Genomic DNA, 57,671 nt, shown 5'->3' with positions numbered 1-57,671 from the left:
CACCTGTACTCAAACTAATCATTCCTTTGTTTCATAATTTGTGTAATAAAGATTTTTAATTTCACCTGGTTAATTAACGTGGTGAATTATCATTTATCATTATATTACAAATGCATTATTTTTCCAAGAATATGAATATGATATTATTTTGACAACCACTATTGAATCCGCTTACAACCCTTTATTTATCCTAAAATAATATTTTTAAATCTCCTCGAAAAAAGCTGAAAAAACTTCCATCGCATCATAGTATTTTTAAAATAACAGTACCTTGCAAAGAACACTACTAAATGATATATTTGTAAATAATGGAATACCCATTATTTGTAATTCACAACCCCCTTTTCAAAAGATACGATTCTCAGCTTTCATTCATCATTCTATAAAGGAAAGTGATTATTATGAACAAAAGTGAATTTTTAGAACAACTTAGTTCTTCCCTGCGAAATATGCCTAATGAAGAAAAGAAAGATATTATTTTAGAGTACGAAACTCATTTTATTAGTGGTAAACAAGACGGAAAATGTGAAGAAGAAATTGCTAGAAAACTAGGAAACCCTAAAACGATCGCGAAAGAACTGAATGTTTCCTATGCAATAAGCAATGCTGACAAGAAACGCAACTTCAAAAATATGATAACTGCACTATTTTCTGTTATGAGCTTAAGTGTTTTAAATTTTGCCTTTATCTTTATCGCCTTTTTCGTACTACTCTTTTTATTACCGATTATTCTAGCACTTATCATTGCTACTCCAGTATTAATCATTTCACCTATTTTATTAATAGGGTTAGGATTTTTTAAAGGGTTTCATCAAATTAGTTACTCCGATGTTTATAATGTGTTTATCGCTTTTTGCGTCGGTTTACTCATATCCGTCATAAGTTATCAAATGATCAAACATCTATATGCACTTTTAGTAAAGTATTTGAAATGGAATATAGCTATTTTACAAAGACACTAATGCAAAAGGAGATTAAGATGAAAAAGTATATTTTATACCCACTCATGTCACTTACAATTTTATTGCTACCAGCTTGTTCACATGATACACAATCTAATGAAGCAAATGATACACAATATAATAAATTAGACGATGTACAATCTATTAAAGATGTTACAGTTAAAATTCCAGAAACGATATTCACTTCCTCAAAGAAAAATGAAATGATTAATGAAGACGAGATGAAACAAAATATAAAAACTTATTTAGATTACAGCGGGGAGTTATACGAAAACATCGTTCCACTTTCGTCAGCCATGTCTGACGAGAAGGTTACTGAATCCGACCGAGAGAAATTACAAAAACTAATAGATTTAGCTCAACAAAACGATGCGAACTTCCATCATTTTATTAGTAACAATACGATTCCTGCTGATTACAAACAGCCTTCGAAGGAAATTCATGATTACATTTCATCGTCTACGGCACTTTCAGTAGAACTAGAGCAAGAATTAGACAAACTCGCTGAAGATGGCAACTTGTTCAAGACTGATTTTTCTTTTACAAAACGCTTTGAGAAAGTGAATGGTAGGAAGCAAAAAGAAATTGAAAAGTTTTTGAAGGAGAAGGAGATTGAGACGGAGTATTTCCACAAATAACAAACAAAAAAGACGCCCATCCAAGGGGCGTCTTCTCTCATTACGCTTGTTGTTGCGCGCTATATAACTCTTCAAGTGGCTTCATGATAATTTTGTTAACGTCGCCGATTACAACGTTTAGGCGTTGCTCAGTTTCCATTAACTTTGTGATTTTAGCATCTTGTTGAATGCGAGCTACAACTTCTTGTGCTTGTTGGTTGTCTTCTTCAGTGATTTCTTGGCCTTGCATCATTTTTTGTTGTAGGCTAAGTTGCATTGTACGGAACTCATCGAATAAGTTCTTTGAAGCAGCATCAGCTTGAACTGCTGCGTAGCTCTCTTTTAACGTTTTGAAGTCATCGTTTTCAGCGATTGCTTTTTGTAATTCATATGCTACATCATGAATGTTTTTTGTCATTTTATTTTTCCTCCTTTAGAAGGCTAGCGCTTATCATACGCACTGCCTTTTACGTGCATTTACATACGCACCTCTTCTTACCATATCAAACTATGCAAGAGATGTGAAGAAATTTCACTTTTATTTGTATGTACATATCTTATTATTTAAGAAACAACAGTAATAATCCTTGCACAATTCCAATCATACCGCCTAATAAGGCACCTAAATACGTAATCATTTTTAGTTCATTTTTTGTAATGGACAGCACTAAATCTTCTAGTCTCTCCGTTGAAAATGTAGATACCTCTTGCTGGACAATTTCCGCCAAGTGGAGCTTATTTAGTATACTTTCTACGTTTTTTGCTCCCCACTTCAAGACTTTCGTTACTGCACTCGGGACTACCTTTTCTATCATTGTTTCTCGAACCGGTTCACATACTTGCTGCACAGATTGATTTAAAAACTTACTCACTGTTTCCTCCACTTTAACTGCAGACAATATGGAGCTTACAATCATTTCTTTTTCTACAAACGTTTCTACTTCTTTTACATCTCTTCCTTTTAACTTTTCCCACTCTTTTTGCAGTACATCAGTTAAAAGCTGCTTTGTGCCATCTTGCCCTAAAAACTTAATGACTTCTGGCTGCACACGATCCACTACACTTACATTCCCTAAAAACATTCCGACTAAATTAAGCAATGTCCCGCGAGAAGCAAAGAAATCATCAATCATTTTTGAAAGACGTGTTTTCCCTTCTTCACTCTCAAAAAACTGAGTTGCTCGCCCTAAAATAAATGCCGAAACATTTGGAATCGCACTCTCTATTTTCTCGTGAACAGAATGAGGTAAAGCTTGTTCCCATGTATATGTATAGTACTCTTCTAAAAATGCCTGAATCTTTTCTGTAATTACCTGTTCGATTTTCTCAGTTACTTCTTTTTCTACATGCGCTACGTTCCATTTTTCTAACATATTTCGCAGTGATTGTTCATTCGTCATTACTTTATCCACTTCTACTTGTGCCCAGTGGATTAAACCTTTTTGAAACTCTTCATTCGTTAACTTCTTTCCGATTCCTTCCGGCGTTAACAAATGCTCTACAACCATTTTCCCTAATTGAACAGCAAGCTCATCACGGCGCTTCGGAATTAATCCTGGTGTAAATGGCACTTGAAACTTCCCAATATACATAGGGCGATGAGGACGAAATAACATTTTTATTGCTAAATGATTTGTGAACCCTCCAATAATTGCTCCGAGCCCTGTCGTCGTTAACATACTTAACCATATATTCATTACAATCAACCTTTCGCTTCTCCAAAACTATAGCATATCATCATACGGACAAAAGTATAATGGTATAAAAACGTATTTGCAATATATAGCTTCGCCTATTATGTCAACATTTTGTTAGTAAAGGAGTGATTTCGTTGGTTCTCGGTATTTTAACTTCTCAGCCTCATTATGAGCAAGCGTATTACACCGAAATCGCTAAACGCGCTCGGCTTTATCATAATGTCGTTGCACAGTTTACGCCATTTTGTATTGATCCTAAAACAGATCTTATTTCTGGTCTGATTTATGATACAGATACAGGAAAATGGAAAGAGCAAACATTCCCTATTCCTTCTTATATATATGATCGTTCTTCTTTTAACGAGGAAACGGACTTCGACAAGGCAAAATCAATTATTCACTCACTACACAACCGTCCTTCCACTACCTTTTTAAATAACACACTCATTGACTTAAGCGAACTACATGATGTATTTCTCACGAATAAAAAATTATCACCTTATATACCAAAATTTGAAATAGCAACGATACACAACGTTTTCAAACTGTTATTAAAAACAAAAGATATTATTATACGTCCTACTAACGCACATTCCAATGAAAGTCTGTACCGGATCGTTTATAAAAATAAAACATTTCATATTGATACGATAAATGATGCCTATCATATTTCTACTCCCATTAAACGGACCGATGAATTTATTTCTTGGTACAAATCTAATATACGATCAGCACGTTACATCACCCATATAATGCTGCAACCACCAAATCAATTAACATACCCGCTCCATATTCGGACCATTTTACAAAAAAATAAAGAACAGAAGTGGAACGTTATCGGTCAGTTTATACAAAAAAGTTCATTTCCGAATCAACTTTTACTTTCGGTAACCGATGATTCCTCTCTGCATGCATTTTCAAAAATTAAATACGTACTATCTAGTACCGGTGTACAATTATTACAGGACGCTTTACAAGACATTATAAATGAAGTATTTCAAACACTAGATCAATCTTATTCTTCGTTATTCGAGCTAGAGCTTTCCACTATTATGGATCAAAAAGGGGCAATTTGGCTTATGTATGTCAACACGATTCCCCCGTACGAACATTACATTCGCCATAGTGATCCATTAGCCGAAAAAATATATCACGGACCATTACAATTTAGTCGCTTTACACCATAAAGAAAGGGGGTAAGTCTATTTTGAAAGAGCACATATATACATTAAATATTTCAGATGAGCATCCAAATAGTATTACTTTACCTTATATTTTTTCCATCACACCACCAATTACATCCCTTTCCTTCGGCCTACGCCATGTTGCAAGTGAAGAGGTAAAAATTCATTATTCCTTTACTCGCGAAATCATTATTGGAAAACAAATTGCAGAGAAACTTTTACTTCCTCATTCCACTACTATCCATGCATTCACACAAAACCAAACGATTATTTTCGGACCATTAATCGGGATTTTCACAACTGGTTTTAACGATGGCGCTTCTAATCCTTTAGGGAACCGTTCAATTTCTCTTGGCGAGTTACTAACGCCACCATTCACCTTACGACCATTTGTATTCGTTTTTGGTGTGCAACATATAGACTGGGAAGACGAAACAATTGAAGGGTATTTCTTTCAAGAGGAAAAGTGGATAAAGAAAAAAGTCCCTTTACCGAATGTCATTTACGATCGATTACCAAATCGGAAAGCCGAAAGTTATAAACCGATTGTAAGAGCAAAAAGAAAGTTAGAGCATGACTATGCGATTCCATGGTTTAATCCAGGTTTTTTTAATAAATGGGAAGTGCATCAACTTCTTATGAAAGATGAATCCATTATGCCGTTATTACCAAACACAGAAACATTTCAGCACTTCGAACAAGTGGAACGATTTCTCGGAACGTATAAATCCATTTACATGAAACCGGTTCATGGTAGCTTCGGTAGAAACATTCATCAAATATTTTATTCCCAAACAGAGAATTGCTACTACTGTCGTTATCGCGAAAATGAAGAAAATAAACTAAGAAAGTACCAATCATTAGAAACACTTCTGAACCATGTGTTAAAAGGACATGATTTAAAAAAGTTTATCGTACAACAAGGTATCTCCTTGCTACGCTTCGATGGGCAACCTGTTGATTTCCGCATTCATACAAATAAAAATCATTTCGGCCAATGGATGGTCAGTGCAATCGTCGCAAAAATTGCTGGCAAAGGTAGCTTAACAACGCATGTAAATAGCGGTGGCGATACGAAATTGCTACAAGAACTTTTTCCAGATTCAACGAAACAAATTCAAATTGAAAATAAGTTAAAACATACCGCCTTACAAATTAGTTACGCGCTCGATGAACAAGTAACTGGAAATATTGGAGAAATCGGTTTTGATATCGGTTTAGACACGCAGGAAAACCCGTGGCTCTTTGAAGCAAACTCTAAACCAGGGCGAACTGTATTCCAAGATGCCAAGTTAAAAGAACAGAGTGAACTAACGCGCCAATTATTTTACGAATATGCCATCTACTTAACTGAACATTCTTTGCGCGATACAAAAGAAAAAATGTCTCAAATAAAATCAGAGACTTCCTCAAACAACGAGCATATCCCGTCCCCTATGATTCACTCACAAATACAAAAACAAAAACTTCCACCCCATTCATAAGGTGGAAGTTTTCTATTTACACAAGTTTTACGACAACCTCTGTTTCCACATTACATACTCCGCAATAAAAAATATGATTGCAATATTCATTTGAATTATTATGTGTTAATCCATCTACTGCACTCAATAATTCTTGGTCCATATACGCACTATAATCGTCTATGTAATCTACAGCCTTCCCATAATCTTGGAGTATACTTTGGCAATTTTGACAAGAATATGTTTGTGATTCTAATGCGTTACAAAGCGGACAAATTCCCATCACGATTCCTCCATATAATTGTATCTAGCTACGTATAGGAGCAGCTTGCCCCATTCTTACTTACATTCTCCTCAAAATAGCAGGATACAAAAAGAAAAATATATTTTATATCGCTCTTAGTTTTACCTTCTTTCTAAAAAATAAAACGATTACTCTTATTTCATAATTTACGAAATCACTAAGATTTTTTTACAAAATTTACAAATTATTATTTCGTATATCTTTCTAGGTAACATCCATACTATGAGTACAAACTTAATTACCGATGGATTAGCGCCAAATGGGGCGACAATCTGGTTCAACTCCAGCTAGTCCAACCAAAAAATTTTTATAACTCTAAGGAGGATATATTCCTATGGCAAACCAAAATTCTTCAAATCAATTAGTAGTACCAGGAGCAACAGCTGCAATCGACCAAATGAAGTACGAAATCGCTCAAGAATTTGGTGTACAATTAGGAGCAGATTCTACAGCTCGTGCTAACGGTTCTGTTGGTGGCGAAATCACAAAACGTCTAGTTGCAATGGCTGAGCAAAGCCTTGGCGGATTCCACAAATAAATATATATGGCAAAAAGGTCTCAAGGCATATGCCTTGAGACCTTCCCTCATTTATTGCAACATTTGTAAAAACTTCTTCGTACGTTCTTCTTTTGGATTTGTAAATACATCTTCTGGTGTACCTTGTTCGACAACGACACCGCCATCCATGAAAATAACGCGGTTTGCAATTTGATGCGCAAAGCGCATTTCGTGCGTTACAATGACCATCGTCATGCCTTCTTTAGCAAGTTCTTTCATTACTTTCAGAACTTCTTGAACGAGTTCAGGATCAAGTGCTGACGTCGGCTCATCAAATAGTAACACTTCCGGCTCCATCGCAAGCGCGCGAGCAATTCCAACGCGCTGTTGTTGTCCGCCTGATAGTTGGAACGGATATAAGTCTACTTTATCCGCAAGACCAACTTTTTCAAGGAAATAGTTTGCTTTTTTCTTTGCTTCTTCTTTCCCCATCTTTTTCACTGTAACGAGCCCTTCCATTACATTTTGAAGTGCTGTTAAATGCGGGAATAGATTATGGTGCTGGAATACCATACCTGTTTGCGTACGAAGATTGACAATATCTTTCTTCGTTACTTTTTGAGAGAAGTCGAGTTCTTTATTACCGATACGAATATGACCAGCGTTTGGCGTTTCTAACACGTTAAGACAACGTAAGAATGTCGTTTTACCAGATCCAGACGGTCCGATAATAACAACAACTTCGCCCTTCTCAACTGTTAAATCTATATGCTTTAGTACGGTATTATCTCCGAAACTTTTTTGTAAGTGCTGAATTGAAATCATAAAAACAAAAACTCCTTTTGTAAAAGGATTATTTTAATGTGTAGCGTTCTGAACGCTTTTCTAACATCTGTTGTACGATTGATAATAAGAAACAAATAACCCAATAAATAAGACCTGCTTCGAAATAAACAATTAAAAACTCATAGTTCATTGCCGCAATTTCCTGCGCTTTTCGGAACATTTCTGTTACTAAAATTAACGATGCTAATGAAGTATCCTTCACTAAGCTAATAAATGTATTCGAAAGCGGCGGGATTGATACGCGCGTCGCTTGCGGTAAAATAACACGTTTTAACGCTTGTGGGTACGTCATCCCAATTGTGTAAGCTGCTTCCCACTGCCCTTTCGGAATGGAAAGGATCGAAGCACGAATAATTTCAGATGCATACGCACCAACATTTAATGAAAATCCAACAACTGCTGCTGTATATGGCTCAACTTCAATATTAAGAGTTGGAAGACCATAGAAAATAATAAATAACTGTACAAGAAGTGGCGTTCCGCGAATGATAGATACATAGATACGAGCAATCCATTGTAAAATACGACTACCTGAAATACGTGCAAGCGCCGTTAACGTCGCAAGTATAAGGCCGATAATAAATGTAATTAGCGTTAATGGAATTGTCGTAAAAACAGCTTCCTTCAGCATAGGCATGAAGGAAGACTGCATAATATCCATCCAAGTAGACAATCGATCTGAAACTAATGCACTACTTAGATACATTTTCACCGAACCATTTTTTCGCTATTTTGTCATACGTACCATCTTTTTTCATATCTTCTAACGCTTTATCTACTTCTTGTACAAGCTTAGTGCTACCTTTACGGAATAAAAATCCACTTTCTGAAGCTTCTTTTTCTGTATCTACAATTTTAATTTTTGCATCTTTTTTCGTTTCTAAATAGTTTAACACTGATAATTTATCATTAATTGTAAAATCCACGCGTCCTGAAGCTAATAATTCTGCCGCTTGGCTAAATCCTTCTACACCAACGATTTCCGCACCATTTTTCTTAGCAATATCTGCATAGTTACTTGTTAAAGATTGTGCTCCTTTTAATCCTTTTACATCAGCAAATGTAGCAGGTTTATCTTTATCTTTTGCAATAACTAATGCCGCTGAAGATGAAACATACGGTTTAGAGAAGTCATATTTCTTTTGACGATCTTCACGAATACCAACTTCATTCGCAACCATATCGAAACGTTTTGCATCTAAACCAGCAAGTAAGCTATCCCATTGCGTTTCTTTAAATACAGGTTTTACGCCTAAACGTTTTGCAACTTCTTCTGCTAATTCAACGTCAAATCCAGTTAATTTATTACTTGAATCGTGGAACGTAAATGGTGGATATGTACCTTCTGTACCAATTACAAGTTCACCGCTTTGTTTAATCTTTTGTAACGCGTCTTGACTAGCTGTATCTTTTTTCTCTTCTTTACCGCAGCCCGCTACAATCCCGATTGCTAATGTAGTTACTGCAAGTACTGAAAATAATTTTTTCATGATGATAATCCTCCAAGTATTCTGATAGGAATTTAAAAACTATATTGATTGTATGCAATCTTGAACAATTTTTCAATGAAAATGTTCTTATTTAGTTTATCCTTTTTCTTCATAATCAAACAAAAGGGAAAAATAACGCTACATACAAAAAATAAGTAACATTTTTTAATATAGCATTTATTGTACGAAAGGTAAAATAATACTTCTTATTTAACTGCCCTGATTCACTAAAAAAAGAACTTGTGAAAATCACAAGTTCTCCGCCATACATATTAAGCGCTCTGGTTCCCTTCCATTTGCGTTTTGTACATATCGTAATAACGCCCGCGCTTTTTCATTAGTTCATCATGAGAGCCTTTTTCTAAAATCGTCCCTCTATCAAGCACGATAATTTGATCTGCGCTTTTAATCGTTGAAAGTCGGTGAGCGATAATAAATGTCGTTCTTCCTTTTTTCACAACTTCTAACGCTTGTTGAATCATCGCTTCCGTCTCTGTATCAATACTAGACGTCGCTTCATCTAAAATTAAAATGGCTGGATCAAATGCAAGTGCTCTAGCAAACGATATAAGCTGACGTTCTCCGGTTGAAAGTGTACTTCCTTTCTCCGTAATTTCTTCATTTATATTGTTCGCAAATCTTTCAGCACCAACATCACGCAACGCTTTTACAATGCGCTCTTTTGAAATGTTTTCATTTTCTAAACTTACATTAGATGCTACTGTTCCGCTAAATAAAAACGGATCTTGCAGTACAATTCCCATATGTTCACGAGTTGCTTGTTTCGGCATCTCTTTTACATCATGACCATCAATCGTAAGCTTTCCTTTTTCAAACTCGTAAAACTGAAAAAGTACATTCATAATGGAACTTTTTCCTGATCCAGTATGACCGACAAGTGCTACCGTCTCGCCTTGTTTCGCTTCAAAAGAAATATTTTTTAACACTTCATCTTTTCCATTATAAGAAAACGATACATTATCAAACTTTACATTTCCTTGTAAACGAGGCATACGTTCTTCTTCTACTGTTTCTCCTTTTTCCTCTAACAATTCAAAAACACGCTCTGATGCAACACGCGATTGTTCCAAGTTAGCAAGCTGATTCACCATATTTGTAATCGGTGAGAACAATCGTGTTAAATAATCAACGAACGCATACAGTATCCCTAGAGAAATGAAGCCTGTAGCACTTAATGAAGCTCCACCGAAATACCAAATCACACCTGTGAAAGCGATATTTCTTAATACGGATACTAAATTATGAGAAGTTGCTGCATTTAAATTCAAAATTTTATTTTGATACTTAAAATAATCGCCATTTAATTCTTCAAACTCTTTTTTCGTTTCACGCTCTTGACGAAACGCTTGAATAATTGGCATTCCTTGAATGGATTCATTCACTGTTCCGTTAATATCAGATAGACGCGAACGCATTTTATGATTGTATACAGACGCATACTTTCTATAAAGAATTGCCCAAACGATTAATATCGGGATAATAAGTAAACATATCGTTGCTAATTTTACATCGAGTAAAAATAAAGCCGCAAATATCCCGATAATATAAATGATACTAGAGACGAATGTCGCAAGTACCGTTACATATAAATCACGAATGGCTTCCGTATCATTCGTTACACGCGATACAATTTTCCCTGCTGGTAAATGATCAAAATAACGAATCGGCAACGTTTGAATATGAGAAAAGACATCTTCCCTCATAATTTGAATAATTTTGTTCGCCGCCTTCTGTAAGAAAAACTGCTTTCCGTATGCAAACAAGGATACGACTACTAATAAAGCGAAGTATCCACCACCAAGTAATAATAGACGGTTTATTTCTGGTTTATAAAACGCAAACACTTCTTCTTTCGTCAATGCTTTCGCTTTATACACTTGCACCGCCTTACCGTTTTGAACGGTAATCATATCACCTTTTACAGTCCGTGACCCTTCCAGATTTACTTTATTCGGTACAAAGTAATATTGAAAACCGACTTGCATCACGCGTACTTCTTTTCCTTTTTTCTCACCTTCCTGGAAGCGATCGCTTCGCTTATAAAAGGCGCCATTATACGAAACAGCCTCTTCACTCTTTTCTGTTTCATACCAAGGCTTCTCTATTCCAACGATATGATCATCAATCATCGTTTTCGCAACGAAAGGACCCGCAAGCTCTGCGATGACGAAAATAAATAACATTAGCATCGCTGCAAAAATCGTCCCTTTCACCTTCATCGCATATTGAAACAATCGTTTTGAAACGCTCATATTTTCACCCCACTATCCGCACTTTCATTTTCCCCTTGTTGTCTTTCAAACTGCTCCGCATACCAGCCTCCACTCTTAACAAGCTGATCATGCGTACCTTCTTCTATTACTTGCCCGTCATCCATAACGAGAATCCAATCCGCATGTTGTACGGCAGATAAACGATGCGTCGTAATAATCGTCGTCTTTCCGCTTCTTTCTGTTCTTATATTGTCAATGATCGCTGCTTCCGTACGAGCATCAACAGCTGATAAAGAATCGTCCAAAATTAAAATTTCTGGATTTTGAATAACAGCTCGCGCAATCGAGATCCTTTGTTTTTGTCCTCCTGATAAAGAAACACCTTTCTCTCCAACGAGCGTTTCTAACCCTTCTGGTAAAAACTCTAAATCCTTTTTAAACGCCGCGATTTCAATCGCTTTCTCGAGTTCTTCTTCCGTCGCTTCCCTATTTCCGAATAAAATATTTTCTCTCGCTGTTTTTGAGAACAAAATATGTTCCTGCGGTACATATCCAATCCAGCCGAGTACATTTTCATTCGTCATTTTATCTAACCTCACATCAGAGACTGCAATATCCCCATCTCCAAGCGGATATTGACGAAGAAGCTGACGGACAAGCGTCGTCTTTCCGCTTCCTGTTTTCCCGACAACACCAAGCGTTTCTCCTTGTTTTAATGTAAACGAAACCTTCTTTAAATTTGTTTCAGTTGATGAAGGATATGAAAAGGTAACATCATCAAACTGAATATAATCCGGCTCTTGTACAACCTTTGGATGTTTCGGATCCTTTACATCTGGTTCATACGCTAACGTTTCATTTACACGGTCTAATGAAGCATTTCCCCTTTGCATAACATTGATTAATTCGCCAATTGCGAACATCGGCCAAATCATCATCCCTAAATACACGTTAAATGAAACGAGTTCCCCAAGCGTCACCTTTGATTGAAATACAAGATATGCACCGTACACTAAACCAATTAAATAACTAAGACCAACAAGCATTTTCACAGTTGGTTGGAATAGTGCATCGATTCTTGCTACCTTCATATTCTTTTCGTAGACGTCATCTCCTAAATGATGAAATCTTTCTTGATCTGCATTTTCTTGTACGTATGCACGAATCACGCGCACACCAGCTATTGACTCAAGTACTTTATCGTTCATATCACCGAACGCATCTTGCGCAACTGTAAATCTTTCATGCAATTTCTTTCCATATATATTCATCGCATACGCCATAATCGGAAGCGGTATAAGTGCCGCAAATGTAAGCTCCCAACTAATTGTAAATCCCATCATAAAGACAATTGTAAGCATATATAAACTCGAATCTACGAGCGTTAATATACCGAAACCAGCTGTCATAGCGATTGCTTTTAAATCATTTGTCGCTCTCGCCATTAAATCGCCAGTACGATTTTTTTGGTAAAAAGTCGGCGTCATTTTAAGTAAATGCCCCATGAATTTAGAGCGCATCGTTTTCTCAAGTACGAATGCACCGCCAAACAATTGATGTTGCCAAACGAAAGTGAGACCATATCCAACGATCGTGACCCCTATTAAAATAAGAATAGACTGCATAATAGCTTCGTTTGATAACGTTCCTGTTTTTATATTATCAATCGTAACCCCGAGTACTTTCGGAGGAATAACTTCAACTATATTTACAATTAAAAGTGCACCAATGGCGATACTATATCTCTTCCAATGTTCTTTAAAAAACCATCTTAACTTTAGTAATACTGAAAACAATATAACCTCTCCCTTCTCATTCTCGTTTACCTCTCGTTTCTTTATCCACTATCCAGACCCATCACATTTACATTTCGTAACCCATACAATCTCATCACATTTTTCCACCTTCCAAAATTTTATTTAGTAACATGGAAAATAAACAAAAAAAAGCATACCGCCGCTTGACGATATGCACAACAATGCATAAAAAGCGTACGTTACGATATACGCAACGTACGCTTTTTATAAGACAAAGATGCCCTATATATCCGTACGGGTTGCGTAATGATATGAATGTTTTCTGCCATTTAATAGAGCTAAGCCCATTACATTTACGATTACAATCATTACGCACACCCCCTTCATTTATTTTCCATTTATAATCTTACAACTTTATTGAGTATTCTGTCAATTATTTTTTTACAGACTGAACGAAAATATACGCTACATCATTTTGAAATAAGGGAATATTCTGCAAGAAAGGGCATACAAAATAAAAAAGAAATAAGAAATCGTTTTCACAAACATTTCATTTGAAAAATGTTATCAAACCCCCTACAATCACCTTATACTCACTCTTACAAGTTGCTATTTTAGGAGGACTAATCATGACAACTAGCAATACGTACAAATTTTATTTAAACGGAGAATGGAGAGAAAGCTCTTCAGGAGAAACAATCGAAATTCCATCTCCATACTTACACGAAGTAATTGGACAAGTACAAGCAATTACTCGCGGAGAAGTAGATGAAGCAATTGCATCTGCAAAAGAAGCTCAAAAATCATGGGCAGAAGCTTCTCTACAAGATCGCGCAAAATATTTATATAAATGGGCTGATGAGCTCGTAAATATGCAAGATGAAATTGCCGATATCATTATGAAAGAAGTCGGTAAAGGATATAAAGATGCGAAGAAAGAAGTTGTTCGTACAGCTGACTTCATTCGTTACACAATCGAAGAAGCTTTACATATGCACGGAGAAAGCATGATGGGCGATAGCTTCCCGGGCGGTACAAAATCTAAACTTGCGATTATCCAACGCGCACCACTTGGTGTTGTATTAGCAATCGCGCCGTTTAACTACCCAGTAAATTTATCTGCTGCAAAACTCGCGCCAGCATTAATTATGGGTAACGCTGTTATTTTCAAACCAGCAACTCAAGGTGCAATTAGCGGTATTAAAATGGTGGAAGCACTTCATAAAGCTGGTCTTCCAAAAGGTCTTGTGAACGTAGCGACAGGACGCGGTTCTGTAATTGGTGACTACTTAGTAGAACACGAAGGCATCAATATGGTATCGTTCACAGGTGGTACAAACACAGGTAAACATTTAGCGAAAAAAGCTGCAATGATTCCACTTGTATTAGAACTTGGTGGTAAAGACCCTGGTATCGTTCGTGAAGATGCTGACTTACAAGATGCTGCAAACCATATCGTAAGCGGTGCATTTTCTTACTCTGGTCAACGTTGTACAGCTATTAAGCGTGTACTTGTACACGAAAACGTAGCGGACGAGCTTGTTGGCTTATTACAAGAGCAAGTAGCTAAACTATCAGTTGGATCTCCAGAACAAGACAGCACAATCGTTCCATTAATCGACGACAAATCTGCTGATTTCGTTCAAGGTTTAGTTGACGACGCTGTAGAAAAGGGTGCAACGATCGTTATCGGTAACAAACGTGAGCGTAACTTAATTTACCCAACATTAATCGACCATGTAACAGAAGACATGAAAGTTGCTTGGGAAGAGCCATTCGGCCCAATCCTTCCAATCATCCGTGTTTCTTCAGATGAGCAAGCAATTGAAATTGCTAACAAATCAGAGTTCGGTCTGCAAGCAAGTGTCTTCACTAAAGACATTAACAAAGCATTTGCAATTGCTAACAAAATCGAAACTGGTTCTGTTCAAATTAACGGACGCACAGAGCGCGGCCCTGACCACTTCCCATTCATCGGTGTAAAAGGTTCAGGTATGGGCGCACAAGGTATTCGTAAGAGCCTTGAGTCTATGACACGTGAAAAAGTAACTGTATTAAACTTAGTTTAATCTTATATGTAGAAGCTGATCTTAAATTAGATCAGCTTCTTTTTATATAGTTTAGTTCACGAGTTGTTTTTCCATAGGTAAATTCACACATTTTACAGAAATTTGATATCCTAGCCATCTCTCCGCAATATGTTCAAATGATGAAACAGAGCCTGTTGTAAAAAATCGATGCACCGGATTCAAATTGTCAGACAGAATTCCTTTGTGCTGCAAAATTGTGCTTAACTCTATTGCTGTTTCTTCTGCAGAACTAATAATCGTTACATTCTCTCCTAGTTCCTTTTTAATATAGGACTCTAAAAGTGGATAATGCGTACATCCGAGAATTAGCGTATCTATATCTTCTTTCGTTAATGGCAGTAAAGCTTGTTTCACTTGCTCGGTTACATATGCTGTATCTTCTAATTGATTTTCTACAACTGTAGCTAAAGTCGGGCACGCATGACTATGCACTTTCAAATATGTATCAAGCTCATGCAATGCTTTTTCGTACATATTAGATTTTATCGTACCTACAGTTCCAATTACCCCGATTTTCCCTTTCTTCGTCACTTTAATTGCCGCTCTTGCTCCTGGATGTATAACGCCAATAACTGGAATAGAAAGTGCTTTTTGTAGCGCAGTCAATGCAGCAGCTGCAGCAGTATTACATGCTACAACTAGAGCTTTTAACGGAAACTGTTTGAGGAACTCAACCATTTCAAATACGAAAGATTGTACCTCTTCTACACTTCTTGGCCCATACGGACAACGCTCATTATCACCAATATAATAAATGCTCTCTTTAGGCAATTGTCTTATAATTTCGCTCGCAACTGTTAATCCCCCAACTCCCGAATCTAACACACCTATTACTGAATGTTTATGACATACAGACATATACTTCATCCCCTTTTCAATCATCTAGCGCCAATAACATTTATTATATTATGAAAATTCAATATTGCATAATAATCCCTCTTACTTTTAATAACAAACTCTTCTCTATAATCTGATTATTACTATATCCATTGACGTATAAAAATTCATTTGTTACTCTTAAATACGTTAAATTAATATTTAAATCCTCATTCGTATCTCGGTGAGGTAGAGGTTGCAGTCATTAAGAGTATCATTTCAGGAGATGTAGTGGCATTGATGAACGAATGAGAAAGGAATGATTGCCGAAGTAAGCCCGTGTCCACCATGCACGCTTGCTGGGTCTGCTATTTAATAAGTGCAGAACTGTCACAAACGTTTCGTTTGTGGAGAGCTATCGAGAGGTATGTCGTGGGTTTCTTATAAGATAGAAAGCATGTAACGGCAAATTACGTGCTTTTTTTGTTTTGTTTGGGACTTCTCTTCCTGACTCAGGAAGACATACATATCTCCTCGCTTGACTTGGTTATACTAACTTTGGAGGTATTTTCTATGCAACAAAAAAAATGGGGCTTTTGGGTACTAACAGCTTTCGTTGTCGGTAACATGGTTGGCGCTGGTATTTTCATGGTGCCAAGTACGTTGGCACAAACAGCAAGCCCTCTCGGTGTCACTTTAGCTTGGTTAACAACAGGGTTTGGTGTTTTAATGCTAGCTCTTGTTTTCGGTAATTTAGCAATTCGTCGTCCTGATTTAACGACAGGACCACAAAGTCATGCATATGCTTTATTCTCAACACCAAAAAAGAAAAAAATGGCTGGTTTCAGTATGGTATGGGGATATTGGGTTGCAAACTGGGCAAGTAACGTTGCCATCATTACATCATTTGCGGGATATTTATCTCTCTTCTTCCCGATTATGAAAGATACACGACTACTATTTTCAATCGGTTCTTTTAATGTAGAAGTCGGAAAACTAATTACATTTACGATTTGTTCCATCTTACTTTGGGGAACTCATATTATATTAACAAACGGTGTAAGCGGAGCTGGAAAGCTAAACTTCTTAGCAACAACAACGAAAGTAACTGGATTCCTATTATTCATCGTCGTTACGTTATTTGCATTCGAAGCTTCTAAGTTTGGACAATGGTACACACCGATGATCGATAAATCAGGTGTATCACATGGCCTTCTTTCACAAGTAAACTTAGCTGCTCTTACGACGCTTTGGGCATTTATCGGAATTGAATCAGCGGTTCTTTTATCAAACCGTGCCGTTTCTCCAAAAACGGTAAAACGCGCAACAGTTGCGGGATTACTTATTACAGTTGCGATTTACTTAGGAATTACAATTTTAACAATGGGTGTACTTCACATTGATAAATTACAAACTTCTGAACGTCCATTAGCAGACGCACTAAATGCTGCAATGGGTCATGGCGGCGGGAAATTGATGGCATTACTTGCTCTTACTTCCCTATTCGGTTCCATCTTAGGCTGGATTTTATTAAGCTCAGAAGTACCGTATCAAGCAGCAAAAGAAGGTTTCTTCCCTTCCTTCTTCACAAAAACAAACAAAAAAGGAAGTCCAATTTATTCATTACGATTAACAAACATTATGTCGCAAGTGTTCTTATTCTCAACATTATCAGGAACAATTGCGGAAGCTTATACATTCGTTATTACCGTATCAACACTGGCCTACCTCATTCCATATCTCGTTTCACCAATCTTCCAGTTAAAACTAGTCGCAACTGGTGAAACGTATAAAAATGAAATGCGGGCAAGAATTACAGATGGCATAGTCGCAGTGATTGCACTTTGCTACGCACTATGGGTTATTAAAACCGGTGCAGCCGATATAAAAACATTCCTTCTCGGAATTGGTTTATTCGTAATCGGTTTTGCCTTCTATCCATTAATGAATCGTGATCAGAAAAAAAATAACGAAAAGAAAAACGGGCAAGTTGCATAACGCAATTTGCTCGTTTTTTCTTTTGTAAAACATATATAATAGAACAAAGAGGTGAAAAACATGTCAATTGAATCACTATGGAGCAGCCGCTTCCAACAACATATGCAAAATATCATTACATACTTTGCACGTATGATTAACGGTTTACTATATAGCTTTATCTTTATTTCATGCGTTGGTGCATACTACTATGCTCAGTTTCTAAAAGCATCTCCTTCTAAAGGAATATCTTTACTACTCATCACGATTGTACTTACATTCATTATAACGAGATGCCCTATCCGTACATTTATTCAAAAACCTGATGCTGTCTATTTACTAGCACTAGAAGAGAAATTAACATCTTATTTCAAAAAATCTCTTCTATACAATTATATCATTCAGCTTTTCCCATTATTATTTACGTTCCTTATTCTCGTTCCACTTGCGCTACAATCATTGCAAGTAACTGTACCTTTCTTATGTACAATCTTTATCGTTTTAATGATTGCGAAAGCTTGGAACATGTACATACATTGGATGTGGCGTGATAGTCATGAAAAAAGCATCTGGCTTATCATTCGTATTACTTGTAACGCACTCATCATTTACATGCTGTTTTACTCAGCAAACATTCTCATATTAGGGGGATTACTTTTACTGCTTGCTTTCCTGCTTCTATATACGCAAAAACAGCCTACAAAACGAATACCGTGGGATTACATAATTGAACAAGAAGAAAAAATGAACGTTCGTTTTTATCAATTTGCTAGCATATTCACCGATGTTCCGCAACTAAATAAGCAAGTAAATAAAAGAAAATGGCTTACAAATTGGATTGAACCTTTATTACATAAAAAACGAGCAACTTTCTTCTATTTACATACACTAGCTTTTTTACGCGGGAATGATTATTTCGGTATATATATTCGCTTAGGGCTGATTGGTGCCTTCGCCTTATATTTTATACCAAACATATACGCAAAAGGCGCTATCGCATATATCGTTCTATATATGATCTCTATGCAGCTCCGTTCCCTATGGAAATATTTTTCGGGAAATATTATTGCAGCATTATATCCAATTCATACTGAGAAACGAATGAATCAATTTCTTCACTTAATCTTTATATTGCTAAGCATTCAACTCATTGTATTTTCAATTGTTATACTCATTGCTACAGGTCAATTTTTACATAGCCTTATCATTATGATTATCGGGTTACTTTGGATCAAATTTATTATTGTACCAAAAACGAAGCAACGCGTTCCCTCGTTTTAACGAAAAGAATTATCTTAAAAGCTAAGGAGAGAATAAATTCTCTTCTTAGCTTTTTATTTTTCCTTCTCAAACAAGAATTACCGATACAATCGATATTTTTATGATTTTCACATAAAAAAATGATAATACATGTTTATGTCCTAATAAAAAGGGTATGTATTAAATTAACAAGGGAAACGAACTGGGGGGATTAAATAAATAGACAATACGACGAATTGCTCAAAGACGATTCTGGAACCGATAATATAATATAAGGAGCGGATGAGAATGAGTAAAAAAATTGCTACTTTAATAACAGATTATTTCGAGGACACAGAATACACAGAGCCAGCAGAAGCTTTTAAACAAAAGGGATATGAATTAACAACTATTGAAACTGAAAAAGGGAAAACGGTACACGGTAAACAAGGAAAAAGTGAAGTCGTAATTGATAAAAGTATTGATGATGTTTCTCCAGAAAACTTTGATGCCCTCTTCATACCAGGCGGGTTTTCCCCAGATATACTTCGTGCAGATGAACGGTTTGTTCGCTTTAGCAAATCATTTATGGATGCGAAAAAACCTGTTTTCGCTATTTGTCACGGACCTCAATTACTCATCACTGCACAAACACTTGAAGGACGCGATGTGACTGGATATAAATCCATTGAGGTCGACTTGAAAAATGCCGGCGGAAATTTTCATGACAAAGAGGTTGTCGTATGCCAAAATCAGCTAGTAACAAGTAGACAACCTGAAGATATCCCAGCGTTTATTGAAGAATCATTGCGTATACTAGGATAGTTATTATAGGTTAGCCAAAATAGCTGTTTAGCTACTTTGGTTAACCTTTTTATTTGTATGAAAAATAAAAAGGAATGTCATTTTTAATGACCTACGGATTCCCCCCTTCTTCGTCCCCAAATTTCTAATCACTTTTCATAGGCATTTCTCATATAGTGAAAATGACTATACGATTCCTATCCATAAGTTAAATAATAATTTTACACATATATAAATAAAAAAAGATGGGAGCCTTAATCATGAATAACAATCCACCTTCAACGCCCCAAGACAATTCCGAAAACAATAGCCGTGACATTACACTGCAAACATTAAGGGTCATCGGACTCGTCGTCCTTATTAGTGGTTATATCCTCGTTGCGCTCTCTGAAGTAGGTGAGCTGAAAGTCTTATTAACAAATCCAAATAGCAATCCTGATTTAGCTGAAGTTGATCCGTTTTAAAAGCCATATGAAAAGCGATTTCTAGCATCGCTTTTCATATCGTTTTATCCAATTTGAGAAACCTCCTCCTCATACTTCTCTCTCCCAATCGCCTTCATAAATAATAAAATACTGCTCATACCAACGATAAAGTAGAGAGCACTCATGCCCCAAGATGCAAGAAATGAACCTAGCATAACACCTAATGCCCCGTTCATTTTTGCCATTTGAAAGACCATTCCGTTAATCGCCATATATGAACCTCTCGCCTCATTTGGCACCATATCTGCCATAATAGATTGACGCACTGGCACATACATCATCTCGCCTACCGTTTGGAAAAGTCCTGCAATTAATAAAATCCATAAACTATTGCTCGTTCCGAGTATTGTAAATCCAATTGTATAAATGAATAAACCTACATATAAGATTTTCAAATCGTTGAAGCTTTTCAGCATTTTAATAAGAAGTGCTGAACATAACACAACTAAAATGGTGTTCTCTGCAGAAATCCAGCTCAGCATGCGAATACCTGTTAAATCAAACGTAACACCATTCCCGAATAAAAAGTGCACCGTTTCAAATTCCTTCTGCAAACGTACTCCTAAATAATTATTAATCTGAAACTCTAAAGATAACGTACATATACTTGCTGCACAAAAAATTAAAAACGCTCTATCTTTCATTACGACTTTATAACTATCTGCCATATCTTTTAATACATTTTTCTTTTCTACTGTTTTTCTAGCTACATACACCTCTTCCATATATACAGCCATCACATATAAAGTAATAATTGCAACTACTGTTAATACGATAAACAATTGTAATCTATAGTTTTCAAATAGTAGCCCTCCAAATATCGCTCCAATCGCAATGGATAAATTAATAGCCCAATAATTAATACTGTACATCACTTTTCGATTTTCAGGTGTACTCACATCAATTAACATCGCCTCTGTCGCAGGATTCATAAGTCCAGATCCTAAACTATTCACTAGCATAAATACAAATGTTAACCACGGTGAATCTACATAATCCGAATTCGCAACTCCCATACAAGCAATGGAAATGACTTGTATACTTTGACCGATAATCATCACCTTTTTACGCCCAAGCCGGTCTCCAACATATCCACCGTATAAACCAATTACTAATGAAGCTATGACATTAATGAGTAGTAAAGCACCAGCAATCGCACTACCTAACTTTATTGAAAAATAAATCGCCATAAATGGAAAAATCATCGTGGACACAGTACGTGTTAAAAACGAAGTTATAATTCTAATTTTTATATTTCGATGCATACTCCAAAATCCCATTGTTTCCCCCTCCTTATGCTTACTTATTTTACTTTGAAAAAAAGGAAGAAAAAGGTTAGAATATTCTAAAGAGTTTCCCCTTTTATGATAGAAGGAAGTGTATATATGAAAATTATGGACTATTACATTAGACTAAGACTACATGCACAAGATCAACAACATATGCGAAATAGCTTACAAGAATTAGCGGATGTTTTATATTGCAGTACGAAAAACGTAAAGATTTTATTAAAGAAAATGAGCGAGGAGCAATTAATTCACTGGACTCCAGGGCGAGGCCGCGGGAATAAAACGGAAATTCTATTTATACATAATTTCGTAGAAGCGATTGAGTCCTATACAGATGAACTGTTAGCGCAAGAAAAATTAAAAGATATCTTTCTTCTTTTAAAAGAACCCCTACCCCTTGCACTTCAAAAAAAGATAGAAAATAAACTACATCATCATTTTGGATACGAACCTTCAAATGATATGTACGACATATTAAAGATCCCTATATCGAGAAAGCTATTCCCATTAGATCCGGCTTTTGTAGCTGTAACTACAGAGAGCCATCTTACGGGTCAAATTTTTGACACGTTAGTCGTTTATAACGATGTTACGGAAAAAATGGAACCACACATTGCGCATACGTGGGAATTAAGTGAAGACGGGCTGACGTGGACTTTTTATTTACGAAAGGACATTCATTTTCATAACGAAACAGTTTTAACTTCTAAAGATGTACAATTTTCATTTGAAAGACTAAAAGAAGTTCACTCTCCTTTTGAATGGTTAACAGAAGAAATTGTTCAAATTGAAACGCCATCACCACTGCAAATTCGATTTCATTTAGCAAAACCAAATTTATTTTTCTTACACTATGTAAGTTCCATACAACTAGCAATTTTACCGCGTGATGTGAGTATCCAAAATCATCATTACATAGGTACTGGACCTTTCAAACTTGCTCATTACTCTGAAGATAATATCGTGCTCGAAGCGTTCACTCATTATTTTAAAGAGCGCGCTTTATTAGACCGTATTGAATTTTGGGGTATTCCTGATCATGTACAAATCGATGCTGATTATGAACTACCAAATGAAGAGAAAAATGAAAGGCATAATATACAAATAGAAGAAATAGGTTGTATTTATGCTAGCTTCAACTTTACAAAATCTGGTCCTCATCACGACATTTACTTTCGAAAGGCTTGGAGAGAACTATATGACGTTGAAACGATACTTCGTAGCATAGAAGGAAGACGGACAATTGCTGCATCAAGCTTTTTCCCTGAAAGAAGCCGCAAAAGTCCTACAAGGTCCTACTCTTTAAAAAAAGCGAAAGAGTATTTAAAGAAGAGCACCTATAATGGAGAAGCGATACACATTTATTTCTTCGCATTTAAAGATAGTGCAAATGATGCATATTTCCTAAAAGAACGATGTGAAAGTTTAGGTATACAAGTAGAGCTTCACCCCTTTCTCGTTTCAGATTATATGAACCGTTCTATCGATCAACATGCCGATATTATTTTCATGGGAGAAGTGTTTGCTGCTGATCATGAACTTGCATTCTTAAATGTATTTAAAAATAAAAGTTGCTTCGTAAACCGGTTCATGGACCCGCACTATGAAAAACAAATTAACTGTTTACTTGATACATTTTTATTAGAAGAAAATAAAGAGAAGCGCTATGAGCTCATGTATGAGATCGAAGAATTTTTACAAACAGAACACATCATTTTATTTAACTATCACGTTTTAAAAAGAAAAACATATCCTTCTGCTTTAAAAAATGTAACAATTGATTCATTCGGCTGGGCAAATTTTGCGAAGTTATGGATACAGCCATCTACGTATTAAAGTGTGAGTTTTTATAAAAGGAGAAGGTACTACATCCTTAGTAGTACCTTCTTCACATACAAGTATAAACTATTATTTAATTACTCCATCTAAATGATCTTTCAAGTTCAATAAATACTGCTCAATATCCGGATTCTTCACCACATCATAACAAGCAAAGCTCTTTAACGGGCTCATACCAAGAAACTTCTGCACGCGGTGTAAATGACTAAGCGTTGATTCTAGACTTTCCCCTTCAAAGAACTTCGTCTTATCTCCAAAAGAATTTTCAGGTGCATTCCAAGTTGTAGAGAACATATACTCTTTCTCTGTTAATAAACCACCTGTTCCATATTCATCTGCACCTTTAAAGAACAAACCGTATTCATACACTTCATCCATATACGTTTTAAATAAGCCCGGTACACTAAACCAATAAATCGGCGTTTGATAAATCACAACATCAGCCCATAAAAACTTCTCTTGTTCTTCTTTAATACTATAGCCATCTTGAATCGTTGTTGTTTTCACATGATGCTTCTCACTTAATACCGTTACCATATAATCAACTAACGTTTTATTTAATCGTCCTTCTTTCGTACCGTATTTTTCATGTCCATTTATAATAAATATATTTTTCATCACTTTTCTCTCCCCTATATAATTTACTCCTCAGCTATTAACCCAAGTTGTTGTTTCAGCGTAAGATTATCTTCTAAATGCCAGTCTTCTGTAATCTTTCCGTCTTTTACATGTAAAATATCAATTGCAAAAAAATCGATTTTTTTATCGTTATGCGTTCCTGTAAAAGAAAGACGAGCTGTTACTTTATCACCAACGACTAATAAATCTTCAATCTCGCAATGTATATTAGGAACGATTTTACGAAAATTTTGCGCCGCAAATTTTAATCCTTCCGTGCCTTGTGGTCGCCCTTTCGGCAATGTATGATCGAAAAAATTTTCAGTAACAGTTTGCGGAATAAGCTCCTCTTTACCTGTATCCCAAAATGCATAAAAACGCTGCGCTGCATGAACCATTTCGGTCGCTTCCTTTTGACTTAGTGAGGGATCAATTGTCATCGCTTTTGGCTTTGGCATTTCTTTTAATAACTGGACTTCCGTTTTTTCTTCGACGCCGCATGCTACAAGTACAATACAAACAACAAACAAACTAAGAAATCCAAATAACTTTTTTATCCCCATGGAAATCACCACCTCCTTATATAAATCCTTTTTGTTTCGTATTGCTATTGTATATGCACTAACTTCCTTTATGGAAGTAGTGATATTTTTTTCATATAGTTACCAAAAGTATACTTTTGTGATACTATAAAGCAAATTCATCAAAAAAATTTTATGGAGGCTAGTTCCATGAACAATATAGATCCAGTTGAATTAACGAAAGGTTTACCTGGCATACCTTGTCCTATCGCTAAAACGCTTGATGTAATTAGTACGAAATGGACATTTTTAATCATTCGTGATCTTCTTATCGAAGGAACATTACGCTTTAGTGATTTACAAAAATCAATGGATGGTATTAGTCCAAAAACATTATCGCTTCGACTAAAAGAATTAGAGTCTCAAGGCATTATAACGAGAAAAGTATATCCAGAAGTTCCGCCTCGTGTAGAGTACACATTAACGGATAAAGGAAAGCAATTAGAGGGGATATTTATTGAATTAAAACGGTTTGGATTAAGCTTATAAAACAAAAACCCCTTACCGTCGTAAGGGGTTTTATTACTTCGCAAAACTTTCAGCCAACTGTTTCTCTCTCCACATAAATGTAATAGCAAGACCAACTATTAAAACAACTCCTGAAAAAGCATATGGGTAATGAATATTCATATCAAATAATATTCCGCCCATCGCTGGTCCTGCGATATTTCCTAAACTCGTATAAGTCGAGTTCATACCAGCAACGAATCCTTGCTCTTTTCCAGCTGCTTTTGATAAAAACGTCGTTAAAGCAGGACGAAGTAAATCAAATGCTAGGAAAATGAAGCACGTAACGAGAAGTACAATCCAATAATTAAAGACTACCGTTGAAACGAACGCTAATACTGCACCTACAATTAAACATATTTGAATTAACACTTTTTCACCGAATATATCAACCAATTTACCAAACATAAATACTTGCACAACTACCCCAAAGATTGAACTAATTGTAATAATTGCCGCAATATCTTTCGGTGTAAATCCAAACTTATGATCAGAAAACAGACTAAACACAGTTTCATACGCTGATAAACCAAACGCAAGTACAAATACGATAATAAATGCGATTGCATACATTGGATGTAATGATTTCTTTAAATCACCAATAAAGCTTGATTCTTTCGTATTAGAAGAAATCTCTGCAAGCTCCTCTTTCGTTAACGGTTCTTTTAAAATAAAAATCGAAATTACACATGCTATAAAAGCAATTGCTGCTGCAACGAAAAACGGCACACGTATACCGTATTCTGCAATAAATCCGCCGATTCCAGGTCCTATAATAAAGCCGGTACTAATAGCAGCAGATAAATATCCCATCGCCTTTGGACGTTCCTGTATAGATGTAATATCCGCAACATATGCCGTAACACCAGGCATAATAAACGCAGCACTAATTCCGCCTAACACCCTCGCTGCATAAAGCATCCATACATCTGTTCCTAATCCAAACAGAAGCTCTGAAACACCAAAAATAAATAATCCAATGATGATCATTTTCTTCCTACCATAAAGGTCGACCCACCGGCCTGTAATAGGTGAAGCAATAAGCTGAGCCATTGCAAACACTGCAACGAGATATCCCATTGTCTTACCTGTTAAACCCATATCATTCATAAAGGACGGCATAACCGGAATGATTAATCCAATCCCTAAAAAAGCGATAAATATATTACTCAAAAGAATGACCAATACCATCTTTTGTTCTTTTATCGGTTTCTTCACTTTCAACACCTCTTCCCGTAAGCTCCCCTCAAAAAAATAATGCCCAAGAAGCTTTTTCTTTATCCTGCTATTTGTGGGCTAATCATGAGTAGAGATGCCCCTACTCGTTAGAATTTCACTGTATCCTTCCACACATACATACGCATTAGGTGAATGACTATCATTCAGTTTTCCTCAAAAATGAACCTACCTTCTCAGACAGGTTCATCTCACTATTTCTTTATATGTAATGCATGTGTTAAAAAATCTAGTACTTCTGCCTTTTGTATCTCAACTTGCTCATCATCTTTATGATCATATAAATACACTTGTTCCGCTGCTGATTCAACTAGAGCGATAAATAACTTCGCTGTTCGCTCTGCGTGAACCGAATCACGAATTTCACCAGCTTCTTTCGCCCCACTTAAAAATTCACTTAGCCACATATAAAGAGGCTCATACACAGCTTCCCATTCTTTTATATGTTCCGTAGATGCAAGACCTGCATACATTAAAGCTTGTATTTCACGATATTCCGCTATGAAGTGAAACACCGCATCTATTACTTGCGTAACTTTATTTGAAAAAGGCGCATCATTTTGCACTTTTTCTTTCACTGCAAGGATCATCTTCTCAACCATCACTTCTGCTATTGCAGGCATAACAGATAACTTAGAAGGAAAATATAAATAGAAAGTTCCTTGTGCAATGCCAGCCAATTTCACGATATCAGAAATCTTCGTTTTTTCAACGCCCTTTTCCTGAAACACTTCAATAGCTGCATAGACAATTTTCTCTTTTTTATTCATCATCTAAACCCTTTCACACGCGTATTGAATGACTGTCACTCATTTTATAGAATAACTAGCTATACTGTCAATTATCGTGTACTTTTTACGATAAAAATCTCCTAACGACTTGTTAGGAGATACAGTATATCTTTACGAAAGAGCCTTTAATCCTGTCACGCCGCATACAATAAGAGCCACACTAATGATACGTGCTTTGCTTTTCGACTCACCAAACAGGAACATGTTTAATAAAACGGCACCTGCTGTTCCAATACCAATCCAAACCGCATACGCGACACTTACTTGTAAAAATAAGAAAGATGTATACAAGAATGCAAAAGATGTAGCAAACCCACCTATATAAAGTGCACCATTTGCTAACGTTTTATCTTTACTATACATTTTAAGACCGATCACACCGACTATTTCACTAATTGCAGCACAAAATACGAAAAACCAACCCATCTTTAAGCAGCTCCTTCCACAGTTTCTTCTTTATTATCAGCTAGTTTTAAACCGATAACGCCGGCTACAACCATCACGATAAAGAATAATTTCCCTACACTGAAACTCCCGCCGAAAAGGAATACATCCATTAAGAAAGTACCTACCGTACCAGCTCCGGCGAAAACAGCATATACAGTCCCTGTTGCAAGATGCTCACACGCTTTAGAAAGGAAGTGAAAATCAACAGCGATAACGCCTAAAATAATAATCCAATGCCACCAAGTATCGGCTGTATTAAAACCAAACACCCAAAAAATTTCAAAGATACATGTTAATATGACATATAACCAAGCTCTATTCTTCATACCTCTCACCTCTTATGACTGACTATCAGTCATTTTTGTTTTAAAAAAATATACTCTTTCATCACTACTATATAAACAACTATCATCCTCATTTACCATTTATATTTGTTCCGTTTTCAAACTAACTACACGCTTCCACAAAAAATGACTGAATGTCATTCATGTATATTGTACATGAATATTTTAAAAACTGTCAATGCCGAAAGTTTATTTAAAATTTCTTTCATCAGATTTGTATATTTCCTAATAATCTGTCAATACTGCTAGTAACATAATATTTTCTCCACTCCCCCTTGGAGAGATCCCTTGAATAGAGCAGTTAGCTTTTGCTAGCTGCTCTTTTTTACTTTTTTCACCCAACATACCGAATCATCGCTACTTCATCACAATAATCTACCTTTGGACAATGCCTACAATCAATCCATACTTTCTCTGGCAAAGCATCTCTATTCACAAAATCAAACCCGCACTTTTGAAAAAATTCCGTTTCATATGTTAAAGAAATAACTCTACTCACTTTTATTTTCGCCGCCTCATTTATTACATGGTTTACTAACATACGTCCAATCCCTTTTCCTGCATATGTATGCGAAACGACTAACGATCGTACTTCTGCAAGGTCCTCTCCTAATACATGTAAACCAGCAACTCCGATGATTTCCCCCTCTTCTTTCACAACATACAAACACTGTAAATATTGATAGAGAGATAAAAGAGAACGCGGTAAAACCACTCCCTCTTTTGCGTAAATCTCAATGAGATTATAAATTTCTTTCACATCACTCGTAACCGCATTACAGATTTTCATATTCTATCCCCTTGTCCCCGATATTAATATTTATAACTTAAAGTGAATTTTAATACATATTTTTATATAATAATACATCTCTCTTTTCGTCTCGTCAATCACTTTATACAAACAAAAAACCAAGCGATCTAATCGATGCTCGGTCCCTCATTTCGTATCGGTAATACGGTCGAATATTTAATTTCACGAAGTGCTAAACTCGTCTGTATCTTTGTAATACCAAGCTTATTTAGCTTTCTAATAAACTGCTCTAATTCTTTACGATCACGATTTGCAACCTTTAATAAATAATCATACTCTCCTGTTAAGCAGTGACATTCTAACACTTCAGGCATCGCTTCTAATTCTTTTTCCAGCACTTCAAGTTTATCCGATTGATGAATATTCGTACTCATAAAAATGAAGCATAACAAATCAAAACCAAGCTTTTCTTGGTTTAAAATAGCTACTTGCTTATCAATGAATCCTTCTCCATCTAACCTTTTAATTCTTGCATGCATTGCAGCTGGTGATAAATTAACGCGTCGTGCAAGCTCTGCATTACTTACTTGTGACTCCTTCTGCAATATATCTAAAATTTGTACGTCCAAATCATCCAACACTTTAATAACTGACGACTCCATTACAATTCCCCCTTTTTTCTTACCGATGATTATTCGAAAAAACACCTTACAACTTATATAAAACTGAACATCATTTCTAAAACACTATTTAAAACAAAATATTTTATCGACTTTTGTTCATTATACAAAAGAATATATTACATACAGAAGAAAAATGCTAAAATTATTTAAAATTCACATTGATTACAACAAAGGGGATTTTAATATGCCTTATTTTTATGTCTTTTTACTATTACTAACGAGCTTATTATGGGGAGGAAACTTTGTCGTTGGAAAATCACTCGTTGATCACGCATCTCCAATGACACTTACAAGTTTAAGATGGATGATTGCGATTGTTTGTTTATTACCGATGGTATGGTTTAAAGAAAAGAAAATCATTCCACCACGCGCGGCGATACTTCCGTTAATACTCATGGGGATTTCAGGGGTCGCTCTTTTTAACATCTTTCAATTTTTAGCATTAGAAAAAACATCCGCAACAAATGTAGGGCTTATTTCTACATTAAACGCAATTTCAATCGCATTATTTTCTGTCTTATTTCTAAAAGAAAAAGTAAATACACTTCAAATTTTATCTATGATTCTTTCATTCTTCGGGGTGATCCTCGTCCTATTAAAAGGTAACCTTGCACTTTTATTTTCACTACATTTTAATAGTGGTGACTTATGGATGATTGCGGCTGTTTGCATTTGGGGAATCTATTCTGTTTGTAGTAAATGGGCAACAAAAACAACGACACCACTCATGGCCACATTATACTCTGGTATTTTCGGCGTTATTTTATTACTGCCATTTAACACTGGAAGCTTCACTGTTACAAATATCAACACTTCTTTTATAACATCACTTTTATATACAGGACTCATTTCCACAGTTCTTTGTATGGTATTTTGGAATGTTGGCGTACAAAAATTAGGAGCAACTACATCTGGTATTTTTCTAAACTTTAATCCAATTTTTACCGCTATTTTAGCATTCCTGTTCCTCGGTGAAGAACTAACATGGATACAAATTGTAGGGACAATGATCGTTGTAACAGGATGTTATTTATTTTCTCATTTCAAAACAGTTACTGTTCAGCCAACTGGAGCTTTAATACGAAAACATTCGTAATGAAAAAACATCGTCATCTGAGTTGGCGATGTTTTTATTTATTCTTCATTTCTTTTATATACTGCTTTTCCTCTTCTGGTGATAAACGTTCTGTTGCCTTGCCAGTATCTCCACCTTGAAGGCTCCATAAAAAGTTGTGCTCCTCAACAGTTTGAGAAAAATCTCCTTTTTCCCATCTATTTATAATAGAAAATAACTTCATTTTATATTGAAAACCTTTACTATTTTCAATATCTCTTTTCACATTAGAAATTTCCTTGTTTGTCATTTCTACAAATCCCCATTTTTCAGAGGATTTTACCTTTTGGTGTACCATTTTGTGCATAGTAGAAATAATTTCACCTTCACTAACTTGTGGAGATTCTTCTGCAACTTTCTTCTCTTTTTCGTTTGCCGCTTGCTGGGTTTGAATATTTTTATTTTCTTTTTCCACATATGCAAGCAATTTCTTTCCGCCAACTATAGACGAGAAAATTACTATAATTGTAATGCATATACCTACGCCCCATTTAAAAAGCATTATCTCTTCATCGCTTCTCTAACAAGATGACTATCTACATACTGCTTAAACTTCACAATTTTTCCGTTCTCAAGTTGCCATACATGAACAAATTCTGCTTCAAATGATTTTCCCGTGTCTTTATAAACTCCTGAATACATACCTTCAGCAATAATTACATCTTTTCCGCTTACTTCATGATATGTATTTACACTCGCTTTATAATCATCCCATTCTGATCCCAATCGGCTAAATACATTTTCCATTATTGCTTCTACACCGATATAAGTTCCCCCGTACGGGAACCCTTCCGCCTCTGTCCATTCTACTTTTTCAGAGAGGGCTTCTGCTAAATGTTTTGCATTCGAAGAAGCTGATCCTTCATATGTACTTCGAATAATTTCTAAATTTGATTTAGGCATGTTACTTCCTCCCGTTTTATTTATTTTTTACACACAGTGTAACCGAAACTGTTACACTGCGTGTAAAAATATTTAAATTGTTTTATTCTTACTCTACACATTGTAATCATTATAGTTACATCAATGATTCAAGTCAACAATTTATAAATAAGTTTACTTCGTTTTCATTACTTTCTCTTTTACGAAACGATCTACATATCCTTCTGCTTTTACAACGAATAAATACGCACCCATTGATAATAATGCAAGATCTAATTCATATCCTGGATTCTTTCCATCTCCTAATAAACCGGCTGCTCCATTTACCTTTACGATTGCTCCAGCTAAAATAAGAGCGAATAGCAATCCTACATATCGTACGCCTAAACCGATAATTAATAATATACCACCAACTAATTCAACTGTTGCTACGCCATACGCAAGACCGCCTGGTAAGCCAATGCTTGTAAACCATCCTGCTACGTTATCGATACCTGATTGAAACTTCGCTAAACCATGTGCAAAGAACGTTACTCCTAACACAATACGAATAATTAAATTCCCAATATATTGATTCATTTTTTTCTCTCCTTTTTGTTTTGTTATGGTGAACTTTTATTTACAAGTCAAAACAATACGGTATTTCATTTCATTCGTCAAATACTTTTTTAAAGAAAACAAAAAACATTATCCCTTTTACGGATAATGTTTTCTTACAAAATAGCGCTAATTCAAGCTTTTATTCTATTACACAAAAAAGTTGAAACATTTTTCCAGCACCAACATACGGCAATAAAGATATATCCTCTTCTACAACCATGCCAACAACGTTCACTTTCTCATCTGCAGGCAAATCATGTACAGCAACTTGCATCTCTCCAGCATATCTACCGTACAATTCATTATCAATTGTAATGCTGCCTTTCTTTCTTAAAATTGCATTCATTGGCTGTAAAATCACTTTATTTTCTTCTCGTGATTCTACAGACCGAATGACATCACGAGCTGGATCTAATCGATTCGTATGCACTTGCTCTACCATTTTTAATACTTCTTTATCCGTTATAAACGATTTGTACCGCAGCGGAATAATCCCTCTACTCGCACTCGCTATCTCTTGTACACTTTCTACACTTCCGCTTATATCCCCGATTAACACCTTATCGACACCACAATCTTGTACAAGTTCTAAGTACGCTTCAAGCGGGCGCATATTGCGGTGCTTTTCTAACGTTGGTAAGCCTTCATATAGCGGACCACGTTTTTCACCATCTCCCGGAATAAATGCCATCGTTTTTATTCCGCACTCATGTAAGTATTGATTTTGCTTTTGCAAGAAGGACTTCGCTAGTCCTGTTTCTGGGCGCGGGTAAAAATTATGCCACGCTTCTACATTCTCTATCCGTATCTTTTCAGTGATTAACTCTTTCCAAAATGAATCTGTAATCGTACTCGCATTTAAGGCTACTTTCATTTTATGGGATACGCGCGCGATTTCTTTCGGCGTGATGCCATAGTCCATTCGTAAACCAGTAATGCCCCATTCTACTAACTCTTCCACATTTTCGTATGTCATTCCTAAATGGTGTAGCGATTTTTGGGAAACATCAACCATTAATTCCATTTCATTTTCAAGAGCTTGCTTCCCAAGTATTTGAATTAGCTCTTTATATGTACCAGGGTCATCTTCTGGTATATGAAGTGATGTAAAAATAGATGAAAACCCGTTTTCCTTCGCTACTTTTAGCCATTCTTCTTGTTTCTTTACTCGCTCTTTTGAAAGATAAATTGATACTCCTAGCATATGAATCTCCCTTTCCATGAATAGAAAAAGAGAAAGGAATCCCTTTCTCTATATGTTTTCTGCCATTTCTTCTTTAAATCCGAAGAAGTACGTAAAGATGAATCCGAAAGTATATGCAACGACTAATCCAAGGAAATATAGTAAATATTTATTATCAGCAATTAACGGAATTAATGATAATCCTGATACACCAATTCCGAGTGCAGCTGTTTTCATAACTGCTTGGAATGCACCACCGACAGCTGCCCCTAAACAAGCGGTAAGAAACGGTTTCCCAAGTGGTAATGTAACCCCGTATAATAACGGTTCGCCAATTCCTAAAAAGCCAACTGGTAATGCACCTTTAATTACGTTACGAAGTCGTTTGTTTTTTGTTTTCACATAGATGGCGATCGCAGCTCCTACTTGCCCAGCTCCAGCCATTGCGAGTACTGGTAATAAAGGTGTTACGTGCGTTTGATTAATAAACTCCATATGAATCGGTGTTAAACCATGATGTAATCCGACCATAACGAGCGGTAAAAATGTTCCTGCAAGTACTGCTCCTGCAAACGCGCCACCAATACTTAAAATACCATTAATTCCGCTTGTAATTCCTTCAGATAAGAAACCTGCTACCGGCTGAATGGCTAACATCGTTACGATACTTACGACTAACACAGTAATAAGCGGTGTCACGATAATATCAACTGCATTTGGCACAGCTTTTCGAACTTGTTTTTCCACTACAACCATAAGCCACGCTGCAAAAATAACTGCAAACAATCCACCCCGTCCGGGTACGAGCGCTTCACCGAATAATTTTACAGTCGCCATCGCCGGGTTAAAAATTAAAATACCAGCAATTGCCCCAAGAACCGGTGTCCCGCCAAACTCTTTCGCTGTATTCCAGCCGACTAAAATGCCTAAGAATGTAAAGATACCGCCGCCAATGAGTAGCAACATTTGTAGCCACGTTGCATTCGGATCAGCACCTGCATTTTTCGCAAAGTTAGCGACCCCATTTATAATACCTGATGCAACAAGACCCGGAATTAATGGAATGAAAATACTTCCTATTTTTCTTAAAAAGTTTTTCACCGGTGTATTATTTTTCTTCTTAATCTCTGACTTCATCTCTTGCCCAAGATCTTCAAGGTGATGATCTGCCACTTCACCAATTCGGAGTCCTGTTAAACCTTCCATCTCAGCTGCTACTTTATTTACCGTCCCCGGACCAACGACAACTTGAAGCGTCTCATCTTCAATAACTCCCATAACCCCTTCAACTTTTTTCAAAAGGTCCATGTTCACTTTACTTTCATCATGAAGCGTTAACCGTAGTCTCGTCATACAATGAGCAATGCCACGAATATTCTTTACTCCCCCAAGTTGCTCTGAAATTTCTCTGGCCATTCTCTCTTCTTTCTTCATAATAGAATCCCCCTCCCTATTATTTTATAGTGCCTTTTTCACAAACCCTTTCGCTTCTTTTAATTTCTGCAGTGCTTCCCCATACTCACACTGCAACAACACCATAACAATCGCAGCTTTCACGTTACGTTCTGCTTTTTCATAATACTCCGCTGCTACTTCATAACTAACACCTGTTGCTTCCACAATAATTCGTTTTGATCGTTCTACTAATTTTTCATTTGTAGATTGCACATCTACCATTAAGTTTTTATATACTTTCCCTACACCAATCATAGATGCTGTTGAAATCATATTGAGTACTAATTTTTGCGCTGTACCAGCTTTCAAACGCGTTGAGCCTGTTAAAATTTCTGCGCCTGTTCCTACTTCCACATTTATTTTTGCATATTTACTTATTTCAGCATTTTTATTACAGGAGATACTCGCTGTACTCGCTCCTACACGATTCGCGTACTTCAAGCCACCAATAACATAAGGAGTTCGACCACTTGCTGCAATTCCAATCACTGTATCTTTCTCATTTAATCCTATACTTTTTAAATCTTCGTCCGCTAACTCTTCACGGTCTTCTGCACCTTCTACCGCTTTAGTAAACGCTTTCAATCCACCTGCTATAAATCCTTGCACCATTTTATCGTCTGTGCCAAATGTCGGCGGACATTCCACTGCGTCCAAAATACCTAAACGGCCACTTGTACCAGCCCCAATGTAAATTAATCGACCCTCTTCTTCGAAAGATTTAATAACAGTCTGCACAACTTTTTCAATCTGCTCTATTTCATTTTCAACTGCTAACGCAACAGTACGATCTTCTTCATTCATACTTTGCAGAATTTCTTTTATGCTCATCTCATCTAAATTCATCGTCTTTTCATTACGGTGTTCTGTCGATAAATTTTCTAACATATTCCCACCTACTTTGAAATTTAATTTCATACTTTAATTATAACTTTAAGAAATTTAAAATCAATATTACTTTATTATTTTATGAAATTTAATTTCTTTTCATGACGAATTTATGTCCGTCCGTATGCAAAAAAAGATGGGTTTCCCCATCTTCTCATTTTAGCTTCCGTAATCGCAAAGCTTCTTCTCTTGTTTCCATAAATTGATCCAGCACTTTATTACCAATACGATTAAAGGTAATCACATATAGAGCATCTATCATGTTCAATTGCGTCATTCTTGAAGCAATACTTGCAATACGATGATCTTGTTCTACATCTGGCATACAAAGACGAATGTCTGCCTCTTTATATAACGGTGATGATTGATCAAGCTTCGTAATCGCAATAACTGTTGCACCTTGTCTCTTCGCATATTGCGCCATTTCAAGTACATCTTTCGTACGACCAGATGTTGAAATTGCCACAAATATATCGCCTTCTTTTAAATTCGTCACAAGTGGCAACATCATATGAAAATCAGATAGCATCATCGCTGTAAATCCGAGCCTTGTAAATTTATAAGCTCCGTCCATCGCCGGAGTAGCTGATCCGCCTACTCCGTAAAAGATAATTTTATCGGCATTTACAATACGATCTGCAGCTTTTTCAAGTTCTTTTTTATCTATCGCCGTCACGCTCGCCTCAATTGCAGCTTTATTCACATACGTAACTTTATTAAACAAGTCGTACGGTCCATCTTCCGTATTCATCACTGAAAAATCATTAATATTATAATCAGCAATCGTTAATTCGCGAACGAGCGCGATTTTAAATGCTTTAAAACTTCCGATTCCAATCGACTTACAAAAGCGAACAACACTCGCCTCACTTGCGCCTGCATTCGTTGACACTTCTTTCGTCGTTAAGTTCGGAACAATCTCTGCATTCTCCGTTATGTACATGGCAACCTTCTTTTCAGCTGGTGAAAATTGATCCATATTACTTTCAATTTTAAATAGTAACGTTGAAGCTTTCACTATTTAACCTCCACTTCTTACGGTTGCGTTTACTTATTTTCTCTTGCTTCAAGAAGGTAAAAACCATTATCGCCAGGAGGATGAAACACATTTACAATGCGATTCCCTTTTTGATAAACAGTTCTTTCCCCTTCTGTCCACTTCTTTTCCCAACCTTTCATCCAAATCGCAACATCAGGTAAAAAAGCAGTATATTTCAGCTTCTGGTCGTACTCACCATCTGCTTCTTCCGAGAAAATAGAAACCGGAAAATCTTTCACTTTTGATTCTTTCCATGCAGTAAATGGTATACATACGGCAATAAGTACGATTACACCGATAACCTTCTCCTTCGTAATCTTCACACATTTTCTCCCCTCGACTTATCATATACGTAGATTTTACCATAATTACAACCCATTCACGCTATATGACTATTGCTTTTTCCAATAAAGTGAAACTTTAATCAGTGGGGGTTTTCTTCATCCCCCACTGATTATCAGCTCTCACCAATCGGACTTTAATGGGATAAAAAAAGAGCTTATCCACGTCAGATAAGCCCTTCCTCACTATACGAAATACTTCTTCAAAAGCGGCGGCGTAATAATCGTCGTCAATATAACGACAATAACAATCGCTGTGAAATTTTCTTTCGCTAATAAATTCGCCGCAAGTCCATTGGCCGCGATAATAAGTGCCACTTCTCCGCGCGACACCATACCCGCCCCGATACTAATAGAAGATTGAAGGTTGAATCCTGTTAACCTTGCTCCTAAACCTGATCCGATTAACTTTGTGAAAATCGCGATAAGTGTCATGATAATAATGAACCAAAGCTGGCTTCCGATACCTTGAAATGTAATTTCCATTCCGATACTTACGAAGAAGACTGGTACAAATATCGCATAAGCAATCGGTTCAATTTTATGTTCCACTTCATGCTTATACTCTGTTTGCGAAATGGCAATTCCAGCTGCAAATGCTCCAATAATACCTGCAATTCCCATCATTTCACTGTAATACGAAAAAGAGAAACAAATAATCAGTGCTGCACTAATTAATGCTTCTGTTACACGAAGTGGTACGAGCATTTTCATAATCCATGGAACAACTTTCCATGCAATAAAAACGATGCTGACAAAGAAAATAATTTTCTTTACGATAACGAGTGTTATATTCACATCTTGCGTTCCTAAAAAGCTCATAACAAATGCTAATAAAATAACGACAATGACATCATCAAATACGGCAGCACCTAAAATCGTTGTACTTTCTCTCGTATTCATTTTTCCTAAATCTCTTAGCGTTTGCACTGTAATACTAACTGACGTTGCGCAAAGTAATAACCCTAAAAAAATTGCATGAGATTGTATTAGTCCAAACAGCAATCCTGTTACATAACCACCGATGAAAGGAAAAATAATTCCACCAGCTGCTACTGCAAATGATGATTTCAAATTCCGATTTAGTTCTTCTAAATCTGTTTCAAGTCCAGCCATAAACATAAGGAGTAAAACACCAATCTCACTCAGCTCATCAATCAGTTCAGAACTATTTATAATACCAAGTACAGCTGGACCGATAATAATACCGATAATTAATTTACCAAGTACAGAAGGCTGGCCAAGCCTTACGCTAATATCACCAGCTAATTTCGTACAAAGTAAAATGACGACAAGTTCAAAATAAAATAACATAGCATCTTCTCCTACTTTAACTTTAATCAGTGGGTCGTTAACCCTCGTCCATCCCTGCAAGTAGTTTCTCCTATTCATCCGCATTTTATTTGTCATATTTTTATTTGACAAAATATTCTGAATTATATTAAGATTAATCCAGCAATTTTAAAAAACTACGCACCATAACTGTACCTCGATTTCCTTACATACTCTTTTCTAGTGGGCTCATACTACATTCGCAGTTATGGAAATGAAAAACGGGGGGGAGAGTCCAAAGTGAAATCATTATTACGAAAAAAGGCGATTACTACTGAATCACCACGACAACTACAAAGAACATTAACTGCACTCGATCTAACATTTTTAGGAATTGGCGCCGTAATTGGGACAGGGATCTTTGTATTAACAGGTATTGTCGCAGCGAAACATTCTGGTCCTGGTATTATGCTATCATTCCTTATTGCTGCATTTACTTGTGCTTGTGTAGCCTTTTGTTATGCCGAATTTGCTTCTTCTATTCCTGTCTCAGGAAGTGTGTATACTTACGCATACATGACAGTCGGGGAAGTCGTCGCCTTCATCGTCGGATGGTGTTTAATGCTCGAATATTTACTGGCAGTCGCAGCAGTAGCTGTCGGTTGGTCTGGTTATTTACAGTCTTTACTACAAGGATTTAACATCCATCTGCCCGCCATAATCGCCTCGGCACCTGGCGTAGGAAAAGGTGGTCTCATTGATTTACCAGCTGTTTGTATTTTACTCATCATTACCGGTCTTTTAAGTTTTGGTATACGTGAAAGCGCACGCATTAATAATATTATGGTTCTGATCAAGTTAGCAGTTATTATCGCCTTTATCGTAGCAGGTGCAAAATATGTAAAACCTGAAAATTGGACACCATTCATCCCATTCGGATACGACGGTATTATTACTGGAGCTGCTACTGTATTCTTCGCCTTCTTAGGCTTTGATGCAATCGCAACCGCTGCGGAAGAAACGAAAAAACCACAGCGTGATTTACCAATTGGCATTATCGGTTCCCTTCTTATTTGTACTGTTTTATACATGATTGTATCTTTCGTTTTAACAGGTATGGTTCCGTATACACAATTAGATGTTTCTGATCCAGTTGCGTTTGCCTTGCATTTCGTTGGGGAAGATACGATTGCAGGACTACTCGCTGTTGGAGCGATGACTGGAATGACAACCGTTCTCTTAGTCGTTATGTATGGACAAGTTCGCGTTTCATATGCGATGAGCCGCGATGGCCTACTTCCAAAAGCGTTAGCACGTGTAAATAAAAGAGTGAAAATCCCTTTATTAAATACGTGGATTACTGGTGTTGTTGCCGCTTTATTAGCAGGACTTTTAGATCTGCACGTATTAGCGAATTTAGTAAATATCGGCACATTAACAGCCTTCACATTCGTTTGCTGCGCAGTACTTATTTTACGAAAAACACACCCTGACTTAAAACGCGGATTCCGCACACCTTTCGTACCTGTACTACCAGTTGTCGCGATTCTTTGCTGTTTATATTTGATGGCTAATTTATCTAAAACGACATGGATTAGCTTTATAGCTTGGCTTATAGTCGGTTTATGCTTCTATTTCTTCTACTCTAGAAAACATAGTCATTTAGCTACTGAAAAAGCAAACGATGAACAGAAAAAAGCATAACAAAATAGCTCGCCAATAAAACGGCGAGCTATCTTTCTGTGCTATTATATTTTTTCGTTAACGATTGTAAAATGAAAAATATGCCGATGCAAGCTGTAAACGATGCCCAATTCCCTATTAGCGTTGCGTATTTAATAATTCCAATACCTACAAGCACTAAGAAAATAATCACCTGATATATGAGCTTCCACTTTTGCATATATTCCCTCCTTTACTTCGTTCCCTTCTTTTTCTTCTTCCATGCATTTAAACTATCAAAGAAGAAATTAATAAATAACGTGCCTAAACCCGCTAATAAAAACGTCATTAAAAATAAAACCCATATACTTTTTTCTTTTAAGAAATAATATCCTACAAGGAGCACAACCGCGATCCATACATATTCAAGAATTCTTTTTAACTTTTTCTCTTCCAAATTATTCGCTCCTTCATTCTATGCTACTTTTAGTATAACAAAAAAGAAGCCTATCATGATAAGCTTCTTTCTCTTCTCTCTTATTTGTTTATGCTTTTTTCAACTAGTGAAATCGCATACTCTAATGTACGATTCATCATTTCTACCTGTGCATCCTTTACTTTCGCATCTTTTAACACAGATTCTGCCACTGTAATTTTTTGACTCAATGATTTCACTGAACCGTCCGTTACATTTGCAGCTTGCGCTTTTTTCACTACTGCTTTTGCAGATTCAATATTCATTTGTAATTTTTCTTTCAATGTTTTCGGTTGTTCTACTACTTTAGATTGTATAAATGTTTGATTTGCAGTTTTTAATTCATTATACGCTTGAACAATTTGTTCTCCCGTACTCGCTACATTTTCAAACACTTGTTTTGCATTATTATAGCTTTTCTCTAATTCTTGAAATGCTTCCTTTGAATATTGACCTGGCTTATCCCCAAACTCATACGTACCAGCTAACACTTCTTTTACTTTTCCAAGTTCTTCAAATAACGCATTTACTTGCTCTAACTTCGTACGGTTAGAAAACTCATTGTAAGCTGCTAATACTTCTGAAGAACTTAACGCTTTACTATATAATTTCGCAAGCGCGATTTGTCCATTTAACGGAATACCACCATTTCCATTGCTATCAGGATCCGCTCCAAGTGCAAATGGTACATTTGGATGATACACTTTTCCTGTAGCCGGTTGGCTATTTACTTTTTTACCATCTACATAAATAGCTACTTCACTTCCGTTATACGTTCCTGTTAAGTGATATGTTTTGTTTGCTTCTAATTGAACACCAACACGTTTATAACTGCCACCAATGTGAGCCCATAATTCAACATAGCCACTTCCTGTAGATTCAAAACCGATTCCGCCACTCTCTGTATTTTGCAAAATACCTTGTCCGCGAATTTCATTCATTGAAAATACTGTTTCTAACGTAAACGTATTTACAACTTTCTCTTTTTGTGCTGCTGAAAATGGAAGGTATCCAAATGTGTTTGCTTTTCCGTTTAGCTTCATAACATTCTTTTTCAATGCTTTATCATATTCAATAGTCACATTGCCCTTCACATCACCTTTTGTACCAAATGATGAATTGTCTTTAAATGTACCATCTGCAAAGTTTACATCGAAAACATCAGCCTTTGGTACTTTCACATTCGGGTCAATATTATCTTTTTTCGTAGTAATTTCCGCCGTTAATGGTTGTACACTTTCATTGCCAAATGAATCAATCGCAACTACTTCAAGTGTATATGTTTTCCCACCATCTAACCCTGCCAGTGTAAATGTGAGCTCTTTCGGCACTGGATCACGATAAAACTCTGAGAATGCCAACAATTTGTTCTTTATTTCTCCCGTTTGCTTATCTCTAGCTTGTACGCGATAAGAATGAACAAGAAGGTTATCCAGCGCTTGTGGGAATGTTACTGTTGCTGCATTTTCTGTTACATTTGATACCGCAAGCTTTGCATCCTTTACAAAGTAAGGCTTTTCTTTATCACGATCTTCTACATGTGTAAATGTTTCTTTCTTTGCTGGTAATTTAATTTTCCAAGGCTCGCCTGTCCAAGAATTTGTATGGAAATCACGGCGATTAATCGTTACCTCTTTATCGTCTACTTCTACTAATAACCCTTGGCTTAATGTACTAGCTCCTGGTGGGATATTCCCTTGTACTTTACCACCTTCAACTTCCATATAACTTACTGAAGATGTACCAACTGATGTAAAGTCTTTTTGATGAATCGATCTTGGATCATCTAACGGATAATGTGAATGACCTGAAAACGTAATAACCTGTGGATATGCTTTCAACACCTCGTTAATTTTTGCACTATCTTTTGTTCCCCACTCTTGGCTACCATATACTGTATCTTTAATATGTTGGTGTAAAAATACGAAAATTGGTTTTTCTGGATCATCTTTTTGTGCCTTTGCCATTTCTTCTTTTAACCAATTAATTTGCTTGTCTGAATAATATCCATGAGTTGTCCCATCTTCCGGAGACATAACAAGGAAATGGTAACCTTTCACCACTTTGTGATAGTAAATCGATTCCATTCCTGTTTTTTCTAAGAAACGCTTCTGTGCGCCCTCTACAGATAAACCGTTCCAATAATCATGGTTACCAAGAGAATTCATTCGCACGGCATCTTTATTTGCATTTTCATTATACACTTGCATGAAACGATCGTATTGTTGTACCGATCCTGAATCAGTAAAATCTCCCACAATTACAAACGCATCTTGTTTAGGTGCAAGTGTATTCAGTTGCTCGATTGCTCGTTTCCAGCGAAACGTATCATCCGTTCCACTATTCTTAATATGTACATCACTTACAATTGGAAAAACTATCTTCTTCTCACTCGGTGCCTTTTCTTGCTTTTTCTCTTCCGCTTTAACTGATGTACTCCACGGAAATGATACGAACGCTAATACAAAAACCATTAATAATCCAATAAGTCCTTTTACTTTTCGTAAAGCTGTTCTTTCCACATGAATCCTCCTCATATAATCAATTAATTACAATGATTATTGTACTGAACACATATTAACTTCATATAAATTACAAATAAAATTTATTTAATTTTTGTAAATATACAGTCAATTTACTGTAACATCCAACATTATTTGTATTATCTTATACAACCATCTTTTGTCTAACAGACTCTTATTCATGATTATGAGTTGGACGCCTATTAAACAAACTTTCCTGAAATTTTTTGCCCCTTTATTAACACAACTATCGTTTTGCAACATTTAATAGTAATAAAAAGAAACTATGAAGGGAGGAGCTATTAATGGCTTGTAAAAAAAATATCGGCTGTTATGCCCCTTTATCTATCATTTGCCCTCCCTATGATCCACCTACTCCCCCTGACCCACCATCTTGTGAATTAGTCAACAATGAATTCGCTGGTAATTTTTTTATAACAAAAGAAATTCCACCGCCTTCTGAAGGTTCTACATTAATCTTATGGGAAGGAGATGGTGTACTTAAAATATCGGGTAATATTTCTGTGTATAATAGCACTAGTAGTACTGAAGCGGTTACGGTTCAAATTATTGGACAGGTGACAAATACTTTCACTGTCTATCCTGGCAACACAATGTCATATACAGGTCAATCATTACAATCTGTGGCAATTATTAATCTCCCAAATAATCCAATTCGGTATATAGAAGGAAAATATTGTTGTCAATTCTCATTTTGCTTTTAAAATGATTTATGACCTCAACTTACAAACTATAAGAAAAAGCATACCATTTTGGTATGCTTTTTCTTATGAAATTGGATAACGTACCGTTAAACATAATTGTCCTTGGCTTACTCCCGTTCCTGTCGTTACGATTTGAATTGTAGTAAAGTACCTTACTGTAAAGGATCCACTACTTTGTGGTTGTACAGTAATTGTATTCACCACTGTCGCTCCTACTAAAAAATTCACCGTAATTGGAGCTGTACCTACATCATATTTCACATAACCTGATGCGTATAAATCTTGCGTAATATTATTCGTATACACCGTTTCCGTTACCGCACCAGTAGCGGACCAATCTATACATACTTGATCTTGTACAAGCGTATTATTGGAGCAACAAGATAAACTAGAATTCCCCATTTTAGCCCTCTCCTATTCTTCTATGAAAGTGGATAACGCGTCGTGATACAAAATTCACCTTGATATGTTCCAGCTGTTGCGGCTGGTAAAGTTACCTCAATTGTTTCAAAACGACGATACGTAAAAGCAATACTAGTTCCTGGATTTAATGTTTGAGTATCAAGTGTATTACCAGCTGAGTCAAGAACTGTTAATGTTATTGCTGCTGGTCCTACATCATATCGAACAAATCCTGTTCCAATTACATTTTGATTAATATTATTGTTATACAGCACATTCGTAATAGCAGTCGCTACTACGGTTCCTGACCACGGACTACACACTTTATCTTGCACATAATTTTTATCTGGACAGCAAGTTAACGCTGCCCCTGAGCACTCACAAGACATAGTTGTTTCCCCTCTCTCTTTTTTATTCCCTATATGTGTATGTCCTTTAGAGTCTTTTGCCTGTACTATTCATCTATTTTCAAAAAATATTCATATGACTAGATAGATTCCGTTTTGTTTCTTTTTTTCATATATTTATAGACAAAGATACTAGCCACGATAAGAATAACGCCTCCTAATATAGGTAGCATATATTGTCCAACAACATCCGCAGCCTTTTCCCAATGCGGACCTAATTTCATTCCAAAATAGACATATAAAGTCGTTAGCGGGAACATTGCTACAAATGTATAAATACTAAATTTCCATATGTTCATTTTCGCCATACCACAAGGAACAGAAATAAGCGTTCGAACTCCCGGTACAAAGCGTCCAACAAATGCTACAACTGGTCCATATTTCTCAAAGAAATCATCTGCTTTTTGAATTTGTTCTTCTTTAATAAAGAAGTATTTCCCGTACTTTATTAATAGAGGACGACCACCGTAATAACCGAGTGCATATAACGTTAACGGTCCTGTCGTTCCGCCAAGCGTTCCAGCTAATACAGCTAGCCAAAAATTCATATCACCCTCGTACACCCAATATCCAACCATAGGCAAAACGACTTCTGCTGGAATAAATTCAAACGTTAAAGCCAATACAACTCCAAAATAAGAAAACTGCTTTAAAAACTCGATTATATCTAAAATAATTTGCTCCATATTTTAACTCCTATCCTACATTTACGTTATGCTTTTCTTGTAATTGAACTGGGGCCATTTTTACAATTCGGTTCAAAATAAATAACACAATCCCAATATCATCTAAAATACCGATGAACGGTAAGAAGTCTGGAATTAAATCAAGCGGCATCGCTACATAACCAACTAAAAAAGCAATGGATAAGATTTTCTTCTTTATTGAAACCTCTTTTGAAGTAAAAAAGTCAAATAGGAATGGAACAAATCGGCGAACATGAAATACAACTCTTAATCTACTAATCAGTTTTTTCATTTTTATTTCTCCTCTCTTTGTATACAAAAAGGCCCCTACCAAATATGGTAAGGGTCCTAAAAAAGACAATAAGGGGCCTTTACCATTGCTGGTAAAGGTCTCACTAACAACGAAACGTTGCCAATAAAGCCGAGGGTTTCTCCCTGTAATGACGACTTTACTGTAATAAGTTACTCCCCTTTATATACACAATTTTATACAATCACATTAAAATATTTTGGAGGGCTTGTCAATATATTTTATATCCCAAGCCCTTCCGTAAAAAACAAAAAACGTATAGGAAATTTCTTACTATCTCATAATATACATAATCATTTTTAAGCGAAAGGAGATGTTTCATTTGCATACCGTCTGGAAAGGTGCGCTTTCACTTGGACTATTAAATATAGGAATTAAACTATATAGCGCCGTAGAAGAAAACGATATAAAATTTTTAAGTTTCCATAAAGAATGCTTAACACCTATTAAATATAAAAAATTCGCTCCCGATTGTACGGATGAAGAAATTGATGATAAAGATATTGTAAAAGCCTATGAATATGCACCTCATAAATACATTATTATGGATGAAAAAGAATTAGCTGCGTTGCAAAAAGCTCACGAACCACAATCCATTCGTATTATATCTTTTGTCCAAAATGACGAAATCGATTCTGTTCTTTATGACCGCTCTTATTTTATAGGCCCTACCCCAGGACATGAAAAATCATATTTGTTATTAAAAGAAGCTCTTGAACGTACAAATAAACTTGGGCTTATTCATATTGCTATTAGAAAAAAACAACATTTAGCTATTATCCGTAACTTTGAAGATGGACTTATGTTGCAAACCATTCACTACCCTAATGAAATTCGCGATATAACAAATATACCTAACTTACCAAGTAACGAAAATTATCCGATTCAAAAACAAGAACTCACCGCAGCAATGAATTTAATCCATCATCTTACAACCCCTTTCGAACAAGAGTTATATACAGACGAATATAAAGAAGCTCTTACCGAATTAATCGAAAATAAAATTGAACAACAGGAAAAAACGGAAACAATCTCTCCTGCTCCAAACATCATCAATATTATGGAGACATTACAGGCAAGTATTGAACAAGCAAAAATAAAAAGAGACAATAAAACAGAAAAAGAGGCCAAATAAAATTGACCTCTTTTTCTTTAAAGCGGATTACATTTTGGCATTTCAAGTCCAGACGATTGAGCCAATTTTAATAAGTAATAACATTCCTCTCTTGCCATATGGTCTGCCATTCTAGCTGATAATGTACTTAATACTTCATTTGATAACTCCAATTCTTCAACTTCATGTAAAAAATGTGAAAATAATTTCAATTCAAGTGAAACATCTTTTGTAAACTTCTTTAATGCTGGAAAATGATGAAGCTCCGTTCGTAAATATCCAGTCATCTCAACCGCCTTTAAGTAAAATTGTTCAAAATGCTTCGTAAATTCTTCACTTTTCTCTTTTAATCTTTTTTCAACAAGATCTAGCCCACCAGAAATAGAACCCGCATGACCAGCCGCATCCGTTAACCAAACGAGATGATAGTGCAGTTCATGAAAAACAGGCGGAACTTCCCCTTTCTTTAAAAACTCTAAAACCGTTATATACTCCTCTACTTCATTTACCATATGATTGATAAAAGTTGGCGTAAAATGAATTGTAATTTTTCCTTCCAACTGTTTCTGTATAATATTTAATTTAAACATTCGTATTTCCTTAGCTGCTTGTTCAGCCTCTTTTGAGAATGCCATCAGATTTACATTCCGAACTTTATTTAACAGATTCGTAAATGTTTCAACAAAGTAAGTAGCTTTCTTTATATCCTCTGTTTCCTTCGGCGCTAACGCATCAAGTAAAAACTGCGCATGATCAGTAAGTACCTTTAGCCAAAATTGATGCTCAAACAATGCACTTTCTTCATAATTTCTCTCCACTAAATCCCCTCCGTTTATTCACCCTTCTCTACTACTTGAAGTTTATATCCATCTGGGTCTTGTACTACAATACTCCTCGCACATTCATTTTCTGTATATAAAATTTCATAAAACGCTAGCTTCTTTTTCAATTTCTCTATGTTAGAAATCGTAAACGTTAAATCCTCACATGAATCTGTAACACTTTTTTCCCGCCCACCTAACATGCGATTCATAACAAAACTAATTCTCGTTGAATCAGCATCATACCAAACCCCCGTTACATCTAATTGCGGTCTTTCTAAACTAGGTTTGATTCCTAAAATCCCTTCGTAAAAATACAACGTTTCCTTTAAGTTTTTCACTTCCAATACAATGAATTGTTTCACAGTCTCCACATTCATTCCCCCCGTACCTGTTACTTTTTTATATGTGTCATAAATGCTCATTATGTCTGAATACAATACGTAGTAATGAACATGTAAGGAGGTTTATTCGTGAATAAATATATGAGATCATTTGTGCCCTATCATAGTCCTCTCGATCCTTGTCCTCCTATCGGAAAAAAATATTATTCTACTCCTCCTAATTTATTTTTAGGCTTTCAACCACCAAACTTACCGCAATTTACGCCAAAAGAAGCACTCCAAAAAGGAACTTTATGGCCTGTTTTTTATGACTATTATGAAAATCCTTATAAAAAAGGGCGGTGACTACTGACGTGACTCAATCGCTACCAGAAGAATATTATCAGCTGTTACTGGAGCTTCAAGAACTAGACTTTGTACTAGTCGAACTCACTCTTTATTTAGATACACATCCAGATGACACTGCTGCTATTAATCAATTTAATGACTTTTCCTATAAACGAAGAGTATTAAAACAAAAGATGGAAGAAAAATACGGGCCACTCCAACAGTTTGGAAACAGCTATTCTAATGCCCCTTGGGAATGGAGCAAAGGTCCTTGGCCATGGCAAATATAAAGGAGAGAAACTATGTGGATTTATGAAAAAAAATTACAATACCCAGTTAAAGTAGGAACTTGTAATCCAGCACTTGCAAAATTATTAATTGAGCAATATGGCGGTGCAGATGGGGAATTAGCTGCTGCACTCCGTTACTTAAATCAACGTTATACAATTCCTGATAAAGTCATTGGTCTCCTTACCGATATTGGTACAGAAGAATTTGCTCACCTTGAAATGATTGCTACAATGGTTTATAAGCTGACGAAAGATGCGACTCCTGAACAAATGAAAGCTGCTGGTCTTGACCCTCATTACGCTGATCATGATAGTGCACTCCACTACCATAACGCTGCTGGTGTTCCATTTACTGCAACCTATATACAAGCTAAAGGCGATCCAATTGCCGACCTATACGAGGATATTGCGGCTGAAGAAAAAGCACGCGCAACATATCAATGGCTTATTAACTTATCAGATGATCCAGATATAAATGACAGCCTACGCTTCTTACGTGAACGAGAAATCGTCCATTCACAACGTTTCAGAGAAGCGGTTGAAATTTTAAAAGAAGAACGTGATAAAAAAATATTTTTTTAAAACACGTATCCTAGGGATATGTGTTTTTTTACGTTATAAGTTAAATCCTTCCTATTAAACATATAAATAGTATATTTATTCGATTTAATGCATTATTTTTTAATTTTTTCAAAATTCCCTATTGCTTTCTAGTCATCAGACCTTTAAAATAATAACAGTTACTCGACAAATTGTTTGAATTTTCGACAAAAACACTCAGTAGGAGGATTTTCTTTATATGCGTACAACTTTAAAACCAGCGCAAATACTTTCGATTAGTTTATTACTATTCGCAGTTTTCTTCGGTGCTGGTAATATGATTTTCCCGCCACTCCTTGGACTTTCTTCTGGAGAGAACATGTGGATCTCCATTACAGGATTTATTATTACAGACGTCGGTTTATCTTTACTAGCTATCGTTGCTGTTGCCCTTGCCGGTGGTAGTTTTAACACGTTAGCAAGCCGTGTTCATCCAAAATTCGCAGCAGTATTCGCTATCATTATTTATCTTTCAATCGGCCCACTATTTGTTATTCCACGAACTGGATCTGTATCTTACGAAATTGGGATTGCACCACTTTTCCCAGACCAATGGTACTCTATGTTAGTTTTTAGTGCGATTTTCTTTACAGTCGTCTACTTCTTATCATTAAATCCATCAAAATTAGTAGATCATATCGGAAAAATATTAACGCCCATTTTACTTGGAATTATTGCAATTATGGCAACAAAAGCAATTCTTTCACCAGGAACGTTTGCAGAACCTGTTGGTGACTATAAAGAAATTCCATTTTTCAAAGGATTTCTTGAAGGGTTTTTAACGTTAGATGCAATCGGTGCTCTCGTACTATCAACAATCGTTGTAAATGCAATTCGTCAAAACGGTATACAAGAGAAGAAATCTATCGCAAAATATACAATCATTTGCGGAAGCATCGCTGCTCTATTCTTAACAATTGTTTATTTCTTACTCGGTTATATCGGAGCTTCAAACGGAAACTTAGGGCAATTCGAAAACGGTGGTCAACTATTAGCTACTGTTATGTATTACTTCTTTGGGACAAGCGGTAATGTTTTATTAAGTATCGCCATTATCTTCGCTTGTTTAACGACAGCAATCGGTGTTGTAAGTGCATTTGCAAACTATTTCGCAACAGTACTAACAAATGTTTCTTACAAAAAGCTTGTACTATACGTTTGTATCTTTAGCTTCGTGATTTCAAACTTAGGTTTAAGTTTATTAATCAAAATTACATTACCTGTATTAATTATTTTATATCCAATTACAATCATTTTAATTTTCGTATCATTTATTGATAAATATACGAAACGTAAACCTTCTGTCTACATCGGAGCAATGATCGCAGCATTCATTATTAGCTGTATTCACGCACTTGATAATGTGGAAATGATACCAAGTTTTATTGCGAATATCGTACACACCATTCCTTTTTATAACTTAGGAATTGGCTGGATTATTCCAGCAATCATCGGTGGTATAATCGGTTACTATATTCCCCAATCAGAAGCTGAAGGTGAAGTTTCTACAAAATAAAGAAAAGAAGCAAGCATGAAATACATGCTTGCTTCTTTTTATTTTCACATCGTATGTTTAAATGTAAACAGCTCTTCTTTTGACTGCACAGCAGATTGTTCCTCTTCTACAACATCCTTCTTTAGCTCTCCTCCTAACCTTACTTTCATCATCGCCTCTTCGATACTTTTTACAATCATATTTCCTGAAAAAATAGTAAGTCCAAAAAATGTAATCGGAACGAGAGGAATCCATGGATTCACTGTTAATGATCTAAAATAGACTCCAATTAGCCCTGACCATTCATGTGTGTAAGATTCTATTTCTTCTATCGGTCCTAAAAACTTAATCGTTCCGCCAAAGAATATTTCTAGTAACCCTAAGTGCAGTAAAATAGTAAGAGTCTGCGTAAACTGCTGAAAAAATACAAGTATAAACGTCATATAAAGATGCGGGAAAAGATGCTTTATAACAATATGTCTTCTCGATCCACCTAATATGCGCGCAGCATCAACAAATTCTTCCGTTCGTAACTTACGAACTTCCTTCGCAACATACAGTGCAATAACTGGCATTACAAGCATTACAAGTAAGACAACTTGAAACGAAGCCCTTTCAAAAAAGGTTGTTGTTTCCTCCCCACTTCCAAATGTACTTGCAAATTGAAGAAAAAAATACGCAATCATAACTGTCGGAATAACTGTAAAACTATCAAAGAAAGCCTCAATTTTTGAAAAACCTCTTTTTATGTACGTTCCGAGGACGACACCGAAAAACACACCTATTACCATTCGAAGTGCCGCAATTAAAATAGATATACCAATCGTCCACTTTGCGCCTTCAATGACTAAATGTAACAGGTCGTACCCTTTCCGGTCTGTCCCGAGTAAAAATTGTAATGAAGGTGAAAACGGTGGTACTTGCGGATTTTCATCCGCATCATATTGCAATGTAACTTGTCTAATATGTCCATCATTCCATATCGTATTTCCGATGCTCAAAAGAACTAATAGGAGAAGAAAACCAATGCTTATCCAAAATCTTTTATCACGTTTTATATACGTCCACATATTATAATCTCTCCTTCATCGCAGCCGGAATAAGATAATGAAACAATTTAAATAAAATAAAAATCGGAATATAAATAAGCAGTACACTCACGATAAAAACTTCAACTCTAATACCCTCATACGATTTCAAAAACATAAAAATACCACCCGTATTAAAAATCCATTCTATAATATATAAATTAGATAACATAAAAAAGATATTCGTTTTCGCAAAGAATAATGTACTAAGCAACACATTTCGTAAAATATGACGATTTAAAATATGAAAGCGCCCCATCCCTTTCGCCTTAGCAAATAGTACATAATCTTTTTCTAGTTCATTTTCAAAACGAAGCACGACCATTTTTACAAACATAATCGTAGTCGGGATGCTCAAACACAATATTGGCAACCCCCTAATCGACTCGCCTCCAATTGAAGCAATTTGAAAAGGTAAAAAACCTGTTTGTTTAAAAAACCATACAACTAAAATTTGTGATACTAAAATAAGAAGGATATCTGGAATGGATTCTAGCAAGATAAGAAATGATTTAATTCGATGTTGTATACGCGGTGAACTACTCATAATGACATAAACAATACAAAATGCTACAAATAATGAAATAAAAAAAGCAGCTAAAAAAATAATAATCGTTTCTTTATAATGGACGAACAGCTGCGGAAATAAAAATTTATCTCCCACATATTTAAAATTGGTGATGTCCATTAAATTCACAAACACTTCTTGTAAACTCTTTATGTATTGTGATGCATGCAGCTCAAATCCATAAAATAGTTTCGGCAATGTCCCTAAACAAATAATACCCAAAATCGAAATAAGAAATTGAATCGTCACTTCCATCCCGTTCAAAAATACTTTTTTGACCATTTTCGCCCTTCTCTCTCTATAATTTACCCTTTAATTTTATTCTTAATTTTCTGAATTGTAAATATTTAGCATGTGAAAAATCGCTAGGTTATGACCCTAACGATTCTTTGTGTAACTGTTTTTCTCTTTTCGCAAATGGCATATATAAAATAAAACATCCAATAAGCGCTGCGAGTTCTAATGAAATAATATAGTAAGGATGTGGTCCTAACATATCAAGTAATGAAGCTGTTTCTGGCTTATGAGCTAAAAACATATAATTACCACCTGTTTTGTAATTTACAAACGAAACAATCGGAATCAATATGTTTAAAAATATCATTGTGCGTTTAATAGATTGTACTGTCGGACGATATCCTTCCACCCAAGTCATAAAGAGTGGCGCCCAAATGAGCAATATATGCGCGATAAAATATTCAATGAACCGAAAATGCGGAAAAGCATACTGCAAGTTTGGCGTTAAAATGGCTTGTGATGCACCAATAATTCCTGTAAAAAATACAATCTCATATATACGGTAACTTTTCGTTATGATCATAATTGACGCTAACAATAAACTAATTGTACATAACTCAAACGGTAATGAAGTGGCTAGCTCAAAAATCCCTGTTTTCCACTCCCACATATGAAGTCCAATTTCACTCCCTATAAATAGAAATGCAATCGCATATCGAACCGTTATATTCCACTCATTTTGACGTAATACATCTTGGTATTGATATAAAAAAACGATTCCCACCAACAGAATAAATAATATAATGGCATGTTGCCTTGAGTAGGGAATAAACGGTTTTAATGGATGCGCACTAAAATAAGCTTCCATCTTCCTTCCTCCTCTCCTTCATACAATATTATTGTAAGAAAGAAACAACGAGTCAATTCATTTGCTTACGCTGGGACAAGCTCTACCTTACATTTACATATTCATACCTTACAAAACTGTAAGGTTATTGTAAGCTAAAACGATTTGTCAGATTCTTTACCTCTTCTATACTTAATGTAGATACTAAAACGAACGAAAAGGTGATAAATAGATGAAGAAGAAAAATAAAGTGTTAATTACTAGTGTAGTAGCAATCGGAATTGCAGCTGGATCATACTTTGCATTTGCTGGCGGCGGTTCAGAAGTAGCAATGGCATATAGCGGATATAAAGTAACAGAAAAACAGATTGAAAACGCGCAAAAATTTGGCGGTGAAGTCATTCCAAACGGAATTGAAACAATTTCATTTGATCCAACAAAAGGTACGTATGAATTAGCTGTAAAAAAAGGTGATGAAGTGAAAAAAGGGCAACTCCTTTTTAAATATAATGACCCTACTGCGAAACAAGGTGTAACAGAAGCAGAAATGCAAAAGAAAATCGCACAAAAAGAAGTAACATTGTTCCAAAAGCAAATTGATGCTGCGAAACAAAAATTACAAAAAGATAAAAATGCAGGCCTTCCTGCTGAAGCATTAAAAGCATCAGAAATTGAAGTACAGCAATTAGAATCACAACTTGAAATGAAGAAATTTGAAGTTGAAAAAGCTGATGAGATGATTAAAGCAGCAAAAGAGAAAGTAAACACACTTTCTGTAACGAGCCCTGCCGATGGCGTAATTGATGATATCGTAAAAATCGCTGATGAAAAAACAGGTATGAGCGGCATTACACTTCGTCACGCTGGCCCATTTAAAGTAAAAGGTCAACTTTCTGAATATGAGCTTGCTAGTATGAAAGTTGGGCAAGAAGTAACTGTTTCATCAAAAACGGTCGCTGGTAAGACTTGGACAGGAAAAGTAACAGAAATTGGTTCTACACCATTAAAGAGTATGGATGAAAACAAGACAGTTTCTAACTATCAATTCACTGTCACATTAGATAATAGTGAAGAATTACAAAACGGCTTCCACGTTTACGTAACAAGTAAATCTGGCGAAGCAACTGGCACAATTGTTCCAAAAAGCAGCATCGTGAAAAAAGGTGACAAAAATGTTGTCTTCGTCGTAAAAGACGGTAAAGCGAAAGAACAAGCAGTTACTGTTGAATTCGAAACTGATAGTGAAGCAAAAGTTTCTGGAGTGAAAAAAGGAGAGGAAATTATCTCTAAACCGGAAAAAGACTTAAAAGATGGTATGGAGGTTGTCGCCCAGTGATTAACTTAAAAGGCATCACAAAATCCTTCCAAAACGGTGCAGAATCCGTTCAAATATTACACGGTATTGACGTAACACTGAACCAAGGAGAATTCACCTCTATTATGGGACCATCTGGTTCTGGTAAATCAACATTAATGAACATTATCGGTTGTTTAGATAAACCGACGACAGGTACGTACGAACTAGCTGGGCAAAATATTTCAAACATGTCTGAAACAGAACTTGCACGCGTTCGTAATAAGGAGATCGGATTCGTATTCCAAAACTTCATGTTATTACCGAGACTTACAGCACTTCAAAATGTAGAGCTACCTCTTATTTACGCTGGAGTTGATAAAAAAGAAAGACGTGAGCGCTCATTAGCTGCTTTAACAAAAGTAGGTTTAGCTGATCGTGCTACTCACTTACCGAACGAATTATCAGGTGGACAAAAACAGCGTGTCGCTGTTGCACGTGCAATCGTAAATAATCCAAAGTTCATTTTAGCCGATGAACCGACAGGCGCACTTGATACGAAAACGAGTACACAAATTATGGATCTCTTTTACGAATTAAACAAACAAGGCTCAACAATCATTATGATTACCCACGATCGTGAAATCGGGGAAGCTGCAGCACGTCAAATTGTAATTCGTGACGGAAATATCGTCCAAGATTGGAGAGGTTAATTTTGAACACGAGTGAAAATATACGCATGGCCCTTTCCTCTATCTTTGCCCATAAAATGCGTTCTATCTTAACGATGCTAGGAATTATTATCGGTATTAGTGCCATTATTACTATCATTTCAATGGGTGATGGCACAAATGCAAAGTTTAAAGAAGAATTAGGCCAAGGAAAAGATAATGAAGTAACCATTTACTACAAAAATCCCGATTACGGAACAGATAGTGCAAAAATCACACCTGATATGCTAAACCGTCTGCAAACTGTGTCAGGAGTTAAAGATGTGTATCCAGATGTAAGTATGAAAGTGAAAGCATCTGCCGGTTCAAAAGATGTAAATCTTGATTTAAAAGGTGGAACAGGCGCCTTTATGACAGATTCAAAAATAAAATTAGTTCACGGTCGTGAATTAAACGACAGCGAATTAAACCAAGCAATCCCTGCTGTTATATTAAATGAAGAAGCTTTCAATAAATTGTTTAATGGTTGGGAATCAAATTTATACACAGATATAAAAGGAAAGCCGTATAAAATAGTCGGTGTATACGAAACAAAAAACGAATTTGGAATGGCGATGCCTGAAGGTTATACATCACTTGAAAACGCTCCTGTCATTTCAGGAGTAACTGAGTATGACTCTGTAAGATTAACAATGACCTCTCCGACAGAACGTAAAAATGTAGAAAAACAAGCCGTTTCTGTTTTAAACGAAATGAAAGCTCCTAAGTTTGAGCACAAATTCGAAGCACAAGACTTAGGTGAATTTACGAAGCAATTAGATGAATCAATCGGTATGATGAAAATGGTATTCGGTGGTATTGCCGCTATCTCCTTACTTGTTGGTGGTATCGGTGTAATGAACATTATGCTTGTATCTGTAACAGAGCGTACACGTGAGATTGGTATTCGTAAAGCTCTTGGTGCAACGCGTGGTAAAGTATTGACACAATTCTTAATTGAATCTTGTATTTTAACAGGACTCGGTGGTTTTATCGGATTCATGCTCGGCATCTTCTTCGCTTGGATCGTCTCCATCTTTGCTGGATGGCCACTCGTTGTCTCAAAAGAACTTGGACTTCTTGCAGTAGGTATTTCCATGTTAATCGGTATTATATTCGGTTTACTGCCAGCTAACAAAGCTGCAAAACTGGATCCAATTGAATGTTTACGATATGAATAAACAAAAACGTAGGAGTTTACACTCCTACGTTTTTTATTTATCCCGCTTTAATGGGCAGTAAGACCCCCACCTCAAAATTCAGTGAAAGCAAAGAAGTTAGGTGGGGGTCGGGCTGCCCATAAAAGTCCGATTGGTTCAACTAATAATCAGTGGAAGCCCCCCACTGATTAAAGTTTCACTTTATCTATTAAATCGTGTTTCTTCTATTATATATATTTCACGTTATCAACACTTTTCATTATTTTAACCTACTAAAGCTATGATAGAATCCTATTATTGCAAAAATACTATGTGCTAGACCAAAATCAAGGCGTAATTTTTTCCATACCTCGACTTATTTTGTAACAATTATAGCGATTTTTTATTAAATTTCACCTTATTTCTATTTCTCTACAACTGAAATAGTTATTTTTACATAACTAGTTACCTGCTCCAACAACAAAATACGCCTTTTTTGTAATGTCTACGAAACAATTATGTAATACTTAGGAAACATTATTAATCTATTAGAAATTGAAATACTCTTTATTTTATGTATCACATGCTCAAACCTCCCCTGAAAACTATAAGAAAGCGCTTTTAGGATATTACTGGAATTATTACAGAATATTAATGAGCCGTTACGAAAGCTTTGTAATTCTATGTTTTTCGCAAATAAGAAAATAATGGTTGCTATAATGAGGTCAACGAAAACAAATGCAATGGAGGCTATTATGAAAAAATTTATGGGTATAGCAACAGCAGCGGTTTTTGGTCTTGGGATTTTCACAACATCTGCTAAAGCAGAAACAATCGTAACGACTGATGTACTAAATGTACGAGAAAACCCAACTACTGAATCAAAAGTTGTAGGAAAATTATTAGATGGATATAAAGTTAACGTTTTACATACAGAAAACGGATGGTCAAAAGTGAAATTGAATAGCGGTAAAGAAGCTTTCATTAGCGCTGACTACACAAAAGACACTTACTACGTAACAGCTAACGTATTAAACGTACGTGCTGGTGCAAACACAGACTCAGAGATTCTTGGTAAATTGAAACAAGATGACGTAATCGAAACAACACACCAAGTTGAAAATGGTTGGATCCAATTTGAATATAACGGAAAAACAGCTTATGTTCACGTTCCTTACTTAACAGGTAAAGCTCCAGTTAAAATTCAACCAGTAGTTAAAGCTGAAAAAACAACTACAGTTCAAGATACAGCTAAAGCCGTGGCAACAACTAAAGCTCGTGAAG

64 protein-coding genes and 1 riboswitch (1 of these 65 running past the window's edge) are annotated in these 57,671 nt (G+C 36.0%); of the genes, 24 read left to right on the top strand and 40 right to left on the bottom strand.

The genetic code is table 11. From position 1 onward, the window contains the following. On the bottom strand, positions 1 to 13 hold the beginning of the coding sequence (gene alsS, locus MR083_RS11235; protein ID WP_000103516.1) for an acetolactate synthase AlsS. It extends 1,676 nt beyond the left edge of the window; the window shows 13 of its 1,689 coding nt (coding positions 1–13); the start codon lies at positions 11 to 13; its stop codon lies beyond the left edge, outside the window. A 388-nt stretch (positions 14 to 401) separates the two neighbouring features. Between alsS and MR083_RS11230 the strand changes: the two genes are divergently transcribed. Both MR083_RS11230 and MR083_RS11225 read left to right on the top strand, forming a co-directional pair. Continuing rightward, complete coding sequence (locus MR083_RS11230) at positions 402 to 962, top strand: DUF1700 domain-containing protein (protein ID WP_242269275.1); 561 nt, start codon at positions 402 to 404, stop codon at positions 960 to 962. A 17-nt stretch (positions 963 to 979) separates the two neighbouring features. Next, positions 980 to 1,600, top strand: a complete 621-nt coding sequence (locus MR083_RS11225; RefSeq protein WP_242269274.1) for an NDxxF motif lipoprotein — start codon at positions 980 to 982, stop codon at positions 1,598 to 1,600. A 40-nt stretch (positions 1,601 to 1,640) separates the two neighbouring features. On the opposite strand, the gene MR083_RS11220 is transcribed toward MR083_RS11225, so the two are convergent. Further along, on the bottom strand, positions 1,641 to 1,997 hold the full coding sequence (locus MR083_RS11220) for a YlbF/YmcA family competence regulator (RefSeq protein ID WP_000164605.1): 357 nt from the start codon (positions 1,995 to 1,997) through the stop codon (positions 1,641 to 1,643). Between the two features lie 142 nt (positions 1,998 to 2,139). Further along, positions 2,140 to 3,276, bottom strand: a complete 1,137-nt coding sequence (locus tag MR083_RS11215) for a DUF445 domain-containing protein (RefSeq protein WP_116733330.1) — start codon at positions 3,274 to 3,276, stop codon at positions 2,140 to 2,142. 134 nt (positions 3,277 to 3,410) lie between these two features. Here MR083_RS11215 and MR083_RS11210 point away from each other — a divergent pair, with 134 nt between their 5' ends. Together MR083_RS11210 and MR083_RS11205 are read left to right on the top strand one after the other, a co-directional pair. Beyond that, positions 3,411 to 4,463, top strand: a complete 1,053-nt coding sequence (locus MR083_RS11210) for a YheC/YheD family protein (protein ID WP_242269273.1) — start codon at positions 3,411 to 3,413, stop codon at positions 4,461 to 4,463. A 20-nt stretch (positions 4,464 to 4,483) separates the two neighbouring features. Further along, a complete protein-coding gene (locus tag MR083_RS11205) occupies positions 4,484 to 5,944 on the top strand; it encodes a YheC/YheD family endospore coat-associated protein (protein WP_000658080.1) in 1,461 nt (486 codons plus the stop codon). Between the two features lie 16 nt (positions 5,945 to 5,960). On the opposite strand, the gene MR083_RS11200 is transcribed toward MR083_RS11205, so the two are convergent. Continuing rightward, positions 5,961 to 6,206: a hypothetical protein gene (locus MR083_RS11200; RefSeq protein ID WP_000510468.1), complete on the bottom strand. Its 246-nt coding sequence runs from the start codon at positions 6,204 to 6,206 to the stop codon at positions 5,961 to 5,963. A 355-nt stretch (positions 6,207 to 6,561) separates the two neighbouring features. Here MR083_RS11200 and sasP point away from each other — a divergent pair, with 355 nt between their 5' ends. Continuing rightward, positions 6,562 to 6,765: a small acid-soluble spore protein, SasP family gene (gene sasP, locus MR083_RS11195; RefSeq protein ID WP_000013338.1), complete on the top strand. Its 204-nt coding sequence runs from the start codon at positions 6,562 to 6,564 to the stop codon at positions 6,763 to 6,765. Positions 6,766 to 6,816: 51 nt separating this feature from the next. On the opposite strand, the gene MR083_RS11190 is transcribed toward sasP, so the two are convergent. The 5 genes from MR083_RS11190 to MR083_RS11170 form a co-directional block, all read right to left on the bottom strand. Then, on the bottom strand, positions 6,817 to 7,551 hold the full coding sequence (locus tag MR083_RS11190) for an amino acid ABC transporter ATP-binding protein (protein ID WP_000623600.1): 735 nt from the start codon (positions 7,549 to 7,551) through the stop codon (positions 6,817 to 6,819). Between the two features lie 28 nt (positions 7,552 to 7,579). Then, on the bottom strand, positions 7,580 to 8,278 hold the full coding sequence (locus MR083_RS11185; RefSeq protein WP_014893277.1) for an amino acid ABC transporter permease: 699 nt from the start codon (positions 8,276 to 8,278) through the stop codon (positions 7,580 to 7,582). Beyond that, positions 8,265 to 9,062: an amino acid ABC transporter substrate-binding protein gene (locus MR083_RS11180; RefSeq protein ID WP_000732845.1), complete on the bottom strand. Its 798-nt coding sequence runs from the start codon at positions 9,060 to 9,062 to the stop codon at positions 8,265 to 8,267. Before MR083_RS11180 ends, MR083_RS11185 begins: the two co-directional genes overlap by 14 nt. A gap of 272 nt (positions 9,063 to 9,334) precedes the next feature. After that, positions 9,335 to 11,335, bottom strand: coding sequence for an ABC transporter ATP-binding protein (locus tag MR083_RS11175; RefSeq protein WP_242269271.1), 2,001 nt, complete (start codon positions 11,333 to 11,335; stop codon positions 9,335 to 9,337). Next, a complete protein-coding gene (locus tag MR083_RS11170) occupies positions 11,332 to 13,092 on the bottom strand; it encodes an ABC transporter ATP-binding protein (protein ID WP_073531108.1) in 1,761 nt (586 codons plus the stop codon). The genes MR083_RS11175 and MR083_RS11170 overlap by 4 nt, the downstream gene beginning before the upstream one ends. A 590-nt stretch (positions 13,093 to 13,682) precedes the next feature. Between MR083_RS11170 and gapN the strand changes: the two genes are divergently transcribed. Beyond that, positions 13,683 to 15,122 (top strand): NADP-dependent glyceraldehyde-3-phosphate dehydrogenase, encoded by a 1,440-nt coding sequence (gapN, locus tag MR083_RS11165; protein WP_000213623.1) that lies wholly within the window; start codon positions 13,683 to 13,685, stop codon positions 15,120 to 15,122. A gap of 51 nt (positions 15,123 to 15,173) precedes the next feature. Here the strand turns inward: gapN and racE are convergent, their stop codons facing one another. Continuing rightward, positions 15,174 to 16,001 carry a glutamate racemase gene (gene racE / locus MR083_RS11160; protein WP_000109660.1) on the bottom strand — a complete coding sequence of 276 codons (828 nt, stop codon included), beginning with the start codon at positions 15,999 to 16,001 and terminating at the stop codon, positions 15,174 to 15,176. Between the two features lie 200 nt (positions 16,002 to 16,201). After that, a riboswitch (Lysine riboswitch) is annotated at positions 16,202 to 16,385 on the top strand. Between the two features lie 147 nt (positions 16,386 to 16,532). Between racE and MR083_RS11155 the strand changes: the two genes are divergently transcribed. From MR083_RS11155 to MR083_RS11140, 4 genes are all read left to right on the top strand, one after another. Beyond that, positions 16,533 to 17,957, top strand: a complete 1,425-nt coding sequence (locus tag MR083_RS11155; protein WP_001186313.1) for an amino acid permease — start codon at positions 16,533 to 16,535, stop codon at positions 17,955 to 17,957. A 60-nt stretch (positions 17,958 to 18,017) separates the two neighbouring features. Then, the gene (locus MR083_RS11150; protein WP_242269270.1) at positions 18,018 to 19,217 is read left to right on the top strand and encodes an ABC transporter permease; all 1,200 of its coding nucleotides are present in this window, start codon (positions 18,018 to 18,020) and stop codon (positions 19,215 to 19,217) included. Positions 19,218 to 19,484: 267 nt separating this feature from the next. Further along, on the top strand, positions 19,485 to 20,000 hold the full coding sequence (locus MR083_RS11145) for a type 1 glutamine amidotransferase domain-containing protein (RefSeq protein WP_242269267.1): 516 nt from the start codon (positions 19,485 to 19,487) through the stop codon (positions 19,998 to 20,000). Positions 20,001 to 20,239: 239 nt separating this feature from the next. Further along, a complete protein-coding gene (locus tag MR083_RS11140; protein ID WP_001063872.1) occupies positions 20,240 to 20,443 on the top strand; it encodes a hypothetical protein in 204 nt (67 codons plus the stop codon). Between the two features lie 44 nt (positions 20,444 to 20,487). Here the strand turns inward: MR083_RS11140 and MR083_RS11135 are convergent, their stop codons facing one another. After that, a complete protein-coding gene (locus MR083_RS11135) occupies positions 20,488 to 21,744 on the bottom strand; it encodes an MDR family MFS transporter (protein WP_000508216.1) in 1,257 nt (418 codons plus the stop codon). Positions 21,745 to 21,828: 84 nt separating this feature from the next. Between MR083_RS11135 and MR083_RS11130 the strand changes: the two genes are divergently transcribed. After that, entirely contained in the window at positions 21,829 to 23,589 is a 1,761-nt protein-coding gene (locus tag MR083_RS11130; protein WP_242269265.1) for an SgrR family transcriptional regulator, read from the top strand. 72 nt (positions 23,590 to 23,661) lie between these two features. Here MR083_RS11130 and MR083_RS11125 read toward each other — a convergent pair whose 3' ends face one another. Continuing rightward, positions 23,662 to 24,210 carry an NAD(P)H-dependent oxidoreductase gene (locus MR083_RS11125; RefSeq protein ID WP_011040036.1) on the bottom strand — a complete coding sequence of 183 codons (549 nt, stop codon included), beginning with the start codon at positions 24,208 to 24,210 and terminating at the stop codon, positions 23,662 to 23,664. Between the two features lie 23 nt (positions 24,211 to 24,233). Continuing rightward, positions 24,234 to 24,773, bottom strand: a complete 540-nt coding sequence (locus MR083_RS11120; RefSeq protein WP_242269260.1) for an ester cyclase — start codon at positions 24,771 to 24,773, stop codon at positions 24,234 to 24,236. Positions 24,774 to 24,941: 168 nt separating this feature from the next. Here MR083_RS11120 and MR083_RS11115 point away from each other — a divergent pair, with 168 nt between their 5' ends. Continuing rightward, complete coding sequence (locus MR083_RS11115) at positions 24,942 to 25,280, top strand: winged helix-turn-helix transcriptional regulator (protein ID WP_001059470.1); 339 nt, start codon at positions 24,942 to 24,944, stop codon at positions 25,278 to 25,280. 33 nt (positions 25,281 to 25,313) lie between these two features. On the opposite strand, the gene MR083_RS11110 is transcribed toward MR083_RS11115, so the two are convergent. From MR083_RS11110 to MR083_RS11085, 6 genes are all read right to left on the bottom strand, one after another. Continuing rightward, a complete protein-coding gene (locus tag MR083_RS11110) occupies positions 25,314 to 26,516 on the bottom strand; it encodes an MFS transporter (RefSeq protein WP_000742937.1) in 1,203 nt (400 codons plus the stop codon). Positions 26,517 to 26,728: 212 nt separating this feature from the next. Beyond that, complete coding sequence (locus MR083_RS11105) at positions 26,729 to 27,307, bottom strand: TetR/AcrR family transcriptional regulator (RefSeq protein WP_073529794.1); 579 nt, start codon at positions 27,305 to 27,307, stop codon at positions 26,729 to 26,731. Positions 27,308 to 27,436: 129 nt separating this feature from the next. Continuing rightward, entirely contained in the window at positions 27,437 to 27,751 is a 315-nt protein-coding gene (locus tag MR083_RS11100; protein WP_000539674.1) for a DMT family transporter, read from the bottom strand. Positions 27,752 to 27,753: 2 nt separating this feature from the next. Next, positions 27,754 to 28,098, bottom strand: a complete 345-nt coding sequence (locus MR083_RS11095; RefSeq protein WP_000796016.1) for a DMT family transporter — start codon at positions 28,096 to 28,098, stop codon at positions 27,754 to 27,756. A 352-nt stretch (positions 28,099 to 28,450) separates the two neighbouring features. After that, entirely contained in the window at positions 28,451 to 28,906 is a 456-nt protein-coding gene (locus MR083_RS11090; RefSeq protein ID WP_242269258.1) for an N-acetyltransferase, read from the bottom strand. Positions 28,907 to 29,034: 128 nt separating this feature from the next. Further along, positions 29,035 to 29,529 (bottom strand): Lrp/AsnC family transcriptional regulator, encoded by a 495-nt coding sequence (locus MR083_RS11085; protein WP_000446104.1) that lies wholly within the window; start codon positions 29,527 to 29,529, stop codon positions 29,035 to 29,037. A 205-nt stretch (positions 29,530 to 29,734) separates the two neighbouring features. Between MR083_RS11085 and MR083_RS11080 the strand changes: the two genes are divergently transcribed. Beyond that, on the top strand, positions 29,735 to 30,646 hold the full coding sequence (locus tag MR083_RS11080; RefSeq protein ID WP_001146281.1) for a DMT family transporter: 912 nt from the start codon (positions 29,735 to 29,737) through the stop codon (positions 30,644 to 30,646). Between the two features lie 34 nt (positions 30,647 to 30,680). Here the strand turns inward: MR083_RS11080 and MR083_RS11075 are convergent, their stop codons facing one another. The 9 genes from MR083_RS11075 to MR083_RS11035 all read right to left on the bottom strand — a co-directional run bounded on the left by MR083_RS11075 (position 30,681) and on the right by MR083_RS11035 (position 38,462). Continuing rightward, positions 30,681 to 31,166: a PRK06770 family protein gene (locus tag MR083_RS11075; protein ID WP_242269256.1), complete on the bottom strand. Its 486-nt coding sequence runs from the start codon at positions 31,164 to 31,166 to the stop codon at positions 30,681 to 30,683. Next, positions 31,166 to 31,567, bottom strand: a complete 402-nt coding sequence (locus MR083_RS11070) for a nuclear transport factor 2 family protein (RefSeq protein WP_014893280.1) — start codon at positions 31,565 to 31,567, stop codon at positions 31,166 to 31,168. Before MR083_RS11070 ends, MR083_RS11075 begins: the two co-directional genes overlap by 1 nt. 153 nt (positions 31,568 to 31,720) lie before the next feature. Next, complete coding sequence (locus tag MR083_RS11065; RefSeq protein ID WP_014893281.1) at positions 31,721 to 32,125, bottom strand: DoxX family protein; 405 nt, start codon at positions 32,123 to 32,125, stop codon at positions 31,721 to 31,723. Between the two features lie 160 nt (positions 32,126 to 32,285). After that, positions 32,286 to 33,350 (bottom strand): DUF871 domain-containing protein, encoded by a 1,065-nt coding sequence (locus MR083_RS11060; RefSeq protein WP_242269254.1) that lies wholly within the window; start codon positions 33,348 to 33,350, stop codon positions 32,286 to 32,288. Between the two features lie 48 nt (positions 33,351 to 33,398). Beyond that, positions 33,399 to 34,763, bottom strand: a complete 1,365-nt coding sequence (locus MR083_RS11055; RefSeq protein ID WP_016716553.1) for a PTS transporter subunit EIIC — start codon at positions 34,761 to 34,763, stop codon at positions 33,399 to 33,401. Positions 34,764 to 34,787: 24 nt separating this feature from the next. Continuing rightward, entirely contained in the window at positions 34,788 to 35,672 is an 885-nt protein-coding gene (gene murQ, locus MR083_RS11050; RefSeq protein ID WP_000892335.1) for an N-acetylmuramic acid 6-phosphate etherase, read from the bottom strand. Positions 35,673 to 35,826: 154 nt separating this feature from the next. Then, on the bottom strand, positions 35,827 to 36,690 hold the full coding sequence (locus MR083_RS11045; RefSeq protein ID WP_000648180.1) for a MurR/RpiR family transcriptional regulator: 864 nt from the start codon (positions 36,688 to 36,690) through the stop codon (positions 35,827 to 35,829). 29 nt (positions 36,691 to 36,719) lie between these two features. Beyond that, entirely contained in the window at positions 36,720 to 37,034 is a 315-nt protein-coding gene (locus tag MR083_RS11040; RefSeq protein ID WP_000704954.1) for a hypothetical protein, read from the bottom strand. Between the two features lie 204 nt (positions 37,035 to 37,238). Then, positions 37,239 to 38,462 (bottom strand): cation:proton antiporter, encoded by a 1,224-nt coding sequence (locus MR083_RS11035; RefSeq protein WP_396022294.1) that lies wholly within the window; start codon positions 38,460 to 38,462, stop codon positions 37,239 to 37,241. A 162-nt stretch (positions 38,463 to 38,624) separates the two neighbouring features. Between MR083_RS11035 and MR083_RS11030 the strand changes: the two genes are divergently transcribed. Beyond that, complete coding sequence (locus MR083_RS11030; protein WP_000838699.1) at positions 38,625 to 40,028, top strand: branched-chain amino acid transporter BcaP; 1,404 nt, start codon at positions 38,625 to 38,627, stop codon at positions 40,026 to 40,028. Positions 40,029 to 40,056: 28 nt separating this feature from the next. Here the strand turns inward: MR083_RS11030 and MR083_RS11025 are convergent, their stop codons facing one another. From MR083_RS11025 to MR083_RS11015, 3 genes are all read right to left on the bottom strand, one after another. Then, positions 40,057 to 40,227 carry a hypothetical protein gene (locus tag MR083_RS11025; protein WP_001174849.1) on the bottom strand — a complete coding sequence of 57 codons (171 nt, stop codon included), beginning with the start codon at positions 40,225 to 40,227 and terminating at the stop codon, positions 40,057 to 40,059. Between the two features lie 12 nt (positions 40,228 to 40,239). Continuing rightward, on the bottom strand, positions 40,240 to 40,443 hold the full coding sequence (locus MR083_RS11020) for a hypothetical protein (RefSeq protein WP_000391504.1): 204 nt from the start codon (positions 40,441 to 40,443) through the stop codon (positions 40,240 to 40,242). Between the two features lie 80 nt (positions 40,444 to 40,523). After that, on the bottom strand, positions 40,524 to 42,983 hold the full coding sequence (locus MR083_RS11015; RefSeq protein WP_242269253.1) for a LamG-like jellyroll fold domain-containing protein: 2,460 nt from the start codon (positions 42,981 to 42,983) through the stop codon (positions 40,524 to 40,526). A gap of 305 nt (positions 42,984 to 43,288) precedes the next feature. On the opposite strand from MR083_RS11015, the gene MR083_RS11010 reads away from it, so the two are divergent. Beyond that, on the top strand, positions 43,289 to 43,708 hold the full coding sequence (locus MR083_RS11010; RefSeq protein ID WP_016716547.1) for an S-Ena type endospore appendage: 420 nt from the start codon (positions 43,289 to 43,291) through the stop codon (positions 43,706 to 43,708). Between the two features lie 63 nt (positions 43,709 to 43,771). Here MR083_RS11010 and MR083_RS11005 read toward each other — a convergent pair whose 3' ends face one another. The 4 genes from MR083_RS11005 to MR083_RS10990 all read right to left on the bottom strand — a co-directional run bounded on the left by MR083_RS11005 (position 43,772) and on the right by MR083_RS10990 (position 45,495). After that, the gene (locus MR083_RS11005) at positions 43,772 to 44,110 is read right to left on the bottom strand and encodes a DUF3992 domain-containing protein (protein WP_000528442.1); all 339 of its coding nucleotides are present in this window, start codon (positions 44,108 to 44,110) and stop codon (positions 43,772 to 43,774) included. A gap of 20 nt (positions 44,111 to 44,130) precedes the next feature. Then, the gene (locus tag MR083_RS11000) at positions 44,131 to 44,499 is read right to left on the bottom strand and encodes a DUF3992 domain-containing protein (protein ID WP_001277532.1); all 369 of its coding nucleotides are present in this window, start codon (positions 44,497 to 44,499) and stop codon (positions 44,131 to 44,133) included. Positions 44,500 to 44,597: 98 nt separating this feature from the next. After that, positions 44,598 to 45,203 carry a DedA family protein gene (locus tag MR083_RS10995; protein ID WP_000435017.1) on the bottom strand — a complete coding sequence of 202 codons (606 nt, stop codon included), beginning with the start codon at positions 45,201 to 45,203 and terminating at the stop codon, positions 44,598 to 44,600. Between the two features lie 10 nt (positions 45,204 to 45,213). Further along, positions 45,214 to 45,495, bottom strand: coding sequence for a YkvA family protein (locus MR083_RS10990; RefSeq protein ID WP_000733844.1), 282 nt, complete (start codon positions 45,493 to 45,495; stop codon positions 45,214 to 45,216). 340 nt (positions 45,496 to 45,835) lie between these two features. On the opposite strand from MR083_RS10990, the gene ku reads away from it, so the two are divergent. After that, a complete protein-coding gene (ku, locus tag MR083_RS10985; RefSeq protein WP_242269286.1) occupies positions 45,836 to 46,648 on the top strand; it encodes a non-homologous end joining protein Ku in 813 nt (270 codons plus the stop codon). 17 nt (positions 46,649 to 46,665) lie between these two features. Here ku and MR083_RS10980 read toward each other — a convergent pair whose 3' ends face one another. Further along, positions 46,666 to 47,445: a DUF2935 domain-containing protein gene (locus MR083_RS10980; RefSeq protein WP_000440981.1), complete on the bottom strand. Its 780-nt coding sequence runs from the start codon at positions 47,443 to 47,445 to the stop codon at positions 46,666 to 46,668. Positions 47,446 to 47,459: 14 nt separating this feature from the next. After that, on the bottom strand, positions 47,460 to 47,888 hold the full coding sequence (locus MR083_RS10975) for a VOC family protein (RefSeq protein WP_242269250.1): 429 nt from the start codon (positions 47,886 to 47,888) through the stop codon (positions 47,460 to 47,462). Between the two features lie 33 nt (positions 47,889 to 47,921). On the opposite strand from MR083_RS10975, the gene MR083_RS10970 reads away from it, so the two are divergent. The 4 genes from MR083_RS10970 to brnQ2 all read left to right on the top strand — a co-directional run bounded on the left by MR083_RS10970 (position 47,922) and on the right by brnQ2 (position 50,525). Then, on the top strand, positions 47,922 to 48,137 hold the full coding sequence (locus tag MR083_RS10970) for a spore coat associated protein CotJA (protein ID WP_001046257.1): 216 nt from the start codon (positions 47,922 to 47,924) through the stop codon (positions 48,135 to 48,137). Between the two features lie 8 nt (positions 48,138 to 48,145). Next, positions 48,146 to 48,409 (top strand): spore coat protein CotJB, encoded by a 264-nt coding sequence (locus tag MR083_RS10965; protein WP_000194492.1) that lies wholly within the window; start codon positions 48,146 to 48,148, stop codon positions 48,407 to 48,409. Between the two features lie 12 nt (positions 48,410 to 48,421). Beyond that, positions 48,422 to 48,991 carry a spore coat protein CotJC gene (cotJC, locus tag MR083_RS10960; RefSeq protein WP_000265273.1) on the top strand — a complete coding sequence of 190 codons (570 nt, stop codon included), beginning with the start codon at positions 48,422 to 48,424 and terminating at the stop codon, positions 48,989 to 48,991. Between the two features lie 217 nt (positions 48,992 to 49,208). Then, the gene (brnQ2, locus tag MR083_RS10955) at positions 49,209 to 50,525 is read left to right on the top strand and encodes a branched-chain amino acid transport system II carrier protein BrnQ2 (RefSeq protein ID WP_242269248.1); all 1,317 of its coding nucleotides are present in this window, start codon (positions 49,209 to 49,211) and stop codon (positions 50,523 to 50,525) included. A 44-nt stretch (positions 50,526 to 50,569) separates the two neighbouring features. Here brnQ2 and MR083_RS10950 read toward each other — a convergent pair whose 3' ends face one another. The 3 genes from MR083_RS10950 to MR083_RS10940 all read right to left on the bottom strand — a co-directional run bounded on the left by MR083_RS10950 (position 50,570) and on the right by MR083_RS10940 (position 53,265). Beyond that, on the bottom strand, positions 50,570 to 51,574 hold the full coding sequence (locus MR083_RS10950; protein ID WP_033693524.1) for an ABC transporter permease: 1,005 nt from the start codon (positions 51,572 to 51,574) through the stop codon (positions 50,570 to 50,572). A 1-nt stretch (position 51,575) separates the two neighbouring features. Beyond that, on the bottom strand, positions 51,576 to 52,442 hold the full coding sequence (locus tag MR083_RS10945) for an ABC transporter permease subunit (protein ID WP_242269245.1): 867 nt from the start codon (positions 52,440 to 52,442) through the stop codon (positions 51,576 to 51,578). Positions 52,443 to 52,530: 88 nt separating this feature from the next. Then, positions 52,531 to 53,265, bottom strand: coding sequence for a YwaF family protein (locus MR083_RS10940; RefSeq protein WP_242269242.1), 735 nt, complete (start codon positions 53,263 to 53,265; stop codon positions 52,531 to 52,533). Between the two features lie 211 nt (positions 53,266 to 53,476). Between MR083_RS10940 and MR083_RS10935 the strand changes: the two genes are divergently transcribed. The 4 genes from MR083_RS10935 to MR083_RS10920 form a co-directional block, all read left to right on the top strand. Beyond that, positions 53,477 to 54,580 (top strand): efflux RND transporter periplasmic adaptor subunit, encoded by a 1,104-nt coding sequence (locus tag MR083_RS10935; RefSeq protein ID WP_000728817.1) that lies wholly within the window; start codon positions 53,477 to 53,479, stop codon positions 54,578 to 54,580. Further along, the gene (locus MR083_RS10930; RefSeq protein WP_000609103.1) at positions 54,577 to 55,251 is read left to right on the top strand and encodes an ABC transporter ATP-binding protein; all 675 of its coding nucleotides are present in this window, start codon (positions 54,577 to 54,579) and stop codon (positions 55,249 to 55,251) included. Before MR083_RS10935 ends, MR083_RS10930 begins: the two co-directional genes overlap by 4 nt. Positions 55,252 to 55,277: 26 nt before the next feature. Beyond that, complete coding sequence (locus tag MR083_RS10925) at positions 55,278 to 56,429, top strand: ABC transporter permease (RefSeq protein ID WP_404841256.1); 1,152 nt, start codon at positions 55,278 to 55,280, stop codon at positions 56,427 to 56,429. A 590-nt stretch (positions 56,430 to 57,019) separates the two neighbouring features. Further along, a partial coding sequence (locus MR083_RS10920) for an SH3 domain-containing protein (RefSeq protein WP_242269284.1) occupies positions 57,020 to 57,671 on the top strand: 652 nt, incomplete at its 3' end.

Origin of the sequence: Bacillus cereus group sp. BfR-BA-01408, assembly GCF_022663305.1 — a bacterium.
Taxonomy (GTDB): domain Bacteria; phylum Bacillota; class Bacilli; order Bacillales; family Bacillaceae_G; genus Bacillus_A; species Bacillus_A pacificus.
The sequence above is the reverse complement of the archived record's forward strand: the minus strand, read 5'-3'. Positions and strand labels throughout refer to the sequence as shown.

Coding starts and splice junctions, on each gene's coding strand:
- MR083_RS11095 (WP_000796016.1), bottom strand. CDS start 28,098: ATGAAGAATAGAGCTTGGTTATATGTCATATTAACATGTATCTTTGAA.
- MR083_RS11185 (WP_014893277.1), bottom strand. CDS start 8,278: ATGTATCTAAGTAGTGCATTAGTTTCAGATCGATTGTCTACTTGGATG.
- MR083_RS11200 (WP_000510468.1), bottom strand. CDS start 6,206: ATGGGAATTTGTCCGCTTTGTAACGCATTAGAATCACAAACATATTCT.
- MR083_RS11130 (WP_242269265.1), top strand. CDS start 21,829: ATGATAGAAGGAAGTGTATATATGAAAATTATGGACTATTACATTAGA.
- MR083_RS11080 (WP_001146281.1), top strand. CDS start 29,735: ATGCCTTATTTTTATGTCTTTTTACTATTACTAACGAGCTTATTATGG.
- MR083_RS10945 (WP_242269245.1), bottom strand. CDS start 52,442: ATGGTCAAAAAAGTATTTTTGAACGGGATGGAAGTGACGATTCAATTT.
- MR083_RS11175 (WP_242269271.1), bottom strand. CDS start 11,335: ATGAGCGTTTCAAAACGATTGTTTCAATATGCGATGAAGGTGAAAGGG.
- MR083_RS11060 (WP_242269254.1), bottom strand. CDS start 33,350: ATGCTAGGAGTATCAATTTATCTTTCAAAAGAGCGAGTAAAGAAACAA.
- MR083_RS11010 (WP_016716547.1), top strand. CDS start 43,289: ATGGCTTGTAAAAAAAATATCGGCTGTTATGCCCCTTTATCTATCATT.
- MR083_RS11085 (WP_000446104.1), bottom strand. CDS start 29,529: ATGGAGTCGTCAGTTATTAAAGTGTTGGATGATTTGGACGTACAAATT.
- MR083_RS11075 (WP_242269256.1), bottom strand. CDS start 31,166: ATGCTTTTTAAATGGGGCGTAGGTATATGCATTACAATTATAGTAATT.
- MR083_RS10935 (WP_000728817.1), top strand. CDS start 53,477: ATGAAGAAGAAAAATAAAGTGTTAATTACTAGTGTAGTAGCAATCGGA.
- MR083_RS11105 (WP_073529794.1), bottom strand. CDS start 27,307: ATGATGAATAAAAAAGAGAAAATTGTCTATGCAGCTATTGAAGTGTTT.
- MR083_RS11115 (WP_001059470.1), top strand. CDS start 24,942: ATGAACAATATAGATCCAGTTGAATTAACGAAAGGTTTACCTGGCATA.
- MR083_RS11180 (WP_000732845.1), bottom strand. CDS start 9,062: ATGAAAAAATTATTTTCAGTACTTGCAGTAACTACATTAGCAATCGGG.
- sasP (WP_000013338.1), top strand. CDS start 6,562: ATGGCAAACCAAAATTCTTCAAATCAATTAGTAGTACCAGGAGCAACA.
- gapN (WP_000213623.1), top strand. CDS start 13,683: ATGACAACTAGCAATACGTACAAATTTTATTTAAACGGAGAATGGAGA.
- MR083_RS10995 (WP_000435017.1), bottom strand. CDS start 45,203: ATGGAGCAAATTATTTTAGATATAATCGAGTTTTTAAAGCAGTTTTCT.
- MR083_RS10950 (WP_033693524.1), bottom strand. CDS start 51,574: ATGTGGACGTATATAAAACGTGATAAAAGATTTTGGATAAGCATTGGT.
- MR083_RS11035 (WP_396022294.1), bottom strand. CDS start 38,462: ATGACAAATAAAATGCGGATGAATAGGAGAAACTACTTGCAGGGATGG.
- MR083_RS11065 (WP_014893281.1), bottom strand. CDS start 32,125: ATGAATCAATATATTGGGAATTTAATTATTCGTATTGTGTTAGGAGTA.
- MR083_RS11215 (WP_116733330.1), bottom strand. CDS start 3,276: ATGAATATATGGTTAAGTATGTTAACGACGACAGGGCTCGGAGCAATT.
- MR083_RS11155 (WP_001186313.1), top strand. CDS start 16,533: ATGCAACAAAAAAAATGGGGCTTTTGGGTACTAACAGCTTTCGTTGTC.
- MR083_RS11135 (WP_000508216.1), bottom strand. CDS start 21,744: ATGGGATTTTGGAGTATGCATCGAAATATAAAAATTAGAATTATAACT.
- MR083_RS11145 (WP_242269267.1), top strand. CDS start 19,485: ATGAGTAAAAAAATTGCTACTTTAATAACAGATTATTTCGAGGACACA.
- MR083_RS11230 (WP_242269275.1), top strand. CDS start 402: ATGAACAAAAGTGAATTTTTAGAACAACTTAGTTCTTCCCTGCGAAAT.
- MR083_RS11025 (WP_001174849.1), bottom strand. CDS start 40,227: ATGCAAAAGTGGAAGCTCATATATCAGGTGATTATTTTCTTAGTGCTT.
- MR083_RS11100 (WP_000539674.1), bottom strand. CDS start 27,751: ATGGGTTGGTTTTTCGTATTTTGTGCTGCAATTAGTGAAATAGTCGGT.
- MR083_RS11055 (WP_016716553.1), bottom strand. CDS start 34,763: ATGAAGAAAGAAGAGAGAATGGCCAGAGAAATTTCAGAGCAACTTGGG.
- cotJC (WP_000265273.1), top strand. CDS start 48,422: ATGTGGATTTATGAAAAAAAATTACAATACCCAGTTAAAGTAGGAACT.
- MR083_RS11225 (WP_242269274.1), top strand. CDS start 980: ATGAAAAAGTATATTTTATACCCACTCATGTCACTTACAATTTTATTG.
- MR083_RS11120 (WP_242269260.1), bottom strand. CDS start 24,773: ATGGGGATAAAAAAGTTATTTGGATTTCTTAGTTTGTTTGTTGTTTGT.
- murQ (WP_000892335.1), bottom strand. CDS start 35,672: ATGTTAGAAAATTTATCGACAGAACACCGTAATGAAAAGACGATGAAT.
- MR083_RS11000 (WP_001277532.1), bottom strand. CDS start 44,499: ATGTCTTGTGAGTGCTCAGGGGCAGCGTTAACTTGCTGTCCAGATAAA.
- MR083_RS11140 (WP_001063872.1), top strand. CDS start 20,240: ATGAATAACAATCCACCTTCAACGCCCCAAGACAATTCCGAAAACAAT.
- MR083_RS10990 (WP_000733844.1), bottom strand. CDS start 45,495: ATGAAAAAACTGATTAGTAGATTAAGAGTTGTATTTCATGTTCGCCGA.
- MR083_RS11070 (WP_014893280.1), bottom strand. CDS start 31,567: ATGCCTAAATCAAATTTAGAAATTATTCGAAGTACATATGAAGGATCA.
- MR083_RS11005 (WP_000528442.1), bottom strand. CDS start 44,110: ATGGGGAATTCTAGTTTATCTTGTTGCTCCAATAATACGCTTGTACAA.
- MR083_RS11090 (WP_242269258.1), bottom strand. CDS start 28,906: ATGAAAATCTGTAATGCGGTTACGAGTGATGTGAAAGAAATTTATAAT.
- MR083_RS11190 (WP_000623600.1), bottom strand. CDS start 7,551: ATGATTTCAATTCAGCACTTACAAAAAAGTTTCGGAGATAATACCGTA.
- MR083_RS11150 (WP_242269270.1), top strand. CDS start 18,018: ATGTCAATTGAATCACTATGGAGCAGCCGCTTCCAACAACATATGCAA.
- brnQ2 (WP_242269248.1), top strand. CDS start 49,209: ATGCGTACAACTTTAAAACCAGCGCAAATACTTTCGATTAGTTTATTA.
- racE (WP_000109660.1), bottom strand. CDS start 16,001: ATGTCTGTATGTCATAAACATTCAGTAATAGGTGTGTTAGATTCGGGA.
- MR083_RS10925 (WP_404841256.1), top strand. CDS start 55,278: ATGGCCCTTTCCTCTATCTTTGCCCATAAAATGCGTTCTATCTTAACG.
- MR083_RS10940 (WP_242269242.1), bottom strand. CDS start 53,265: ATGGAAGCTTATTTTAGTGCGCATCCATTAAAACCGTTTATTCCCTAC.
- MR083_RS11125 (WP_011040036.1), bottom strand. CDS start 24,210: ATGAAAAATATATTTATTATAAATGGACATGAAAAATACGGTACGAAA.
- MR083_RS11220 (WP_000164605.1), bottom strand. CDS start 1,997: ATGACAAAAAACATTCATGATGTAGCATATGAATTACAAAAAGCAATC.